This window comes from Amycolatopsis benzoatilytica AK 16/65, assembly GCF_000383915.1.
Classification (GTDB): domain Bacteria; phylum Actinomycetota; class Actinomycetes; order Mycobacteriales; family Pseudonocardiaceae; genus Amycolatopsis; species Amycolatopsis benzoatilytica.
Map to the genome: position 1 here is coordinate 8,462,286 of NZ_KB912942.1, position 57,333 is coordinate 8,519,618.

50 protein-coding genes and 1 pseudogene (2 of these 51 running past the window's edge) are annotated in these 57,333 nt (G+C 69.9%); 32 read left to right on the forward strand and 19 right to left on the reverse strand.

All coding sequences use genetic code 11. The features are described from left to right. The 3 genes in view from AMYBE_RS0139605 to AMYBE_RS43620 are tightly spaced (at most 23 nt apart) and all read left to right on the forward strand, a layout consistent with a single transcriptional unit that may run on beyond the window. A protein-coding gene (locus AMYBE_RS0139605; protein WP_020664954.1) for a sensor histidine kinase crosses the window boundary here: on the forward strand, positions 1–95 show its end. The gene continues 1,231 nt to the left of window position 1, outside the view; only the last 95 of its 1,326 coding nucleotides appear in the window; the start codon falls outside the window, past its left edge; it ends in the stop codon at positions 93–95. Between the two features lie 23 nt (positions 96–118). Continuing rightward, positions 119–517 carry a (deoxy)nucleoside triphosphate pyrophosphohydrolase gene (locus tag AMYBE_RS0139610; protein WP_020664955.1) on the forward strand — a complete coding sequence of 133 codons (399 nt, stop codon included), beginning with the start codon at positions 119–121 and terminating at the stop codon, positions 515–517. Next, entirely contained in the window at positions 517–939 is a 423-nt protein-coding gene (locus AMYBE_RS43620) for a hypothetical protein (RefSeq protein WP_020664956.1), read from the forward strand. Before AMYBE_RS0139610 ends, AMYBE_RS43620 begins: the two co-directional genes overlap by 1 nt. 50 nt (positions 940–989) lie before the next feature. On the opposite strand, the gene trpS is transcribed toward AMYBE_RS43620, so the two are convergent. After that, complete coding sequence (trpS, locus tag AMYBE_RS0139620) at positions 990–1,982, reverse strand: tryptophan--tRNA ligase (protein WP_020664957.1); 993 nt, start codon at positions 1,980–1,982, stop codon at positions 990–992. A gap of 177 nt (positions 1,983–2,159) precedes the next feature. On the opposite strand from trpS, the gene AMYBE_RS0139625 reads away from it, so the two are divergent. Beyond that, the gene (locus AMYBE_RS0139625) at positions 2,160–2,462 is read left to right on the forward strand and encodes a YciI family protein (RefSeq protein WP_020664958.1); all 303 of its coding nucleotides are present in this window, start codon (positions 2,160–2,162) and stop codon (positions 2,460–2,462) included. A 188-nt stretch (positions 2,463–2,650) separates the two neighbouring features. Here the strand turns inward: AMYBE_RS0139625 and AMYBE_RS45560 are convergent, their stop codons facing one another. Further along, on the reverse strand, positions 2,651–2,809 hold the full coding sequence (locus tag AMYBE_RS45560) for a hypothetical protein (RefSeq protein ID WP_020664959.1): 159 nt from the start codon (positions 2,807–2,809) through the stop codon (positions 2,651–2,653). Between the two features lie 224 nt (positions 2,810–3,033). On the opposite strand from AMYBE_RS45560, the gene typA reads away from it, so the two are divergent. Both typA and AMYBE_RS0139640 read left to right on the forward strand, forming a co-directional pair. After that, the gene (gene typA / locus AMYBE_RS0139635) at positions 3,034–4,962 is read left to right on the forward strand and encodes a translational GTPase TypA (RefSeq protein WP_020664960.1); all 1,929 of its coding nucleotides are present in this window, start codon (positions 3,034–3,036) and stop codon (positions 4,960–4,962) included. Positions 4,963–5,203: 241 nt separating this feature from the next. Beyond that, entirely contained in the window at positions 5,204–6,907 is a 1,704-nt protein-coding gene (locus AMYBE_RS0139640; protein ID WP_020664961.1) for an ABC transporter family substrate-binding protein, read from the forward strand. A 77-nt stretch (positions 6,908–6,984) separates the two neighbouring features. Here the strand turns inward: AMYBE_RS0139640 and AMYBE_RS0139645 are convergent, their stop codons facing one another. The 5 genes from AMYBE_RS0139645 to AMYBE_RS0139665 form a co-directional block, all read right to left on the reverse strand. Next, entirely contained in the window at positions 6,985–8,016 is a 1,032-nt protein-coding gene (locus AMYBE_RS0139645) for an ABC transporter ATP-binding protein (RefSeq protein WP_020664962.1), read from the reverse strand. After that, complete coding sequence (locus AMYBE_RS0139650) at positions 8,013–9,131, reverse strand: ABC transporter ATP-binding protein (RefSeq protein WP_020664963.1); 1,119 nt, start codon at positions 9,129–9,131, stop codon at positions 8,013–8,015. Before AMYBE_RS0139650 ends, AMYBE_RS0139645 begins: the two co-directional genes overlap by 4 nt. Next, the gene (locus AMYBE_RS0139655) at positions 9,128–10,075 is read right to left on the reverse strand and encodes an ABC transporter permease (protein ID WP_027928514.1); all 948 of its coding nucleotides are present in this window, start codon (positions 10,073–10,075) and stop codon (positions 9,128–9,130) included. The genes AMYBE_RS0139650 and AMYBE_RS0139655 overlap by 4 nt, the downstream gene beginning before the upstream one ends. Further along, positions 10,068–11,048: an ABC transporter permease gene (locus AMYBE_RS0139660; RefSeq protein ID WP_020664965.1), complete on the reverse strand. Its 981-nt coding sequence runs from the start codon at positions 11,046–11,048 to the stop codon at positions 10,068–10,070. Before AMYBE_RS0139660 ends, AMYBE_RS0139655 begins: the two co-directional genes overlap by 8 nt. A gap of 187 nt (positions 11,049–11,235) precedes the next feature. Next, positions 11,236–12,984: an ABC transporter family substrate-binding protein gene (locus AMYBE_RS0139665; protein ID WP_027928515.1), complete on the reverse strand. Its 1,749-nt coding sequence runs from the start codon at positions 12,982–12,984 to the stop codon at positions 11,236–11,238. A 638-nt stretch (positions 12,985–13,622) separates the two neighbouring features. Between AMYBE_RS0139665 and mshB the strand changes: the two genes are divergently transcribed. Genes mshB through AMYBE_RS0139680 form a run of 3 tightly spaced genes read left to right on the forward strand, consistent with a single transcriptional unit; the run spans position 13,623 to position 15,638 of the window. After that, a complete protein-coding gene (gene mshB / locus AMYBE_RS0139670; protein WP_027928516.1) occupies positions 13,623–14,459 on the forward strand; it encodes an N-acetyl-1-D-myo-inositol-2-amino-2-deoxy-alpha-D-glucopyranoside deacetylase in 837 nt (278 codons plus the stop codon). Further along, a complete protein-coding gene (locus AMYBE_RS0139675; RefSeq protein ID WP_027928517.1) occupies positions 14,456–14,857 on the forward strand; it encodes a hypothetical protein in 402 nt (133 codons plus the stop codon). Before mshB ends, AMYBE_RS0139675 begins: the two co-directional genes overlap by 4 nt. After that, entirely contained in the window at positions 14,850–15,638 is a 789-nt protein-coding gene (locus tag AMYBE_RS0139680; protein ID WP_020664969.1) for a hypothetical protein, read from the forward strand. The genes AMYBE_RS0139675 and AMYBE_RS0139680 overlap by 8 nt, the downstream gene beginning before the upstream one ends. Positions 15,639–15,642: 4 nt before the next feature. Here AMYBE_RS0139680 and AMYBE_RS0139685 read toward each other — a convergent pair whose 3' ends face one another. After that, complete coding sequence (locus AMYBE_RS0139685) at positions 15,643–16,392, reverse strand: site-2 protease family protein (RefSeq protein WP_020664970.1); 750 nt, start codon at positions 16,390–16,392, stop codon at positions 15,643–15,645. Between the two features lie 262 nt (positions 16,393–16,654). Between AMYBE_RS0139685 and AMYBE_RS0139690 the strand changes: the two genes are divergently transcribed. Beyond that, positions 16,655–16,936 (forward strand): WhiB family transcriptional regulator, encoded by a 282-nt coding sequence (locus AMYBE_RS0139690; RefSeq protein ID WP_425386975.1) that lies wholly within the window; start codon positions 16,655–16,657, stop codon positions 16,934–16,936. An 892-nt stretch (positions 16,937–17,828) separates the two neighbouring features. After that, complete coding sequence (locus AMYBE_RS0139695; protein ID WP_027928518.1) at positions 17,829–21,140, forward strand: glycosyltransferase family 2 protein; 3,312 nt, start codon at positions 17,829–17,831, stop codon at positions 21,138–21,140. Positions 21,141–21,225: 85 nt separating this feature from the next. Here AMYBE_RS0139695 and AMYBE_RS0139700 read toward each other — a convergent pair whose 3' ends face one another. Continuing rightward, positions 21,226–21,654 carry a metallopeptidase family protein gene (locus tag AMYBE_RS0139700; RefSeq protein ID WP_051125050.1) on the reverse strand — a complete coding sequence of 143 codons (429 nt, stop codon included), beginning with the start codon at positions 21,652–21,654 and terminating at the stop codon, positions 21,226–21,228. A gap of 115 nt (positions 21,655–21,769) precedes the next feature. Here AMYBE_RS0139700 and AMYBE_RS0139705 point away from each other — a divergent pair, with 115 nt between their 5' ends. The 8 genes from AMYBE_RS0139705 to AMYBE_RS0139740 all read left to right on the forward strand — a co-directional run bounded on the left by AMYBE_RS0139705 (position 21,770) and on the right by AMYBE_RS0139740 (position 29,908). Then, positions 21,770–22,123, forward strand: a complete 354-nt coding sequence (locus tag AMYBE_RS0139705; RefSeq protein ID WP_027928520.1) for a DUF3499 domain-containing protein — start codon at positions 21,770–21,772, stop codon at positions 22,121–22,123. A 75-nt stretch (positions 22,124–22,198) separates the two neighbouring features. Continuing rightward, positions 22,199–23,554 carry a phosphomannomutase/phosphoglucomutase gene (locus AMYBE_RS0139710; RefSeq protein ID WP_020664975.1) on the forward strand — a complete coding sequence of 452 codons (1,356 nt, stop codon included), beginning with the start codon at positions 22,199–22,201 and terminating at the stop codon, positions 23,552–23,554. A gap of 68 nt (positions 23,555–23,622) precedes the next feature. Further along, complete coding sequence (locus AMYBE_RS0139715; RefSeq protein ID WP_020664976.1) at positions 23,623–23,838, forward strand: Trm112 family protein; 216 nt, start codon at positions 23,623–23,625, stop codon at positions 23,836–23,838. Positions 23,839–23,840: 2 nt separating this feature from the next. Beyond that, positions 23,841–24,926 carry a hypothetical protein gene (locus tag AMYBE_RS0139720; protein ID WP_020664977.1) on the forward strand — a complete coding sequence of 362 codons (1,086 nt, stop codon included), beginning with the start codon at positions 23,841–23,843 and terminating at the stop codon, positions 24,924–24,926. 81 nt (positions 24,927–25,007) lie between these two features. Further along, positions 25,008–26,240, forward strand: coding sequence for a mannose-6-phosphate isomerase, class I (gene manA, locus AMYBE_RS0139725; RefSeq protein ID WP_027928521.1), 1,233 nt, complete (start codon positions 25,008–25,010; stop codon positions 26,238–26,240). A gap of 129 nt (positions 26,241–26,369) precedes the next feature. Continuing rightward, positions 26,370–27,284: a cation diffusion facilitator family transporter gene (locus AMYBE_RS0139730; RefSeq protein ID WP_020664979.1), complete on the forward strand. Its 915-nt coding sequence runs from the start codon at positions 26,370–26,372 to the stop codon at positions 27,282–27,284. A gap of 78 nt (positions 27,285–27,362) precedes the next feature. After that, a complete protein-coding gene (locus AMYBE_RS0139735) occupies positions 27,363–28,901 on the forward strand; it encodes an amino acid permease (protein ID WP_027928522.1) in 1,539 nt (512 codons plus the stop codon). A 278-nt stretch (positions 28,902–29,179) separates the two neighbouring features. After that, on the forward strand, positions 29,180–29,908 hold the full coding sequence (locus AMYBE_RS0139740; RefSeq protein WP_020664981.1) for a hypothetical protein: 729 nt from the start codon (positions 29,180–29,182) through the stop codon (positions 29,906–29,908). Between the two features lie 100 nt (positions 29,909–30,008). On the opposite strand, the gene AMYBE_RS0139745 is transcribed toward AMYBE_RS0139740, so the two are convergent. After that, a complete protein-coding gene (locus AMYBE_RS0139745; RefSeq protein ID WP_020664982.1) occupies positions 30,009–32,288 on the reverse strand; it encodes a hypothetical protein in 2,280 nt (759 codons plus the stop codon). A gap of 86 nt (positions 32,289–32,374) precedes the next feature. On the opposite strand from AMYBE_RS0139745, the gene ahcY reads away from it, so the two are divergent. Continuing rightward, complete coding sequence (gene ahcY / locus AMYBE_RS0139750; protein WP_020664983.1) at positions 32,375–33,847, forward strand: adenosylhomocysteinase; 1,473 nt, start codon at positions 32,375–32,377, stop codon at positions 33,845–33,847. Positions 33,848–34,009: 162 nt separating this feature from the next. Here the strand turns inward: ahcY and AMYBE_RS0139755 are convergent, their stop codons facing one another. Further along, positions 34,010–34,549: a helix-turn-helix domain-containing protein gene (locus AMYBE_RS0139755; RefSeq protein ID WP_020664984.1), complete on the reverse strand. Its 540-nt coding sequence runs from the start codon at positions 34,547–34,549 to the stop codon at positions 34,010–34,012. Between the two features lie 46 nt (positions 34,550–34,595). On the opposite strand from AMYBE_RS0139755, the gene AMYBE_RS0139760 reads away from it, so the two are divergent. Beyond that, positions 34,596–35,057, forward strand: a complete 462-nt coding sequence (locus AMYBE_RS0139760) for a YbaK/EbsC family protein (RefSeq protein ID WP_020664985.1) — start codon at positions 34,596–34,598, stop codon at positions 35,055–35,057. On the opposite strand, the gene AMYBE_RS0139765 is transcribed toward AMYBE_RS0139760, so the two are convergent. Further along, on the reverse strand, positions 35,054–36,016 hold the full coding sequence (locus tag AMYBE_RS0139765; protein ID WP_020664986.1) for a hypothetical protein: 963 nt from the start codon (positions 36,014–36,016) through the stop codon (positions 35,054–35,056). The genes AMYBE_RS0139760 and AMYBE_RS0139765 overlap by 4 nt on opposite strands. 367 nt (positions 36,017–36,383) lie before the next feature. On the opposite strand from AMYBE_RS0139765, the gene AMYBE_RS0139770 reads away from it, so the two are divergent. Both AMYBE_RS0139770 and AMYBE_RS0139775 read left to right on the forward strand, forming a co-directional pair. Then, the gene (locus AMYBE_RS0139770; protein WP_211226899.1) at positions 36,384–36,626 is read left to right on the forward strand and encodes a hypothetical protein; all 243 of its coding nucleotides are present in this window, start codon (positions 36,384–36,386) and stop codon (positions 36,624–36,626) included. A 26-nt stretch (positions 36,627–36,652) separates the two neighbouring features. Beyond that, positions 36,653–37,294 (forward strand): dTMP kinase, encoded by a 642-nt coding sequence (locus AMYBE_RS0139775; protein WP_020664988.1) that lies wholly within the window; start codon positions 36,653–36,655, stop codon positions 37,292–37,294. Positions 37,295–37,405: 111 nt separating this feature from the next. Here the strand turns inward: AMYBE_RS0139775 and solA are convergent, their stop codons facing one another. The 3 genes from solA to AMYBE_RS0139790 form a co-directional block, all read right to left on the reverse strand. Beyond that, on the reverse strand, positions 37,406–38,545 hold the full coding sequence (gene solA, locus AMYBE_RS0139780) for an N-methyl-L-tryptophan oxidase (RefSeq protein ID WP_020664989.1): 1,140 nt from the start codon (positions 38,543–38,545) through the stop codon (positions 37,406–37,408). Further along, positions 38,542–40,776, reverse strand: a complete 2,235-nt coding sequence (locus AMYBE_RS0139785) for an FAD-dependent oxidoreductase (protein WP_027928526.1) — start codon at positions 40,774–40,776, stop codon at positions 38,542–38,544. The genes solA and AMYBE_RS0139785 overlap by 4 nt, the downstream gene beginning before the upstream one ends. Before the next feature lie 126 nt (positions 40,777–40,902). Beyond that, on the reverse strand, positions 40,903–41,688 hold the full coding sequence (locus AMYBE_RS0139790; RefSeq protein ID WP_020664991.1) for an IclR family transcriptional regulator: 786 nt from the start codon (positions 41,686–41,688) through the stop codon (positions 40,903–40,905). A gap of 162 nt (positions 41,689–41,850) precedes the next feature. On the opposite strand from AMYBE_RS0139790, the gene mtrA reads away from it, so the two are divergent. The 6 genes and pseudogenes from mtrA to secA all read left to right on the forward strand — a co-directional run. Beyond that, complete coding sequence (gene mtrA, locus AMYBE_RS0139795; RefSeq protein WP_005150760.1) at positions 41,851–42,528, forward strand: MtrAB system response regulator MtrA; 678 nt, start codon at positions 41,851–41,853, stop codon at positions 42,526–42,528. Between the two features lie 7 nt (positions 42,529–42,535). After that, positions 42,536–44,269: an MtrAB system histidine kinase MtrB gene (gene mtrB, locus AMYBE_RS0139800; protein WP_020664993.1), complete on the forward strand. Its 1,734-nt coding sequence runs from the start codon at positions 42,536–42,538 to the stop codon at positions 44,267–44,269. Beyond that, positions 44,266–46,020 (forward strand): LpqB family beta-propeller domain-containing protein, encoded by a 1,755-nt coding sequence (locus tag AMYBE_RS0139805; protein ID WP_027928527.1) that lies wholly within the window; start codon positions 44,266–44,268, stop codon positions 46,018–46,020. The genes mtrB and AMYBE_RS0139805 overlap by 4 nt, the downstream gene beginning before the upstream one ends. 247 nt (positions 46,021–46,267) lie before the next feature. After that, positions 46,268–46,903, forward strand: a complete 636-nt coding sequence (locus AMYBE_RS0139810) for a ComF family protein (RefSeq protein WP_027928528.1) — start codon at positions 46,268–46,270, stop codon at positions 46,901–46,903. A 1,118-nt stretch (positions 46,904–48,021) separates the two neighbouring features. Then, positions 48,022–48,705, forward strand: a complete 684-nt coding sequence (gene hpf / locus AMYBE_RS0139815) for a ribosome hibernation-promoting factor, HPF/YfiA family (RefSeq protein WP_020664996.1) — start codon at positions 48,022–48,024, stop codon at positions 48,703–48,705. 250 nt (positions 48,706–48,955) lie between these two features. Beyond that, positions 48,956–51,512 (forward strand): annotated as a pseudogene (secA, locus tag AMYBE_RS0139820) (preprotein translocase subunit SecA); the annotation flags it as partial. Positions 51,513–52,073: 561 nt separating this feature from the next. On the opposite strand, the gene AMYBE_RS0139825 reads toward secA, so the two are convergent. Beyond that, the gene (locus tag AMYBE_RS0139825; protein ID WP_020664998.1) at positions 52,074–52,574 is read right to left on the reverse strand and encodes an Rv3235 family protein; all 501 of its coding nucleotides are present in this window, start codon (positions 52,572–52,574) and stop codon (positions 52,074–52,076) included. Between the two features lie 168 nt (positions 52,575–52,742). On the opposite strand from AMYBE_RS0139825, the gene AMYBE_RS0139830 reads away from it, so the two are divergent. Next, complete coding sequence (locus AMYBE_RS0139830; protein WP_020664999.1) at positions 52,743–53,126, forward strand: HAD-IA family hydrolase; 384 nt, start codon at positions 52,743–52,745, stop codon at positions 53,124–53,126. Here the strand turns inward: AMYBE_RS0139830 and AMYBE_RS0139835 are convergent. Next, positions 53,119–53,883 (reverse strand): TrmH family RNA methyltransferase, encoded by a 765-nt coding sequence (locus AMYBE_RS0139835; RefSeq protein ID WP_020665000.1) that lies wholly within the window; start codon positions 53,881–53,883, stop codon positions 53,119–53,121. The genes AMYBE_RS0139830 and AMYBE_RS0139835 overlap by 8 nt on opposite strands. Before the next feature lie 34 nt (positions 53,884–53,917). Here AMYBE_RS0139835 and AMYBE_RS0139840 point away from each other — a divergent pair, with 34 nt between their 5' ends. Next, a complete protein-coding gene (locus AMYBE_RS0139840) occupies positions 53,918–55,315 on the forward strand; it encodes a WS/DGAT/MGAT family O-acyltransferase (protein ID WP_020665001.1) in 1,398 nt (465 codons plus the stop codon). Further along, positions 55,312–55,803, forward strand: coding sequence for a DUF6912 family protein (locus AMYBE_RS0139845; protein WP_027928529.1), 492 nt, complete (start codon positions 55,312–55,314; stop codon positions 55,801–55,803). The genes AMYBE_RS0139840 and AMYBE_RS0139845 overlap by 4 nt, the downstream gene beginning before the upstream one ends. Before the next feature lie 11 nt (positions 55,804–55,814). On the opposite strand, the gene AMYBE_RS0139850 is transcribed toward AMYBE_RS0139845, so the two are convergent. Both AMYBE_RS0139850 and AMYBE_RS0139855 read right to left on the reverse strand, forming a co-directional pair. Next, positions 55,815–56,600 (reverse strand): SCO4651 family lipoprotein, encoded by a 786-nt coding sequence (locus AMYBE_RS0139850; protein WP_020665003.1) that lies wholly within the window; start codon positions 56,598–56,600, stop codon positions 55,815–55,817. A 152-nt stretch (positions 56,601–56,752) separates the two neighbouring features. Continuing rightward, positions 56,753–57,333, reverse strand: partial view of an SCO4651 family lipoprotein gene (locus AMYBE_RS0139855; protein ID WP_020665004.1) — the 3' portion only. The gene runs 331 nt beyond the window's last position; the window shows 581 of its 912 coding nt (coding positions 332–912); its start codon lies off the right edge, out of view — the gene reads right to left on this strand; it ends in the stop codon at positions 56,753–56,755.

Here is a 57,333-nt window from a genome sequence, read left to right on the forward strand (position 1 = left end):
CGGTGCGCCGCCGGGGAGGCCAGGTCCGGGTGGGCGAGTCCCCGGACGGCGGCGCGCGGTTCGAGGTCACCTGGCGGGCCGGAGCGGACCGGTGACCCCGGTGAGGGAGACTGGGCGCATGGAAGCGGTCATCGTCGGGGCGGCACTGGTGCGCGACGGCAAGCTGCTTGCCCAGCAGCGGGCCTGGCCGCCGCATCACGCGGGCCAGTGGGAATTGCCGGGCGGGCGCGTCGAAGCGGACGAGACTGAGGCCTTCGCCTTGGCCAGGGAATGCCAGGAAGAGCTGGACGTGGTGGTCACTGTCGGCGGCCGGGTCGGGCCGGAAGTGCCGCTGCCGGGCGGAAAAGTCCTGCGGGTGTACGCCGCGGCGCTGCTGTCCCCGGGCGACGAGCCGCGCGCGGTGGAGCACACCGCGCTGCGCTGGGTCGGCGAGGACGAACTGGACAGCCTCGACTGGCTGCCGGCGGATCGGGATCTGTTGCCCGCGCTGCATGATCTGGTGCGCGAGGCCGGCTGATGCTGACCCGAGACGCCGTGCTGGCGCTCTCCGCGGCCGGGGCTGATCGCATTCCGCTGCTGACCGTCGAGGAGTTCTTCGCCGGAAACACGGCCGAGGATTCGATCGCCCCGAACCAGGTCGGCTACGGCCGCCCGGACTTGGCCGAGATCGCCGCCCGCCTCACCGCGCTGGCGGCCGATCCGGCGGTCGCCTGGGTGCGCGTTCAGCTGCACGAGGAGATGTTCGAGGACGGTTACGACGGGCTGGCGGCCGAGTCGGTCGCGATCTGCGCGGAACTGTCCGACGCGGCTCTCGACACCTGGCTCGACGGTCTCGAAGCGGAGCCGGTGTGGGAAGGCTTTTCCTACCCGGAGAACGACTTCTGCGAGGTGCCCGCGGTCCCCGCCGGTTTCCGGGTGCGGACGCTCGGCTGGGACTGACCTCCGTGAGCGGCTGGCCCGCGCACCAGACCAGCCGCTCACGAGGCCCTTCAAGCCGCGCCGACCATCCGCAACGCCGCCGAAACCCGGTGCGCGCTGCGCTCGGTCGCCCGCTCCGCACCCGCCTTGCGGATCCGTTCCAGTTCGCCGACGTCGTCCAGCAACGCGAGCGTCCCATCCCGGACCGGACGCAGCTCCTCGATCACCGCGTCCGCGACCGCGTCCTTGAGCACCCCGTACGACGGGTACTTGTCCGCCAGCTGGGCCGGATCGCCGCCCGCGCAGGCGGCGAGGATGTCCAGCAGGTTCGAGACGCCAGGCCGGTTCTCCGGGTCGTACACCGGCGCCGAATCGCCGTCGGTGCGCGCCCGCCGGACCTTGCGCCGGATCTGGTCCGGTTCGTCGAGGACGAACACGACCCCGGCGGAGTTCTCCGCCGACTTCGACATCTTCCGCGTCGGTTCGGCAAGATCTCGCACCCGTGCTCCGGCCGGCGGCAGCGTGGCCTCGGGGACCACGAACACCTCCCCGTAGGTGGAGTTGAACCGGCGGGCGAGCGTGCGCGCCAGTTCGACGTGCTGCCGCTGGTCCTCGCCGACCGGCACCTCGTCCGCGCCCACGGCGAGGATGTCCGCCGCCATCAGCACCGGATAGGTGAGCAGGCTCAGCCGGACTCCGGCCTGGCCGCCGCCCTCGACGGAGGTGCTTCGCGCCGCGGACTTCTCCTTGAACTGGATCATCCGCGCGGCCTCGCCGTAGGCACAGGTGCATTCCAGGACCCAGGTCAACGCTCCCAGCTCGCGCACCAGATCGGACTGCACGAACAACCGTTCCGGCGCGACTCCGGCGGCGACGAGCACGGCTAGCTGCTCGGTGGCGAGCGAACGCAGTCTGGCCGGGTTGTGCGCGGTGGTCATCGCATGCAGATCGGAGACGAAGTACAGGTCGTCCGGACCGCCGTCGGCTGCCCACCGGCGCAGCGCGCCGAGGTAGTTGCCGAGCTGGGCGTGGCCGGACGGGGTGATGCCGGACAGCTGGACCATCGTGAGGTTCCTCTCCCTGGGCGGGTGGCACGCCCCGGGGAGCAGGCACAAAAAAGCCGCCCACCCGGGGCGGCCTGTGCTGGATCAGCGCAGAGCGAACGGGCCGCCGGAAGGCGGCCACCACTGGGTGCTCTGGAAACGCATGCGGCGAGTCTAGCACCGGACTACCTTCAAACCATGTTCGTCGTAGTGCTCACTTACACCGCTCCGCTGGACGAGATCGACCAAGCGATGCCAGACCACGTCGAATGGCTGTCGAAGCAGTACGACGACGGCCACTTCCTGGCCTCCGGCCGCCAGAACCCGCGCATCGGCGGGGTGATCATCACCCGCCCGATGGACCGCGCGAACCTGGACGCCATCCTCGCCGCCGACCCGTTCGCGATCAAGGGCCTGGCCAGCTACGAAATCATCGAGTTCTCGCCGACCCGGACCGCCCCGGAACTAGGCCTGGTCAACGAAATCCTGGACAACAGCTAACCCGCGCCGGCATGTCCGTGAAGGGCCCCTTCCGGGACTTGGGTTCCCTCAGGGGCCCCTTGCGGGACTTGGATTCCCGCAAGGGGCCCTTCACGGACTCGGCGGGCCTCAGAGGACCCGGTCACGGACTCAGCGGTCCTCAGAGGACCCGGTCACGGACTTGGGGTTCCACCGGCGGCGAGGACCGCTCAAGCCGCCTTGGCCACCTGAACCTTGGCCTTCTTCAATGCCAGCACCGGGCACTTCTTGCAGCGGTCCTTCGACCGGCAGCACTTCTTCTTGACCTTCCCGGCCTTCATCAGTTTGCGCACCACTGCCCGGGGGTCGTCCGGCTGCTTCTTGCCCACCTGAACTCCTCACCGACGGCCGCGAACACTCCGCTTAAGGTTAGGTGAGCCTAACCGATCATGGGGCGTGGCGCTCCTCACACCGGGCCAGCAGGTATCCTGGTTTAAGTCCGCGTGTGGCCAGAGCCGGTCAGCGAGAGCCGGTCGCAGTGTCCGGTGCCCGTCATCCCGTCCGCCGCGCGGCGCCACCCGCCTTAATTCTTTCGAAGTTCAGGAGTCCTCGCGTGCCCGCAGCCAGCGCCACCGCGGTCGAAACCGGCCGCGCGTCCGGCAAGACCCGGCCCGACCTGCGCAACGTCGCGATCGTCGCCCACGTCGACCACGGCAAGACCACGCTGGTCGACGCCATGCTCCGCCAGTCCGGCGCGTTCGCCGAGCGGGCCGAGGTCGTCGACCGGGTGATGGACTCGGGCGAGCTCGAGCGGGAAAAGGGCATCACCATTCTCGCGAAGAACACCTCGATCCGGCGGCAGACCCCCGAGGGCACGGTCACCATCAACGTGATCGACACCCCGGGGCACGCCGACTTCGGCGGCGAGGTCGAGCGCGGCCTGTCCATGGTCGACGGCGTCGTGCTGCTCGTCGACGCGAGCGAGGGCCCGCTGCCGCAGACCCGCTTCGTGCTGCGCAAGACGCTCGAGGCGAAGCTGCCGGTCATCCTGCTCGTCAACAAGGTCGACCGGCCGGACGCGCGGATCTCCGAGGTCGTCGAGGAGACCCACGACCTGCTGCTCGACCTCGCGAGCGACATCGAGGACGCCGACCACGACGCGATCCTCGACCTGCCGGTCGTCTACGCCTCGGCGCGCGCCGGCAAGGCGTCGCTGACCCAGCCGGAGGATGGCGGCCTGCCCGACAGCGAGAACCTGGACCCGCTGTTCGAGACCCTGCTCCAGCACGTCCCGGCCCCGGCCGCGGACCTGGACGCCCCGCTGCAGGCGCTGGTCACCAACCTCGACGCGTCGAACTTCCTCGGCCGCATCGCGCTGATCCGCATCCACGCCGGCAAGCTCCGCAAGGGCCAGACGGTGGCCTGGATGCGCGAAGACGGCACAGTGCAGAACGTCCGGATCTCCGAACTGCTCGTCACCGAGGCGCTCACCCGCGTCCCGGCGGCCGAGGCCAGCGCGGGCGAACTGGTCGCGATCGCGGGCATCCCGGACATCACCATCGGCGACACCCTCGCCGACGCGGAGAACCCGGTGGCGCTGCCCCGGATCACCGTCGACGAGCCGGCCATCTCGATGACCATCGGCGTCAACACCTCGCCGCTGGCCGGCCGCAACGGCGGCGACAAGGTCACCGCCCGGCTGGTGAAGGCCCGCCTGGACCAGGAGCTGATCGGCAACGTCTCGATCCGCGTCCTGCCGACCGAGCGCCCGGACACCTGGGAGGTGCAGGGCCGTGGCGAGCTGGCGCTGGCCATCCTGGTCGAGCAGATGCGCCGCGAGGGCTTCGAGCTGACCGTCGGCAAGCCGCAGGTGGTGCTGCGCACCATCGACGGCAAGCTGCACGAGCCGTTCGAGCGCCTCTACATCGACTCGCCCGAGGAGCACCTCGGCGCGATCACGCAGCTGCTCGCGTCCCGCAAGGGCCGCATGGAGGACATGAGCGGCAACGGCACCGGCCGGATCAAGCTGGTCTACGTGCTGCCCTCGCGCGGTCTCATCGGCTTCCGCACCGACTTCCTCACCGAAACCCGCGGCACCGGCATCGCGAACCACGTGTTCGAGGGCTACTTCCCGTGGGCGGGCGAGATCCGCACCCGGCACAGCGGCTCCTTGGTCGCCGACCGTTCCGGCCCGATCACCGCGTACGCGATGATCCAGCTCGCCGACCGCGGCACGTTCTTCGTGGAGCCGGGCGCCGAGGTGTACGAGGGCATGGTCGTGGGCGAGAACCCGCGGTTCGAGGACCTCGACATCAACATCACCAAGGAGAAGAAGCTGACCAACATGCGTCAGTCCTCCGCCGACGTGATGGAGACGCTGGCCCGGCCGCGCAAGCTCAGCCTGGAAGAGGCGCTGGAGTTCTGCGCCAGCGACGAGTGCGTCGAGGTCGCGCCGGAGGTCGTCCGGGTCCGCAAGGTCACGCTCGACATCAACACCCGGGCCAAGGAGCGTTCGCGGGCCAAGAGCCGCGACAACAGCTGACCAGGTCCTGGCACACGACGAAAGGGCGCCTTCCGGCAGGGAAGGCGCCCTTTCGCATGAACCCGGCCGGTGCTTCGCACGTCCCCCTGATGGCGGTATCCACTCCGGTGTCACAGAGTCGCGGCGGATATGGGAATCTCGGTGCCTGCTCCCGCCCGGCGTGGCAGCATGTCCGCTCGGACCGTGGAGCAGGCAGAACTTCAGGAGGACGAGGGTGCGATTCGGACGCCGGCTTGGGCCGGTGCTCGCGCTGGCGGGGATCCTGCTCGCCGGGTGCTCGAACACGCCGCCGCCCCCGGTGGTCTCGTCAGCGCCGCCGTCGAGCACCGCCTCCCCGGCCGCGCAGTCGCAGATCGTGGTCGGCGTGGACGACGTGGTCGGCGGCTACAACCCGCACACCATCGCCGATGCGTCCACGATCACCTCGGCGCTGTCGCAGCTGCTGCTGCCCTCGGTGTTCCGGCAGTCCGACGACGGCACCCGCACGCTGGACAAGACGCTCATGGTCTCCGCCGACGTCGTGTCGACGATGCCGTTCACCGTGAAGTACGTGATCCGGCCGGATGCCTCCTGGTCGGACGGCGCGCCGATCGCCACCGAAGACTTCATCTACCTCGCGAACGCGATGAAGACCAATCCCGGCGTGATCGAGCCGGCCGGCTACCGGCTGATCTCCGACATCGAACCGCGAGACGGCGGCAAGGGCGTCGAGGTCACTTTCAGCAAGCCGTACCCGGGATGGCAGACGCTGTTCGACAACCTGCTGCCGCAGCACCTGCTCAAGGACGCGCCGGGCGGCTGGAACGGCGCGCTGGCGAACAGTTTCCCGGCGGTGGCGGGACCGTTCGCGATCAAGACGATCGACACCGCGCGCGGCGAGGCGACCCTGCAGCGCAACGACCGGTACTGGGAGAAGCCGGCCGCGGTGGACACGTTGATCCTCCGCCGGTCGGACGCGGCGGGGATCGCGACCGCGCTGCGGAGCGGGAATGACCAGTTCTCACTGACCCGGACGGATTCGGCCGGGCTGCAGCTGCTGAACGACCTCGGGTCGGCGGTGCAGCTGCACGCATTGGCCCGGCCGATGACGGCGTCGGTGCTGTTGCGACCGGTCAGCGCGACGCTGTCGGACACCCGGGTCCGAGCCGGGATCACGGCGCTGATGGACCGGGGCAAGCTGATCGCGGCTGGGGCGAAAGGCGGGCCGGGAGCGGCGTTGAAGGCAGACGCGCAGGTGCTGCCGCCGTCCGCCAAGGGGTACGCGGCGACCATTCCGGCCGGGCCGCCTTCGGCACCGGACGCGGCCAAAGCGGACGAGTACTTCACCGCGGCCGGGTACAAGAAGGAAGCCGGGGTGTGGCGCAAGGCCGGGAAGACATTGTCGGTGGTGCTCGCTTCTCCGGGAGAGCAGGAGCCGTATGCGTCCATCGCCAAGGAATTGGCGGCGGAACTGGTCGCCGGCGGGATCGAGGTCAACCAGATCAAGCCGCAGCCGCGAGATCTGTTCTCTTCCTTGCTGGCGATGCCGGTGGTGAACGGAAAGCAGCAGCCCGGGGCGGACGCCGGCGGCGCGGTGGGCGTCGACATAGCGGTGGCGGGATTGCCCGTGGGCGGGGATGCGGCTTCAGTGCTGGCGTCGTCATTCGGATGCGCGGCTGAGGCACCCGGCGCGGACAAGACCAAGCCGGTCGTGCCGGCCAATCCGGCCGGGCTGTGCGACGAGGGGCTGCAGGCCACCATTGACTCGGCGTTGACCGGTTCGGCAGCGCTGGCGGACTCGCTGAAGACGCTGGAACCGCAGCTGTGGGCGTTGAACGCGGTGGTGCCGCTCTATCAGGAGGCGGAGACACTGGCGGTTGGGAAGGGGATCTCCGGGCTGACGCCTGGACCGCCGATGCTGGGGCCGTTCGGGGGAGCGGTGAACTGGACACGCGGGGCGGCTTGAGTCCGGCCGAAAAGCCGTGAAGGGCCCGTTGAGGGAATCAGATTCCCTCAACGGGCCCTTCACGGACTTGGCGCGGATCAGATCAGCTGCAGGCTCTCCGCGAAGTGACACGCGACCGGGTGGTGCTGTCCGCGGTCCACCAAGGCCGGCTCTTCGGTCTTGCACTTTTCGCGGCCGGCGTCGTCCAGCTGGTTCGCGAACTTCGGGCAGCGGGTCCGGAACCGGCAGCCCGACGGCGGGTTGGCCGGGCTGGGCACGTCGCCGGTGATCACGATGCGCTGGCGGGTGCGTTCCTTGTGCGGGTCCGGCACCGGGATCGCCGAGATCAGCGCCTGGGTGTAGGGGTGCGCCGGGTTCTCGAAGAGATCCTCCGAGGCCGCCGTCTCCACGATCTTGCCCAGGTACATCACCGCGATGCGGTCGGCCACGTGCCGCACCACCGAGAGGTCGTGCGAGACGAACAGGTACGACAAGCCCAGTTCCGCCTGCAGGTCCTTCAGCAGGTTCAGCACACCGGCCTGGATCGAGACGTCCAAGGCCGACACCGGCTCGTCCAGCACCAGCACCTTCGGCTTCAGCGCCAATGCGCGGGCGATGCCGATGCGCTGGCGCTGACCGCCGGAGAACTCGTGCGGGAAGCGGTTTCCGTGTTCCGGGCGCAGGCCGACGGTCTTCATCAGATCGCGGACCTGCTGCCGGCCGCCCTGGTCGTAGAGGCCGTGGATGCGCAGCGGTTCGGCGATGATCTCGTTCACCGGCAGCCGCGGGTCCACCGAGGCGTACGGGTCCTGGAACACGATCTGCATGCTGCGCCGCAGCCGCTGCAGTTCGCGCTTCGACATCTTCGCCAGATCCCGGCCCTCGTAGGTCACCGTGCCGCCGGTGAGCGGCTGCAGCGCGAGCGCGATCCGGGCGGTGGTCGACTTGCCGCAGCCGGACTCGCCGACCAGGGCCAGGGTTTCGTGCGGGTAGATGTCGAACGACACGTCCGACACCGCCTGCACCGCTCCCGCCTGGCGGCGGATCAGGCCGCCGCTGCGGATCGGGAAGTGCTTCACCAGGTTCTTCGCCGAGAGGACGGGCGCCTTCTCCGCCGTGGCCTCGCTCATTCGCTCTTCTCCGTGTTGCTCGCGAGGTCCGCGTCCTCGGCGATGAGGTCGACCTCGACCGGAACGGCCGTCGTGTCGGCCGCGGTGGCGCTGAACAGATCAGCCGGCTTCTTGCCGACCACCTGCTCGGTGAAGTGGCAGGCAGCGGCGCGGTTGCCGCCCGGGCCGGGGACCAGCGGCGGCTCTTCCTCGTCGCAGATCGGCTGCGCCAGCGGGCAGCGCGGGCTGAACGGGCAGCCCGGCGGCATGTTCGTCGTGGCAGGCGGCGAACCGGTGATCGGGGTGAGCCGTTCGGTCTTCACGTCCAGCCGCGGCAGGCTGCCGAGCAGGCCCAGCGTGTAGGGCATCCGCGGGGTGTAGAAGATGTCGTCGACGGTGCCGGATTCGACCACCCGGCCGGCGTACATCACGTGCACCCGGTCCGCCGCGCCGGCGATCACGCCGAGGTCGTGGGTGATCAGCACCATCGCCGCGCCGGTTTCCTTCTGCGCGGCGGCCAGCGCCTCCAGGATCTGCGCCTGCACCGTCACATCGAGCGCGGTGGTCGGCTCGTCCGCGATGATCACGTCCGGGTTGTTGGCCATCGCGATCGCGATCACCACGCGCTGGCGCATGCCGCCGGACAGCTGGTGCGGGTACTCGTCCGCGCGCTGCTTCGGGTTCGGGATGCGGACCAGGTCGAGCAGGTCGATCGCCTGCTTCTTCGCCACGTCCTTGCGCACGTCGTGGTGCGCGGTGATCGCCTCGGCGATCTGGTCGCCCACCGTGTACACCGGGTTCAGCGACGTCATCGGGTCCTGGAACACCATCGCGATGCCCTTGCCCCGGACGGTGTTCAGCTCCTTCTCGCTCGCCTTCAGCAGCTCCTTGCCGCCGAACCGGATCGAGCCGGACACCTTCGCGGTCTTCGGCAGCAGGCCCATCACCGCGAGCGAGGTCACCGACTTGCCGGACCCGGATTCGCCGACGATGCCCAGCACCTCGCCGCGTCGCAGCTGGTAGTTCACCCCGCGCACGGCGTTGACCAGGCCGTCGGCGGTCGGGAACTGGACGGTCAGATCCTCCACGACCAGGACGGGATCACCGCCGGGCGCCTTGGAGTCGTACTGGGTCATGCGCGCACCTTCGTCTGCTGGGGGTCGAACGCGTCCCGCAGGCCGTCCCCGATGAAGTTGATCGTCAGTGCGATCAGGATGATGAAAATGCCCGGGAAGTAGAACAGCCACGGGCGGGTGTCGATCGCCGTCTGCGCGGAGCTCACGAGCAGGCCGAGCGAGGTGTCCGGCGGCTGCACGCCGAAGCCGAGGAACGACAGCGCCGTCTCCAGCAGGATCGCGATCGACACGAGGATCGTCAGGTTGACGATGATCGCGCCCAGCGCGTTCGGCACCAGGTGCCGGAAGATGATCCGGCTGTCGCTCGCGCCGAGCGCCTTCGACGCCTCGATGAACTCCTTCTCCCGCAGCGAAAGCACGACGCCGCGGGCGACCCGGGACACGTACGCCCAGTACAGGCCGGCGATGACGACCGCGATCAGCCACCAGGTGCCGCCGGACTGGTGGCCCAGCACCGCAGCCACCGCGAGCAGCGGCAGGGTCAGCACCAGGTCGGCGATCCGCATCAGGATCGTGTCGATCCAGCCGCGGTAGTAGCCGGCGATCGAGCCCCAGATGGTGCCGACGACGGTCGCGAAGATCGCCACCATGATCGAGATCTGCAGCGAGATCTGCGTCCCGCGCATCACCTGGGCGAGCGTGTCGTGGCCGACCGCGTCGGTGCCGAACGGGTGCTCGCCGGAAGGCGGGGCCGAGTTCTGCTCGGTGATGGTGGCGGCGTCGTACTTCCAGATCGCCGCGCCCACGTAGGCGAACAGGATGATCAGGATGAACACGACGAGGCTGATCATCGCGAGCCGGTGCTGCAGGAACCGCCGGAAGACCAGCTGCGCCTGGCTGCGCTCCTTGACGGTGAACTCGCGGTCGGGGGCAGAGCCGGGAGTGGTCGCGGTCTGCAACCGGGAATCCGAGCCGGTAGGCAGGTCAGGGGTTGTCTCAGGCATAGCGGATCCTCGGGTCGAGCAGGCCGTAGAGCAGGTCGGCTACCAGGTTGAGCAGGATGATGAACGTGGCGGCGATCAGCAGCCATGCTTCGACCGCGTAGACGTCACTGCCCTTGATCGCGTCCAGCAGGAACGCGCCGGCGCCCTGCCACTGGAACACGGTTTCGGTCACCACCGCACCGCCGAGGATCGAACCGATGTCGAGCGCGGTCACCGTGGTCAGCGGGATCAGGGCGTTGCGCAGCGCGTGCTTGCGGGTCACCGTCCAGCGCGGCAGGCCCTTGGCCCGGGCGAGGCGCACGTAGTCGCTGTTGAGCACTTCGAGCATCGAGGCGCGCTGGTATCGGCTCCAGGCCGCGTAGCTGGTGAGCGCCAGCGAGATGGTCGGCAGGATGAGGTGGCCGAGCACGTCGGTGAACTGGTTCCAGAACCCGCCGGTGGTGATCACCGACGAGGAGCCGATCGTGTAGAAGACCTGATCGCCCACCGTGGTGTTGATCGAGATGCCGATCTGCTTCAGGACGAGGGCGAACCAGAACGACGGCATCGACAGGAACAGGAAGCCGAAGAACGTCGCGGTGTAGTCGAACTTGGAGTACTGCTTGGACGCGCTGACCACGCCGATGATCACGGCGAGGATCAGGGCCACGACCATGGCGAGCACGATCAGCCGCAGGGTCACCCCGAACCGGGTGATCACCTCGCTGCCGATGTTCATGGTGGACTGGACCGAGGGGCCGAAGTCACCGTGCAGCACGCCGGTGATCCAGTGCCAATAGCGTTCGAGGATCGGCTGGTCGAGGTGCAGCCGGATGCGTTCGAGCTCGATGGTGCGCGGGGGCGGCGGCGGGTTTCTCGCGATCAGCGGGGTCAACGGGTTGGCCGAAAGCGACACCATCACGAAGACGACGAACGTCGACACGATGAGGATCGGCACCGAGACGAAAAGCCGGCGCAGTGCGAAGGCAAGCATGGAGGTCTTCCTGCTCTGGACGGTGTTCTGCCAGCGCCCGCCGCTTGTGGGGGCAGGGCCTCGGCGACGAAACGGGGCAATCGTGGTGTTCGGGAATTAAACGGGCGGTTGTTCGCGGATACGGTGAAGGGCCGGCTTGTCGGCCGGCCCTTCACCGGTTGTCCAGCGGGAATCTACCGGGTGTTGATCACTTCCGGATGCCCCACTCCTGCATGTTGTAAACCGGCGCGTCGAGCGTCGAGTTGTTGCGGATGTTCGCGATCTTGTCCGACGACGCGATGATGGTCGGCTTCTGGTACAGCGGAAGCACGTACGCGTCGTCGGTCATGATCTGGTCGGACTTGTTGAGCAGGTCCGCCGCCTTGGTCTGGTCGGTCTCGGCGTTGGCCTGCGCCATCAGCTGGTCGACCTGCGGGTTGGAGTACTTGCCGTAGTTGTTGCCCTGGCCGGTGCCCCAGTTCTGGATCGCGCCGGCGAACGGGTACGGCGAGGCGACCCAGGCGAACACGATGACGTCGTAGTCGCCGCTGGTGGTGGTCTGACCGAGGTCGTCAGTGGTCTCGATCTTGATCTTGACGCCGAGCTGGGCCGCGGTCTTCGCGAACAGCTCGCACTCGTTCTGGCGGATCTGGTTGCCGACGGTGTAGCGCATGCGCAGCTCGGGGACCGGCTTGCCGCTCGGGTCGGTCAGCTGGTTGTTGGCCAGCTTGTAGCCCGCGTCGGTCAGGATCTTCTTGGCCTTGTCGAGGTCGCCGGAACCCTGGCCGGTCGAGGACACCACGTCCTTGAAGCCGGTCTGCTGCGGCACGAAGTTGTGGTTGCCCAGCGGGGTGACCTTGTTGGTGAACTGGCCGACCGTCTTGGCGATCATGTCCTTCGTGTTCACCGCGGTGAACAGCGCCTGGCGCAGCGGCTTCGAGGCCAGCGCCGGGTTCTTCAGGTTGAAGTCGAAGTGCTCCCAGGTCAGGCCCAGGCCGATGTAGGAGGAGATGTTCGGCATGTTCTTGATCTGGTTGACCATGTCCACCTGCGGCTGCGGGTAGATGACCTGCACCTCGTTGTTCTGCAGGGCGGTCGGTTCCTGGGTCGCGTCAGTGATGATCCGGAAGATGACGCTGTTCAGGTTCGGCTTCTTGCCCCACCACTTCTCGTTGGGGACCTCGGTGACCGACTGCTTCGCGACGAACTTCGTGATCTTCCACGGGCCGCCGGACCAGGTCGGGACGGTCTCGCCGAACCACTTGAACGACGAGGCGAGGCCGGCCGGGGTGTTGATGTCGCCGTGCTGGGCCGCCAGGTGCGCCGGGTACATCGCGCCGCCGGAGCTCCAGAGGACCTTCCAGTCGGTGAACGGCTTGTCGAACACCGCGGTGACGGTCTTGCCGCCGTCCGAGCCGGTGACCGACTTCAGCTGGTCGTAGCCAGCCGAGCTGGCTGCCGCGCAGTCCTTGCAGTCCTTGCCGTTCTGGACCTTCCAGTTGTAGATGAAGTCGTCCGCGGAGAACGGCGTGCCGTCCGACCAGACCGCCTTCGGGTTCAGCTTGTAGACCACCGTCTGCGGGTTGGTGCTGGTGATCTCGGCCGACTCGACGAAGTCCTTGTTCAGCGTCGGCTTGAGATCCGGGGTCGAGTAGAAGGTGTAAGGCAGGATGCCCTTCGTGACCTCGCCGGTCTCGAAGACGTTGCCCTCGGCCGAGATGACGTTCCAGTTCGGGACGTTCTTCTCCAGGACGTAGCTGACGTCGCCGCCCTGCTGCAGCTGGTCGGCCGTGGCCGAGTTGCAGGTGTTCGGGTTCTTGTCGCAGTCGGCGAAGGCCTGTCCGGTCTGCACCGCGCTGTTGCCGCCCCCGCCACCGCCGCACGCGGAGAGCAGAAGGGCCGCGCCCGCGACGAACGCGCCGAGACTCAGGGCGCGCGACCTAGTCGTCACTAACATTCAATCTCCTTGCTGAACGCCGTCGCGGGTTGCGAGGCGACCTCTACCTGACGCGCAAGCACCGATGTGTATCGCGTTGCTCACCGTAGCCGTGAAACTTAGGCATTGGACAGACGGCAAACCTATCGATACGGACACTCTCAGTGAGATCGTTGCGGAACAGAGATCTCTAGACCCCTGGTGATACCGCGGTTTCCGCACTTGATCGACTACTAGCCGTAGTTGATCACCGGAATTGCCGACCGGTTCGGGTGACTGCTCGGCATTCAGGGCAAGCCCGTTCGGCAGGCAATTACTGCGCTGTCCGATAGGACCTGCCACTGCGAATGGAGCAGTCACCCGGCCGCGCCGAACCCGAAGTGACAAGAAATTGATCCGATCTCGTGAAGCGTAAGAGAGCGCCCGCTGTGCCGCGCGGGCGCAGCGGGCCGGTCAGTGTTGGTGTTGCCGAGCATCTTGCGTCCTGATCCCGGGATTCCGAACAGCGGAACGTTCCGCTTATCGGAACGCCCACGCTGCGGGACGCCGGTCCGACGGGGTGGGATGCGGGTGCATTTTCCCGTGCACGCTGGGACTTCCCGGCCCGGAACGCCGCGCCGGGGGTCGCTGTGCTCGCCGTGGACCGGGCGGTCATTAACCTGGAGAGCGTGAAGCGGAAGCTGCTGCTGGTCCATGCGCACCCGGACGACGAGAGCATCACCACCGGCGGTGCCATCGCCCGGTACGCCGCCGAGGGCGCCGAGGTGTGCGTGGTGACCTGCACGCTCGGCGAGGAGGGCGAGATCGTCCCGCCGCGGCTGGCGCACCTGGTCGCCGCGGAGGCCGATCAGCTCGGCGGGTACCGGGCCGGCGAGATGGCGGCCGCCGCCGCGGCCCTCGGCCCGATCCGCCACGAGTACCTCGGCGGTATCGGCCGATGGCGTGATTCCGGCATGGCGGGCACGCCGGCCGCCGAGCACCCGCGTGCCTTCACCGGCGGTTCGGCAGAGGAACAGACCACTCAGCTGCGCGAGCTCATCGAGGACTTCGCCCCGCAAGTAGTCATCACCTACGACTCCTTCGGCGGCTACGGCCATCCCGACCACATCCGCGCGCACGAGATCACCATGGCGGCCGCGCCCGGCGCCCCGTCGGTGCAGCGGGTCTTCCAGGTGGTCCAGTCCGCTGCCGCGCTCGCTGCCGGGCTCGCCGAACTGCGCGCCGACGGCACCTCGCCGTTCCGAGTGGCCGACGACGGAGAGCTTCCGTCCACTCCGGACGGCAAGATCACCACCGTGCTCGACATCTCCGCGCACCGGCCGGCGAAGCTGGCCGCTCTGCGCGCGCACGAGACCCAGCTGACCGTGGTCGACGGCGCGGTGGCGCACTTCGCGCTCACCAACAACGTCGGCCAGCCGATCCCGGCCGCCGAGTACTTCGTGCTCGCGCACGGCGACGCGCACGGTGCCGAGACTGACCTCTTCGGCGGGTGGTGACGGTGTCCGCTCCGCTCACCCGCGGCCAGGTCCTGATGCTGGTGCTGCTGGCGTTCGATGCAGTACTGCTGGCTCTGCTCGAACTGTTCTTCTTGCCACTGCGCGTCGGCCCGCTCGGCGAAATCCCGCTGCCGATCACCGCGCTCGTCGGCGCGGTCACCACGCCCTGGCTGGTCTTGACCACTGGCAAGCTCGTCCGGCCCGGGCTGTCGTTCGTGCCTCTGCTGGTCTGGGTGCTCGTCGTGTTCGGCGTCGGCCTGTTCGGTCCGGGCGGCGACGTGGTGCTCGTCCAGGACTGGCGCGCGCTGGTCCTGCTCGGCGTGAGCGCGCTGCCCGCCGCGCTCGTCCTCGGCGGCGGCCTCGGCCAGTCCGCGGCGAAACGGAGTGCCCGTGGCTGACGCCATTTCGGACAGTCAGGTCGTGGCGGTGCTGCGGCCGTTCGTCCGCGCCTGCGCGCCGATGCTCGACGCGCTGCGCGAATCCGACCCGTTCGGTCTGCAAGCCCGCGCCCGGCGCGAGGACGAGGTAGCCGACGAGGGGTTCAAGAAGAAGATGCTCGACACGCTCAGCGCGGTGAAGGTGCCGGGCACCGGAGCGTGGGCGGCGATGGACATCGACCAGCGCGCCGGCTGGTGGATCAACCGGGTCGGCCGGATCACCGCGCTGCTGACCTCGATCCCCGGTCTCGGCGGAGCGCTCGCCGACCGGCTGCCGGTGCAGGACACCCTCGGCGCCGCGTCGCAGGGGCTGGTGCTGTGCGCGATCGCCGGCGAGTACGGCGTGACCGACGTCGGCAGCCGGGTCCGGTTGATCGCCTCGGTGCTCTTCGAGCGCGATATCGACCCGGATCTCGCCTCGGGCGTCGGTCGCGCGGCGGCGGAGGAATCCGCAGAGGACAGTGAGACCGCGCGACTCACCGAGGAGCTCGACGAATCGCGCGGCAAGCACGGCAAGGCCACCGCGAAAGCGGTCGCCGGGACGTTGTGGCGGCTGGGCCGCTCGCTCTGGGGCATCACCGAGGAACTGGAAAAACGCCCGCGCGGCCGATTGGTGCACCGGGCACTCGGAATGCTGCCGGTGGTCGGTGCGGCGGGCGATTATCTCGGCGAGCGCTCCGGCCTCAAGAAGGTGTGGAAACGCGCGCACGCGTGGCTCATGGCCCATCGGGAATGGGCCTGAGCCGCTACTTCCAGAAAAGGAACAGGGCTTGGCCGAGCCCGCCCGCGTAGGAGTCGCCACCCAGCCCGTTGTAGATGTACTCGGCGATCGTCCACAACAGGTTCGACACCGGCCGGAAAAGGAACAGCAGCGCGAACAGTGCCAGTGGCGCCCACGGCCGGACCCGGGCGCCGAACGCCCGCGCTTGCGGCGAGAGGTAAGGCTCCAGCGCGCCCCAGCCGTCCAGCCCGGGCACCGGCAGGATGTTGATCAGAAACGTCAGGATCTGCAGCAGGGCGAGATAGGACAGCCCGAAGTAGAGGCCGGTCGCCATCGGAACCAGCGTCACGACCAGGCACAGCGCGGCGCCCGCCGCGAGGTTGGAGAGCGGGCCGGCCAGCGACACCCACGAGGCGGTCGCGCGGTTGCGCAGCGCGCCCCGGTTGATCCACACCGCGCCGCCGGGCAGCGGGATGCCCCCGATGATCAGGAAGATCAGCGGCAGGACAAAGGACAGCACCGGGTCGGCATAGTGCCGGACGTCCAGGGTGAGGTACCCCTTGTGGGCGACGTCGTGGTCGCCGCCGCGGAAGGCGACGAACGCGTGGCCGAACTCGTGGAGCGTCAGCGACGCCATCCAGCCGGCGAGCACGAGGAGGACCACGCCGGCGACGAGCATCGGGTCGCGGCCCTTCGAGATATCACCGTACGCAGCCAGGAAACCACCGGCGACTGCGACGGCGAGGATGCCGAAGAAAATCGGGCTGGGACGCACTGCTGATCTCTGCACCCCACCAGTCTTCCGTATGCCCGGTGTGAAGTCTTCGGCGTGTCCCCTTGCGCCCTCGGGCCCAGACATCCCCCGAACTCGCTACTCCGCTTGACCTGGCCGCACTACACAGGTGTAATCACAGTGATGTCATTCGCGGCCGGAGGGGGCAGCGGATGTCGTTTCACCACCGCCAGCCTGGGGAGTGCGTAGAAGCGAGGAGGCGGACGTGCGGTTGGAAGCGGACAACAGGGAATGGGGGCACGTCGTGGGTTGGGGAGAGAACCCGGAGCAGCAGCTCGGGGATCTGACCGACCTGTTCGACGTCCCCGAGGAGCAGGACTGGCAGGAGCGCGCTCTGTGCGCGCAGACCGACCCGGAGGCGTTCTTCCCCGAGAAGGGCGGCTCGACCCGCGAGGCCAAGCGGATCTGCCTCGGTTGCGAGGTCAAGGACGACTGCCTCGAATATGCGCTGGCGCACGACGAGCGCTTCGGCATCTGGGGCGGACTGTCCGAACGGGAACGTCGCAAGCTCAAGAAACGAGCCTGAGCCGCATTCGGTTCTGGGCGAAACGTGTCCGCGGAGAGCGCGGACCGGGAATCTCCACGGCGTCGTCTGGGGTGCAATCCCCAGACCCGCCCGGGGGGAAGCCCCCGCGCTGCTCGCGCCGCGCCATCGTGCCCGACCCCGTTGGCTGGCATGAGTTTTTTCAGTGGCGCTGAGCACAATCGCCGGACTTCCGGTGCCGCGGCGCGATGCTTGCCGCGCTTCGATGAGGGCAGAATTACCGTCGCCAGCCGTCGGAAGACCGTGCTGTGCCGTGGTTCGCTTTGTGATCTTCGTCCTCCACCACGGGAATCTCTGTGTGACTGACCCCGTCGGCAGGGTGACGCCGCCGCCGGGTTTCTCGCCCGCCGGGAGCGAAAGTGCTTAGCGCGGCTACTGATTCCCGCAGGCACGGCGGGGACGATTCTTCCGCGGCCAGCGGGATTCCCGGCTGACGCTTCGGCGCGGCCGAGCGCTTTCCGTCCGCCCGGTTCGCCGTCCTCAAGCCCGAGGATCGCCCGGCTTGCCCGCAGCGGCCGCGGCGTTCCGGGCGGCTCGTTCCGGATCACCGGGCTTATCCGCCGGGAATGCCCGTTTCTCGGCGGCGAGTGCGGTATCGACGGTGCGCGAGCATCTTCCCTGCCCGTTCCGCGCTGCCGAAGTCCGTGAAGGGCCCCTTGCGGGAATCTGATTCCGGCTACGGGCCCTTCACGGACCTAGCGCGGGAGCGGAGGAGCCGCGGCCGGAGTTCCGCTTGCCCCGCTGGGATCGCCTCGATCGGTCCAGGCGGTGGGATCCGCCGGACGTGCGGCGTGGGCCGGTGCCCTCGCGGATCGCCAGGCCGTAGGGTGACCGCACCATCGCCCCGTCCGCGCCTTGTCCGAGGAGCCGTTCTTTGCCTCGCACCGTCGCTCCGCCCGCTGTGCGGACGCTGCCCGTTCTGGCCATTGTGGTCTGTCACGACGGCGAGGAATGGCTGCCACTGGCGCTTTCCGCGTTGCGGCGCAGCACAGTCCGCCCGCGGCATGTGCTCGCCGTGGACACCGGGTCCACCGACCGTACCGCGAAACTGCTCGCCGACGCAGCGCGTCCGGGCGCGGCCGCCGAGGAGCCGGTCCTCTCCGGAGTCGTCACTCTGTCGAGTGAAACTGGGTTCGCGGAGGCGGTCGCGGCGGCTGTCGCGCACGCGGTGGAACGGTGGGGCGACCCGGGCAACTGGCTCTGGATCCTGCACGACGACTGCGCCCCCGAGCCGGACTGTCTCGACCAGCTCGTCCGCGCCGCCGAGGAGAACCCGTCCGCCAAGGTGCTCGGGCCGCTCGGCACCGACTGGACCGACCCCCGGCTGATCGTCGAGGCCGGGCTGTCCACCGACGCCGCGGGCCACCGCCAGCAGATGGCCGCTCCGGACGGCGAGCCCTCCGAGGTGCTGGCTGTCCCGAGCGCCGGATCGTTGGTGCAGCGGGAACTCTGGGAGGTCCTCGGCGGCTTCGATCCGGACTTCACGTTGCTGCGCGAGGATCTCGACTTCGGGTGGCGCGCCAACGCGGCAGGCTCGCTCGTGCTCTCGGTCCCGGCCGCGCGGGTCCGGCACGCTCGTGCGCTGTCCACCGGACGGCGTGCACCGGACGCGGCCGCCCGCTCGCTCGCCGCGCTCAACCGGGCGCACGGCGTACGCGTTTTCCTGGTGAACTGTTCCACCCCGTCGTTCTGGTGGGGTCTGGTCCGGTTGCCGGTGCTGCTGGTCCTGCGTGCGATCGCCTTCTTCGTCCTGCGTCGTACTGCCGAGGCAGGCGCGGAACTGGCCGCCGTCGGATACCTGTGCGGCGGCAAGGGAAATCTCCGCGCGGCCCGGGCCTGGCGACGCGAGCAGCCGCGCCCGGGCACCGTCCGCGGACTGTTCACGAGCCGGATCACCCGGCTGCGCAACGCGATCCGGGCCGGCGTGCTCACGCTGGTCCGGCGCGGCGTGCAGAGCGACGTCGCGCTCGGGACGGTGCCGGAGAGCGTCGACCAGGACTCCGCGTGGATCCCGCCGGAGGCGCTGGCCGCGTCCGGCGCGCGGCCAGTCGGACCGGACGCGCTTCCCGCCGGGGCACTGCGCGGGCTCAGCACGCGTGGCCGCGGCCTGCGTCGCCCCGGTGCCGTCATCGCCGTCACGTTGCCCGAGGCACCGGCCGAGCCGGTGTCCGAAGAGGACACCGAACGGGTCGCGGACGTCTCCCTGTCGCCCGTGCCCCGGCCCGAACCGGCTGCCGCGGAACCGGACCTGGTGTTCGTGGCGGTCAACCGCCGTCGTGTGCTGGCCGCGACGATCTTCGCGCCGCCGGTGGTCCTGGTCGTGCTCCTCACCGCGCTGGCGCTGGTGATCAACCGCGGCCGCCTCGGCCTGGACCTGTGGGGCGGCCAGCTGCTGCCGGTCGGCGGTCTGGGCGAGATCTGGGCGACCTACCTGTCGCCGTGGCATCCGATCGCAGGCGGCACCGGCGCCCCCGCCCCCGCGACGCTCCCGGTGCTCGGCACCATCGGCGCGATCTTGGCTCCCGGCGGCGGTCCTGCGGCGCTGGTGGCGATCCTCCTCATCGGCGACCTGCCGCTAGCCGCGATCAGCGCCTACGCGGCCACCCGCAAGCTGGCCGTCCGCCGCTGGGTGCGCGCCGCGATCGCGGCGACGTACGCCTTGCTGCCCGCGGCCACCGCGTCCGTCGCGCAGGGCCGTCTCGATGTCGTCGTGGTCCACCTCGTGTTGCCGCTCGTGGTCGCCGGCATCGTCCGGCTGCTGACCCAGCCGGGCACGCGCTGGCTGCACGTTTCCGCGCTGTCCGCGTTCGGCGTGGCCCTTCTCGGCGCGTTCTCGCCGCTCGCGCACGGTCTCGCGCTCGTCGGCCTGCTGGTCGGCTTCGTAGTGCTGCCCGCCCCGTCCGGCCTGGCCAGGCGGGTCGCGTCGGTCGGCATCGTGGTCCTCCTCCCGCTGGTCCTGCTCCTGCCGTGGCCGACAGTCCTGTTGCATCACCCGGAACTGCTGCTGCAGGGCCTGGGCGGACCGGCTGCGCCCGCCTCCGCCGCGGACCTGGCCGGCCTCACCCCCGGCGGCCCCGGTGCCTGGCCGATCGGCGTCGCAGTCCTCGCCGCGACCCTGGTCGCGCTCGTGGTCCGCCCGCGGAAACAGGTCGTCGGCGGCTTGGCGCTCGCGGTGCTGGGCGTGATCGGCGTGGTGCTGGTCCGTCAAGTCCAGTTGACCCCGATGCAGGGCGGCCCGCACGCCTCGGGCTACGCCGGAGTCCCGCTGCTGATCGTCGGCGCGGGCCTGCTGTGGGCAGTCCTGGCCACCTGGCAACGCGGCGGCTCGTCCGCCCTCGCGCCGTGGCTGCCGAAGGTGCTGGCAGTCGCCGGGGTGGCGGTAGTCGCGGCCCTGGCCGCGGGCGCGGTCGGTGCTGGTTCGGAAGGCCCGCTGACCGCGGCGCCGCGTCCGCAGCTGGCCCCCGAGGCAGCCACCGACGTAGCCGCGACCGGCCGAGCGATCCTCGACGTCAGCGCCGCGCAGATCCGCCAAACCGGTGGTCGGCTGCCGCTCTTCGGAGACGACGAACTGGCCCCGGTCGCCGGAACGCCGGCTCGCCTGGCGGACTGGCGCCGCGGCCTCGGCCAAGGCGACGTGGCAGCCCTCAAACGAGTCCTGGCGGCAGCCGCCGCCTCCGGAGTCCAGTACATCGTCCTGCCCGCCGGCACCAACGCGAGCGCGTTCGCGGCCGCGGCGAACGACCTGGCCGCGGTAGCCGCCCCGACCTCCGACGGCCGCCCGACCCTCCGTCTGCTGCCGAAATCCGGCGAAGTGGCCTTGATCTCCCCGGAACTGGCCAAACAGGCAGTGACCGGCGGCGGCGCGCCCGGCACGAACCCCGGCATCTCCCCGGTAGCCGCGCGCCTGCCCGACGTGCGGGTACGCGCGTCCGAAGGCCCGACCGGACGCCTGCTGGTGCTCGCCGCGGAACAAGAAGCGGGCTGGCAGGCGACGCTCAACGGCAAAGCGGTCCCGATCGTCCCGGCCTGGGGCCACCAAGTAGCGGTCTCGGTACCGCCGCAGCCGTCCGAAATCTCCGTGACCTTCCCCGGCACGGAACGAAGCCTCTTGCTGCTGGTTCAGCTGGCAGCTGTGCTCTTCACCGCGCTGACCGCCATCCCCTCGCGGCGACGCGCGACCACGTAGGTCCGTGAAGGGAACATTGAGGAACTCAGAGTCCCTCAATGTTCCCTTCACGGCCCGCCCCGCGGCGCGGACGCGCGGGATGGCGTCAATCGCCTTCGATCACGTCCGGCTCGACCCCGAGATACCCGGCCACCTGCTCCACCAGCACGTCGTGCACCAGATCCGCCAGCTCCGCCGGATCCTTCGCCCGCGCCTCCAGCGGCCGTCGATACAGCACGATCCGCGCCCGGGTGGGCAACCCGCTCCGATCCACCCCGGCCGGGACCAGCCGCGACAACGGCACCGCCCCGTCGTGCAGCACCCCGTCGGCAGGCGCCCGCCCGTCCATCCGGACCTCGGGCACGTCGTCCACCGCGACGTCCAGCTTGGTCAGCTCGTGGCGCCAGCGGGCCTCGATCGGCTCCAGCGCGTCGAGCACGAGCGCGTCGAACTTCTCCGCGCGGCTGGCGGCAGCGGGAAGGGAAGGGGGATAGAGCATTCCGCGCAGGCCCCGGCCGTGCCGGTCCCGTCGCAGCCGCTGCCGTTGTCGGTAGTCACGAGCCGTCGCCACCGGCCAAGTCTATGCGGTCCCCGGGGATACGCGCGTGTCGCCGGTATGGGCTTGCGGCGACGCGCTATCGTTTCCGATCGTGCGGAGCGTACGGAAATGTTCGCGAACGGGTTGCCCGGAACCCGCTGTCGCCACGCTCACGTATGCCTACCGGGACTCGACCGCGGTCGTCGGGCCGCTGGCCACCGCTTCCGAACCGCATTCCTACGACTTGTGCGAGGCGCACGCGCTGCGGCTGACCGTGCCCAAAGGCTGGGAAGTCGTCCGCCACGAGGGCGCGTTCGCCGCGCCGGAGCAGTCCGCCGACGAGCTGACCGCGCTGGCCGAGGCGGTCCGCGAGGCGGGCCGTTCGGACGTGCCCGCCGCCCCGCCCGAGCCGGAAGGCCCCTCCGGCAGGCGCGGCCATCTGCGCGTCCTCCCGGGGCGCGCCTGAGCCGTCCTCCCGACCGGTAGGCTTTCGCCCGCGGCGCGACCGGCGCCGCCACGGAACTAGCGGCGGGGAGAAGGCGTGCCAGACCTTTCGGGCATCGTGAAGGCCTACGACATTCGCGGCGTGGTCGGCGAGCAGCTCGACGCCGCCCTCGTCCAGGACTTCGGGGCCGCGTTCGCGCTGCTCATCAAACCCGAGGCACCGGCCGTGGTGATCGGCCACGACATGCGCGACTCGTCGCCGGAGCTGTCCGCGGCCTTCGCCGAGGGTGTCGTCTCGCAGGGGCTCGACGTAGTGTCGATCGGCCTTTCCAGCACCGACCAGCTCTACTTCGCCTCCGGTTCGATGAACCTGCCCGGCGCGATGTTCACCGCGAGCCACAACCCGGCGAAGTACAACGGCATCAAGATGTGCCGCGCCGGCGCCGCCCCGGTCGGGCAGGACACCGGCCTGCGGGAGATCCGCGACACGGTCGAGCAGGGCGTGCCCGCGTTCGACGGGCAGCGCGGCACCGTCTCCGAGCGCGACGTGCTCCGCGACTATGCGGCGTACCTGCGCAATCTGGTCGACCTCACCGGCTCGCGGCCGCTCAAGGTGGTCGTGGACGCGGGCAACGGCATGGGCGGGCACACCGTCCCGACCGTCTTCGAAGGCTTGCCGATCGAAATCGTGCCGATGTACTTCGAGCTCGACGGCACCTTCCCGAACCACGAGGCCAACCCGCTGGACCCGGCGAACATCGTCGACCTGCAGGCCAAGGTCCGCGAGGTCGGCGCGGACGCCGGGGTCGCCTTCGACGGCGACGCGGACCGCTGCTTCGTCGTGGACGAACGGGGCGAGCCGGTGTCGCCGAGCGCGATCACCGCGCTGGTCGCGGTGCGTGAGCTGGCGAAGGACCCGGGCGGCACGGTCATCCACAATCTGATCACGTCCAAGGGCGTGCCGGAGATCGTCGCCGAGCACGGCGGCAAGCCGGTGCGCACCCGGGTCGGGCACTCGTTCATCAAGGCGGAGATGGCCCGCACCGGCGCGATCTTCGGCGGCGAGCACTCGGCGCACTACTACTTCCGCGACTTCTGGCGCGCCGACACCGGGATGCTGGCCGCGTTGCACGTGCTGGCCGCGCTCGGCGAGCAGAGCGGCCCGCTGTCCGAGCTCACCCAGGACTTCTCGCGCTACGCCGCGTCCGGCGAGATCAACTCGACGGTCAATGACCAGGCGGGCCGGATGGCCGCGGTGAAGGACGCGTACGCGGGCAAATCCGGCGTCGAGATCGACGAGCTGGACGGGCTCACTGTGCAGCTGCCCGGCGGCGCCTGGTTCAACCTGCGCCCCTCCAACACCGAACCGCTGTTGCGGCTGAACGTCGAGGCGGCCGACCGGGCCGCGGTCGAGGCACTGACCGCTGAGGTGCTGGCTCTTGTCCGAGGCTGACCCGCTGGCGCCCGATTGTGTCCGGAAAGCGCCCTCAACCCCCCAACTCCGCGTGGTATGGAGGAACCATGGCCATCACGCTTGACGCACAGCTGCTGGAGATCCTCGCCTGCCCGTCGCCGGATCACGCGCCGCTGCGCCCCGGCACGCCCGATGACGCCGAGGCGGACGCGCTGACCTGCACCGAATGCGGCCGGATCTATCCGGTCCGGGACGGCATCCCGGTGCTGCTGCTGGACGAGGCGCAGCTGCCGGGCGCTCCCGACGACGCTGACAGTGCTTGACGATGCTTGACGATTCCCTGCTCGACGACTCCGCGCGGCTGGCCGACGCCGACCGCGCGGGGCTGCTGCGTGCTGCCGCGATGGCCGGCGCGCAGGTGCGGGCGACCGCCGAAGCGGCGGCGGAGCTGGAGCTGAGCGACCGGCTGGACGTGGGCCGGCCGCGTTCGCTGGTGCTGATCGACCGGCCGGGCGTGAGCCGCACGCTCACCCGGCTGCTCGCCGCGCTGCTCACGCCGTCGTGCCCGGTGCCGGTGGTGGTCGCCGAATCGGTGCCGTCCTGGATCGGCGCGCTGGACGTGGTGTTCGCGCACACCGACGACGCGGGAGACCGGGAGCTGGCCGCTTCGCTGGAGCGTGCCGCCCGGTTCGGCGCGTCGGTGGTGCTCTCGGCCCCGGCGGACGGCCCGGTCGCGGCGTCGGTGGCGGGCAAGGGCGTGCTGCTCGCCCCGCGCGTTCCGGTGCCGCCGGAGCTGGCGTTCCCGCGCGGACTGGCGGCCGGGCTGCTCACCGCGAACGCGCTGGGCCTGCTGGTCGCGGACGTGCAGCTGCTCGCCGACCAGCTCGACCTGGAGGCGGAGAAGGACTACCTGGCACGCGAGTCGTTCGCCAACCCGGCGAAGGCACTCGCGCTGCGGGTCGCGGACCGGGTGCCGCTGCTGTGGGGCCTGGACCCGGTCGCGGTGGCGGTCGGCGAGCACGCGGCGCACGCGTTCGCCGCGCACGCCGCGGTGGTCTGCGACGTCGAGGACTACCGGCAGGCGCTGGCCCGCCCGGCGCTGCGCAGGATCGCCCAGTCCGGTGCCGCGGAGCGTGACATTTTCGCTGATCCAGACGACTCTCCAGGAGGAGTCGCGACGAGGGTGCTGCTGCTGTCGGTACGCACCGGACCGGCCGCCGAGGCGGCCCGGTATCAGGCGGAGGAGTTCCTGCCCGGCGCGGATCTGATCGCTCCGGCCGAGGAGATCGAGGCGGACGAGATCGTCCGGGCCGCGGTGCTCGCGCTGCGGTTCGAACTGGCCGCGGTCTACCTGGGGCTGGCGGCGGGCAGCATCGGCGGAGCCGGGAGATACGAACCGGCCTCCGCCTGAGGGAGCAGGGGGGAGCGCGGCAGGCGGTTCCGCCGCCGCGTGCATCGGCCGAGTGCCGATGGGAAGGATTGGGAGTTGAAAGTGGAGCTGTTGCGCAACGCCGTACGGCCCTACGCCTGGGGATCGCGCACCGCGATCCCGCGGCTGCAGGGCCGCCCGGTGCCCGCGCCGCACCCCGAAGCCGAGCTGTGGATGGGAGCGCACCCGGGGGACCCGTCGCACGTCGTCGGCCCGGACGGCGAGGAGCTGAGCCTGCTCGACCTCGTCGACGCCGACCCGGTCGGCCAGCTGGGGGAGCATTGCGCGCAGCGCTGGGGCAACCGGCTTCCGTTCCTGCTGAAGATCCTCGCCGCGGAAGAACCGCTGTCGATGCAGGCACACCCGTCGGCGGCGCAGGCCGCGGAGGGCCACGCCCGCGAGGAGAAGCTGGGCATCGCACGCGACGCGCCCAACCGCAACTACCCGGACCCGACGGCCAAACCGGAACTGGTCTGCGCGCTGACGGAGTTCCACGCGCTCGCCGGTTTCCGGGACCCGAACCGGACGGTCAAGCTGCTCAAGGCGATCGAGACGCCCGGCCTCGGCAAGTACACCGGGCTGCTGGAGGCGCAGCCGGATCCGTCCGGTCTGCGCGCGTTGTTCACGACGTGGATCACGCTGCCGCAGTCGACGCTGGACGAGCTGCTGCCGGAGGTGCTCGACGCGTGCGTGAAGCACGTCCAGGACCACGGCGAGTTCGCGACCGAGTGCCGCACGATCCTGGAGCTGGGCGAAACTCATCCGCGCGACGCGGGCGTGCTGGCGGCGCTGCTGCTCAACCGCCTGACCCTGCGCGCCGGCGAGGCGATCTACCTGCCGGCCGGCAACCTGCACCTGTACCTGCACGGCACCGCGGTCGAGATCCTCGCGAACTCGGACAACATCCTGCGCTGCGGTCTGACGCCGAAGCACGTGGACGTGCCGGAGCTGCTGCGGGTGGTCGACTTCGCCTGTGGTGAAATGCCGGTGCAGCAGGGAGAATGCGCCGGCGAGCGGATGGCGGTGTACCGCACGGACGCACCGGAGTTCGAGCTGTCGCGGATGGAATGGCCGGCAGGCGACGAGTTCGAGCTGGAAGTCGACTCGGCGGGACCGCAGATCCTGCTGTGCACCGAGGGCGACCTGGCGGTTTCGGCCGCGGACGGCTCTCAGGTGGAGCTGAAGTGCGGTCAGTCGGTGTGGCTGCCGGCCGCCGACCCGGCGGTCCGCGTGCGGCCGTTGTCGGGGCAGCGGTCGCAGCTGTTCCGGGCTACCGCTGGGGCTCGGGAGCTGTGATCAGCTGAGGCCGGTCGTCACCCGCGCGCGGGAGCGCGGCGTCCCCGAAATCCGGTCCGGGCGACCTTCGGCGGCACCCCTCCTCTAGGCTCCCACCGGGCAATTCGGGCACGAACCAGGGAGCAGGCTGTGTCAGCAGGCGGGGGAACCAAGGCGATCGTCGCGGCGCTCGCCGCCAATGCCGGGATCGCGGTGGCCAAGTTCGCCGGCTTCCTGGTCACCGGATCGTCGTCGATGCTGGCCGAGGCGGTGCACTCGCTCGCCGACACCTCGAACCAGGGGCTGTTGCTGCTCGGGCAGAAGACCTCGAAGCGCCGCGCCACCCGCGAGCACCCGTTCGGCTACGGCCGCGACCGGTACTTCTACTCGTTCATCGTCGCGCTCATGCTGTTCACCCTCGGCGCGGCGTTCGCGCTGTACGAGGGCATCCACAAGATCATCGAGCCACAGCCGCTGGATACGCCGGTGGTCGCGGTGATCATCCTGGTCGTCGCGATCTGCCTCGAGGGCTACAGCTTCCTCACCGCGATGGGCGAGTCCCGCAAGATCAAGGGCAACGCGAGCTGGTGGCGGTTCATCCGCCAAGCGAAGGAGCCGGAGCTGCCGGTGGTGCTGCTGGAGGACTCCGGCGCGCTGCTCGGCCTCGTGTTCGCGCTGCTCGGCGTCGGGCTGTCGGTGCTCACCGGCAACCCGGTGTTCGACGGCATCGGCACCGTGTTCATCGGCGTGCTGCTGGGCGTCATCGCGATCATCCTGATCATCGAGATGAAGAGCCTGCTGATCGGCGAGGGGGCCACCGACGCCGACCTCGCGACGATCGTCGACGAGCTGGCGGCGGGCAAGGTCGAGCGGGTCATCCACATCCGCACCCAGTACCTCGGCCCGGACGAGCTGCTGGTCGCGGCGAAGCTCGCGCTGGTGCCCGGCCTGGACACCGCGGCCGTCGCGACCGCGATCGACGACGCCGAGGCCCGGGTGCGGGCGAAGGTGCCGGTCGCGACGTTGATCTATCTCGAGCCGGACCTGGACCGCGAGCGGCGGTGACGCTCCCGCCAGTAGGCGCCGAACCGGCACGCTAGGGTGGCGCCCGGTCCCCACGAAGGTCATCGCAGGAGGTCAACGTTGCCCGGTACGGGTTTGTGGCGCACCAAATCGATCGAGCAGTCGATCGCCGACACCGATGAGCCGGAGACGAAACTCCGGCGGAACCTGGGTGCCTGGGACCTCACGGTCTTCGGCGTCGCGGTGGTCATCGGCGCCGGCATTTTCACGCTCACGGCGCGCACCGCCGGCGACTTCGCCGGTCCCTCGGTGTCGATCGCGTTCGTGATCGCGGCGATCGCCTGTGCGCTCGCTGCCCTCTGCTACGCCGAGTTCGCGTCCACGGTCCCGGTCGCGGGCAGTGCCTACACGTTCTCCTACGCCACCTTCGGCGAGTTCGTGGCGTGGATCATCGGCTGGGACTTGATCCTGGAGCTGGCGGTCGGCGCGGCCGCGGTGGCCAAGGGCTGGTCGGCCTACCTGCAGACGGTGCTGGAGTACATCTTCGGCAAGGGCGCCAAGACCTCCGTCGACCTCGGCGGCGGCTTGGGCATCGACTGGGGTGCGCTGATCGTGGTGGTGGGGCTGGTGACGCTGCTGGTGGTCGGCACCAAGCTGTCGTCCCGGTTCTCCATGGTGATCACCGGCATCAAGGTCGCCGTCGTGCTGTTCGTGGTGATCCTGGGCATCTTCTACGTCAAGTCCAGCAACTACCACCCGTTCGTCCCGGAGGGCAAGCCGGCCGGGGCCGGGTCCAGCGGCATCGACCAGTCGCTGTTCTCGCTCATCGCGGGCGGCGGCAGCAGCTCGTTCGGCATCTTCGGCCTGCTGGCCGGAGCGTCGATCGTGTTCTTCGCGTTCATCGGCTTCGACATCGTCGCGACCACCGCCGAGGAGACCCGCGACCCGCAGCGTGCGGTGCCGCGCGGCATCTTCGGCTCGCTGGCCATCGTGACCGTCCTGTACGTCGCGGTGTCGCTCGTAGTCGTCGGCATGGTTCCCTACACCGACCTGTCGACGTCGGCCGGCGACGGCAGCCACAAGACGCTCGCCACCGCGTTCGCCGCGAACGGCGTGGACTGGGCCGCGAACATCATTTCGGTCGGCGCGCTGGCCGGTCTGACCACCGTCGTCATGGTCCTGATGCTCGGCCAGGTCCGGATCATCTTCGCGATGTCGCGGGACGGCCTCATGCCGCGTTCGCTGGCCAAGACGAGCGAGCGCGGGACGCCCAAGCGCGCGACGCTCGTGGTCGGCGGCCTGGTCGCGGTCGGGGCCACCTTCTTCCCGGCGGACAAGCTCGAGGAAATGGTCAACGTCGGCACGCTGTTCGCGTTCATCCTGGTCTCGGCGGGCGTGCTGGTGCTGCGCCGCACCCGGCCGGACCTGACGCGGGCGTTCCGGGTGCCCGGCGTGTGGGTCATCGCGCCGCTGGCGATCCTCGCCTGCCTGTGGCTGATGCTGAACCTGACGGTGCTGACCTGGCTGCGGTTCGTCGCCTGGATGGTCATCGGCGTCGTCATCTACTTCGCCTACAGCCGGCGGCATTCACTCCTCGGGAAACGGCAAAGCGGTGTCGAACAAGGCGGCGCGGTGCGGCAATCACCGGCCGTCGACTGATCCGCTGACCGGCGCACGAACGGCCCGTCGTCCACTCGGACGGCGGGCCGTTTCGCGTGTTCGGCGGCTGCCGCATCACGGATGCGCAACTCGCGCATCTCGGTTCGGGCCTGCGGAGAAACGACCGTTTTGGGTGCGATACTCTCCGCGTCGTCTTCCCTCTCACGGGTTAATCACTCTCGGGTAATTCGCACGAACAGTGGTCGGGGTTCCTACGGAGGGTCGCATTTCGCCGTGTGTGTTATCCCCCGTTCGGATTTTTCCTGAGGAGTAACTCCATGCCCATCAGCACCAGACTGCGCGCCGGTTTCACCGTCGCCGCGGTGGCCGGACTCGCCCTGCTCGGCACCGCGACCTCGGCGCTCGCCTGCACCACCGACGACGGCCGGGCGAAGCCGATCGAAGGCAACGCGACCACCTGCGCGCAGGCGAAGGTGCCCGGTGACCTGCTCGGCGCCGGCGACCTCACCGTCACCGGCGGCACTCAGCAGGACAAGTACCTCAACGTCACCGCGGTGAAGGACGGCGTCACGGTCAACGCGATCGTGGTCAAGGGCGGTCCGGGCTTCAACGTCTACGTGCCGGGTCAGCGCGGCCTGTCGGCCACGCCGCCGTGGGAGAAGCTGCGCTCGCCGCTCAACGGCGGCGGGCAGGTGCCGACGATCAGCCACTGGTTCGCGTGCGGCACCAAGACCACGCCGACCTCGTCGAGCAAGCCGCCGGTTTCGGAGACCCCGACCACGACTCCGAGCCAGCCCGCTTCGTCGGCTCCGGCCACCAAGCCGGGCACTCCGGCGACCTCCTCGGCCGCGGGCAGCTCGACCTCCGCGCCCGCCACGACCAGCGCTCCGGCCGCGGTCGGCGCGGGCAACCAGAACGGCACCGGCGGCGGCCTGGCCAGCACCGGCTTCGACAACGCCTGGCTGTTCTGGGTCGCGGGCGGTCTGCTCGTCGTCGGCGGCGCGCTGCTCGCGCTGCTGAAGCTGCGTCGTCGCGGCACCAACTGAGCTAGCCGATGAGTCCGTGAAGGGCCCCTTCCGGGAATCTAAGTCCCGGAAGGGGCCCTTCACGGCTCGGTGCAGCTGATGTCCCGGTTTCTCGACCGGGTCAGCGGGGACGCGGCAGGTCGCCGAAGAGCGAGCCCTGCTCGCCGAGCGAGCGGGCTCGGCCGCTGGGACGGCCGAGTCCGGCGGCCATCGCGACCGCGTTGTCCCATTCCGGGTCGGCGAGGTATTCGGTGTGCTTCAAAACTCCGGGCGCCCAGCGCCGACGACCGTCGGGCGCGCGCAGCGGATCTGGCAGCCAGTGGTCGCCGCCGAGGACCAGGACCCCGGCGTCGTCCGGCTTGGCTTCCAGCGGGCCCCAATGGCCTTCGGCCAGGTAGCCGTCGCCGAGCAGGTGTTTTCCGCTGGTCTGATGCCGCCAGGTGGTGACGCCGCCGCCGAAGATGTCGGTGCCGCGGCACAACGCCCGCCATCGGCCGTCGAGCGTCGAGAACAGGTCGGCCAGCGAGTCCTGCGGCAGCACCGCCGGGAACGCCCGCTGGTAGCCCCACTGCAGCGGAGATCCCGCGGTGAGCAGTCCGACGCGGTCGCGTTCGTCCGGCGGAAGCTCGGCGCACAGCCGGGCCGCGGTGAGCACGGTGAGGATGCTGCCGAGGTTCAGACCGGAAAGCACGACGCGAGTGCCCGGTTCGGCTAGGTGCTCCTTGACCCGCGCGGTCAGTTCGGGCACTACCTTGAGCGCGTAACACGGCGGCACGCCCGGATGTGCCGCGCGCGGCCAGAACGACACGAGGTCCGCGAGCGCGCCGAGGTGCCGGCTGCGCTGCGGCGACCGGGCGGCGGAGTAGACCACCCGCAGCAGCCCGGCGGCGAGACCGCCGAGCGCGAAGACGCCGAGTGCGGACACCGGCGTGAACCAGCCCGGATGCAGTCCGAACCCGAACCGGACCACGAGCAGCGCGGCCGCACCGACGCACAGGCCCAGCGTCACGATCATCGCCAGGTGGTGCAGGTGCCGGCGTTCCCAGGCTGAGCGGGCCCACGCCCGGGCGGCGTCTTGTTCCTGCTGCCGGTCGTGCTCCATCAGTTCGACGATCGGCGGGATCCCGCGCCGGCGGCGGCGCAGCGGGACGGCGATCGCGTAGCCAGCCACCGAAAGCAGCCCGATCAGACCGAGCCCGCCGCCCCACAGCACGGTGATCAGGTCGTAGGTGGTGGGCAGCGCGAGCCCGTCGGTGCGCAGCAGTTTCCGGACCACGATCGCCAGCCCGGCGCCGAATCCGCCGCCGAGCAACCCGGCCAGCGCCAGCACCGGAGCCGCGGCCCAGCCCCCGAGCCACGGTCGCAGCCGGCGTGGCCGGTCCTTCCAGCTCGACCGGGCCAGCAGCGCCGACGGGATCAGCGCGAGCGCGAACAACGCGGTGACCACCAGCAACGCGCCGCCGAGCCCCTCGACAGTGTTGTCGACGCCCGGCAACCGGTCGCCTACCGGCGCGGCCAGGAAAGCGGCCACGACGACCAGCGCTGTCGCGAAGGTCATCAGGGTGCGCCGCGCGACGCGTCCGGTGTCGCTGCCGACCGCGGCCCCGACTAGCACCGCGAACACCAGCGCGAGCGCGCAGCTCCACGCGATCAGCTGCGGTAGCCGGGTCGGCACGCGGAATGGTCCGCCCAGCAAGGGCAAGGCAATACAGGCGAGTGCCGCGACCGCGTGCAGTGCGGACATTCCGGGCGCTTCCGGATCGGCGCGCACATGCAGCGGCGCGCCTTTCCGGCTGGGATGTTCGGGCGATCGCACCCGCCAATTCGTGGCGGACATCCGGTGCAGCACCGCGACCAGCGCCAGCAGGACGGCCACCCCGGCGCCGAGCCTCCACGGCCCGGTACGCACTTCCCGCGGCACCCAGCCGAGGCAGGCCCGGCCGGGCGCGAGGCATTGGGTGGCGACGAGGTCCAGCACCGCCGCCGTGACCTGGCTGACCAGCAGCATCGTCAGCAGCACCGCGGCGATCCGCAGCAGCCCGCGGCACAGCCCGCCGAGCCAGCGGCCGCGGTGCACCGGCGGCAGCATCCAGAACGCGACGTTCGCCAGCGAAAACGGGAAGAGCAGCGCCCAGGTGGCCTTCGCCGCGCCGCCGGACGTCATGCCGCTCCACAGGTAGCCTTCGACTGTGCGCGGGATCGACCGGCCGAGCGCGGGAACCACCGGGCCAGGCGCGGGGCGGCGGAGCCGGTCGGCCGGGCGCATCACGCGGCCGAGCCCGTCGCCGGCGACGTCGACGGCCTGGACCGTGTCGAGGAGCGTTTCGCCGCTCGTGCCCACGAGCCCGGACACCCTGATTTCGACGATGCGGGTGTCAGGTCCGGGGAGCGGGGCGGGCACGGTAAGGGTCTCCTCATCCGTTCGATTCAGGGTCGAGCCGACAACGGTACTGTTCAGGTGCCATCAAACCTTGGAGGAACCGCACTATGACCCCCGAAAGCGTTGTCAAGCGGCACGACACCCGGGGCGGCATCGAATTCGCCGTCGCCGATCTCGACGCCGCTGAGTTCGGCCGGAAGGAGATCCGGCTGGCGGAGCACGAGATGCCCGGCCTGATGGCGCTGCGCCGCGAATACTCGGAGGTCTACCCGCTGCGCGGCGCGCGGATCGCCGGTTCGCTGCACATGACGGTGCAGACCGCGGTGCTGATCGAGACGCTGGTGGCGCTGGGCGCGGAGGTCCGCTGGGCCTCGTGCAACATCTTCTCGACCCAGGACCACGCGGCCGCCGCGGTCGTGGTCGGCCCGCACGGCACGCCGGAGGAGCCCAAGGGCGTACCGGTGTTCGCGTGGAAGGGCGAGACGCTCGAGGAGTACTGGTGGTGCACCGAGCGGATGCTCACCTGGGAGGGCGAAGGCCCGAACATGATCCTCGACGACGGCGGCGACGCCACCATGCTGGTGCACAAGGGCACCGAGTACGAGAAGGCGGGCGTGGTTCCGCCCGCCGACGACGAGGACCCCGAAGAGTGGAAGGTCTTCTTGGAGCTGCTGCGTGCTTCGGTCGCGGCGGACTCGGGCAAGTGGACCGCCATCGGCCAGGGCGTCAAGGGCGTCACCGAGGAGACGACGACCGGGGTGCTCCGGCTGTACCAGCTGGCCGCGGCGGGTGAGCTGCTGTTCCCCGCGATCAACGTCAACGACTCGGTGACGAAGTCGAAGTTCGACAACCGCTACGGCATCCGCCACTCGCTGATCGACGGCATCAACCGCGGCACGGACGTGCTGATCGGCGGCAAGGTCGCGGTGGTCTGCGGTTACGGCGACGTCGGCAAGGGCGCGGCGGAATCGCTGCGCGGCCAGGGCGCACGGGTGATCATCACCGAGATCGACCCGATCTGCGCGCTGCAGGCGATGATGGACGGCTACCAGGTCAAGCGCCTGGAGACGGTGCTCGACGAGGGCGACATCTACGTGACCACCACCGGCAACAAGAACGTGGTGATGGTCGAGCACATGGCGCGGATGAAGCACCAGGCGATCGTCGGCAACATCGGCCACTTCGACAACGAACTCGACATGGCCGGCCTCGCGCGGTACCCGGGTGTGCGCCGGGTGAACATCAAGCCGCAGGTCGACGAGTGGGTGTTCCCGGACGGCAAGAGCATCCTGGTGCTGTCCGAGGGGCGCTTGCTGAACTTGGGCAATGCGACCGGGCACCCGAGCTTCGTGATGTCGAACAGTTTCGCGAACCAGGTCATCGCGCAGGTCGAGCTCTTCACGAAGACTGAGGAGTACGACAAGGAGGTGTACCGCCTCCCGAAGAAGCTGGACGAGAAGGTGGCGCGGATTCACCTGGAAGCGCTCGGCGGGGAGCTGACGAAGCTGACGAAGGAGCAGGCGGAGTACATCGACGTGGACGTGGAAGGGCCGTTCAAGTCGGAGCACTATCGGTACTGATCGCCGTTTCGGCAGACACTGAAGCCGCCCCGGGGCCTCGTCCTGGGGCGGCTTTTGTCTGCCGATTTCTCAATTTCTGTTCGGCCCTCCCGGGCATTCCTGGCTGTGCAGCGACTGGCACGCCTGGGCTGACGCCGCCGAAGCCAACGGTCTTCTCGTCTGCTAGCCCCGCGGGTACCGCATGGTCAGCAATGCGGTTGCCGCCCCGCCGATCCCGCGGTAAACGTGCGCTACGTCGGCGGCAAAGGCATGCGTCTCGTTCGGCGAAACAATCACCGGCGCGTTCGCTGCCCCCGTTTCCACCGCGCCGCTCAGCACCGTCACAATCTCCCGCACCCCCGGACTGTGCGGGGCCGAAACCTGGCGCGTCTCGCGAATCGTCAGCCGATAAACCTCGGTAACCTCCGACGACTCCTCCCACCGTCCCAGCAGTACTGCCGAAACGCTGTCTCCCTGCGCCTCCGCCGGGCCGTCGAAAAGCAGATCGCTCAGCGGAATCGACAGCGCGGTCGCGATGGCGAACAACGTGTCGAGGGTCGGATTCCGCCGCCCGTTCTCCAATTCCGACAGCGTTCCCTTGCCCAGTCCGCTGTCCGCGGCGAGTGCGGTCAGCCCCAGGCCGGCTCGGGTGCGCAGGGTTCGGATCCGGTTGCCGACCGCGGCGGCGAGCGCGCGACCGGGCAGGTCAGGGGAGGCAGGCACCCGGCCTAGTCTAGTGTTCTGTTTACAGAACGGCAGGAGGCAGACGATGTCGGCAACCCAGAACGTGCAGAACGCGCTCGAAACGGCCGGAGCCGCCGGGCAGGCTCGGACGCTTCCGCAGTCCACGCGGACCGCGGCCGAGGCTGCCGACGCGCTCGGCTGCGAGGTCGGCGCGATCGCCAACAGCCTGGTCTTCATGGCCGACGGCCAGCCGCTGCTGGTCTTGACCAGCGGCGCGCACCGGGTGGACGTCGAGGCGCTGGCCGCGCGGCTCGGGCGCGAGCGGATCCGGCGGGCGAAGCCGGACGAGGTGCGGGCGGCGACCGGGCAGGTGATCGGCGGGGTGTCGCCGGTCGGGCATCCGGCTCCGGTGGAGACCGTGGTGGACGAGGCGTTGCGGCGGTATCCCCAGCTGTGGGCGGCGGCGGGCACGCCGAACTCGGTGTTCCCGACCAGCTTCGACGAGCTGGTGCGGATCACCGAGGGCGCGGTCGTGCGGGTGAACTAGTTCCACTCCACCGCGATGCCGGCCAGCCCGGGGCCGGTGTCGCGGAAGTACCCGCTGGTCACCCCGCCGGTGTCGCACGGCAGTTCCTCGGCCTCGACGGGCAGTGCGTCGTCGCGGGCGCGGACTTCGCGGGTGACCCGGGCCGGCATCGCGGCCGGCGCGAACTGCAGCTGCAGCAGGTAGCTCGCGCACTGATCGCGCAGCATCCGGTAGTACCCGGGGAACGTGACGGCCGAGTTGTCGTGGATCTCGAAGCAGAAGACGTGGATCTCGCCCTCGGCGAGCTTCCGGTCGAACAGCAGCTCGGTCGCCATCGTCTCGCGGGCCGGGTGCCGGCGGATCCGGCCGACCCGGCAGCCTTCGGCGGTGATCAGCTCGACGTCGTCGATCCGGCAGCCGGGGTCGCCGTTGTACACCGCGACGTACCGGTCCGGGCCGTGCCGGCGGGCCCGCGTGACCAGCCGGGTGCGGAACTTCACCTGGTGCTGCTTCTCGTCGATGGTGATCTGGTCGTGCACCGACAGCATCTCGAGGTCGGCGTTGGCCTGCCGGGAGGCAGGCGGCGAACCGAGATCGGTCATCAGCTGTTCGACGATCGCGCCCATCTCGCCCGAGCGCAGGTCGTGGAACGACGCCGCGGCCTGGTGCCCGCGCGGTCGCGAGGTGCGCGGGCCGATCAGCACCACCAGCGAGTCCGAGGGCAGCTGCAGCACCGACTCCAGCGCTCGGACGGCGGGCAGCGCCTTGGGCACCTCCGGCTGGCGGAGCCCGCGCTGCCAGTAGCTCAGCGTCGACTGTCCGATGTGGACCCCGCGGAGCGCGAGGTGCGCGCGCAGCCGCGCCAGCGAGAGTCCGCGATGTGCGATCGCGAGCCGCAACGCCTGGTGGAACTCCCCGGTGCGAAGCGCCTCGGCGAGTTCGGGCGGCAGGTCGCTCGAGCTGCGCCGGCCTGGTTCCATGATCAGTGGGCCATCCCCGTCTCGTGCCACCGCTTTCCCTTCGCTTCCCGCCCGTGCGCTGGGCGTGAATGCCGCGGAACGTTCACGTTAGCAGCGCGCGGTCACGGGTCTGGCCCCCGTTTGGTGTGCTTGGCCACGGAAGGGTAACCGTTCCGTGTTCCAGTACGGACCCGGAACACCCCCGTCGCCGGACCAGCACCTTGCTCCGCGTGATCAACCGGTTCACCGTTGTGATCACCCACTGGCACGTCGAGGCGGGAGGTGCGCCGTGGTCCTGGGAAAACACACTCACGCGGGAAGCACCGCCGGGCGTGTCCGGCGGCGCTCGATCACTCGCCGAAGGCATGGTGGACGCCTGCTGCTGGTGGTGGCGTTCACGGGCCTGGCGTTGCCGGTGTCGGCTCCGGGCGCGGGCGCGGCGCAGCCCGCCGACACCGGCAACGCCCACCTGGCCGCCGCGCCGCACAGCGCGGTCGTGCCGCGCGATGGTGCGGGCCAAGTGCAGCAAGCGCCGTCGGACGACGACTGGATCCCGCTGCTCTGCCTGGCCGGGCTGCTGGTCGCGGTGCCGGTCGGCTACTACGCCTACGCGCGCCGCCAGGCTGCCTGAACGAGCCACCCAGTATCTTCGACGGTGTGGGGCGACTGGTCGTAATCGAAGGTCTGGACGGCGCGGGCAAGCGCACGCTGTCCGAGGGGCTGACTGCTGCGCTGACCGACGCGGGAGCGAGCGTCGGCAGTCTCGCCTTCCCACGCTACGGCCGCAGCGTGCACGCCGATCTGGTGCGGGAAGCGCTGCACCGCGGACACGGTGACCTCGCCGATTCGGTGTACGGCATGGCGCTGCTCTACGCGCTCGACCGCAGCGGCGCGGCTGATGAGATCCGCGAGCTGCTCGACGCGAACGACGTCGTCCTGCTGGACCGATACGTCGCCTCGAACGCCGCGTACGCCGCCGCGCGCCTGCACGAGCATGCCGACGGTGCCGTCGTGCAGTGGGTTTGGAACCTCGAAGTGGAGCGATTCGGTCTGCCTCGGCCAGACGCGCACCTGCTGCTTCGGGTGAGCCCAGAGGTCGCCGCCGAGCGTGCCGTACGCCGCGCGGCGGCCGACGCGGCGCGCACCCGCGACGCGTTCGAGTCGGACGATTCGCTGCAGCAGCGTTGTGCCGCGGTGTACGACGAGCTGGCGGCGGCTTCGTGGCTGGCGCCGTGGCATGTGCTGGACGGCGTCGCGGGGGTTGACCTGCCGACGCTGGCGAAGTCCTTGCTCGCTTAGCCAAGGGGCCGCGGTGGCGGTGCGCCCGTCCCGTCCGTGAAGGGCCCCTTGAGGGACTTGGCTTCCGGCAAGGGGCCCTTCACGGACCGCGGGTGCGGCGGGAGGCGTCCGCTACTTCGCCGGGCGAGCCGCGTCGAACCTCGCCGGGTCGAACAATGCGATCGGATGACGGGTCGTGCCGTCGATCACCAGGTCCGCGAGGATTTCCCCGACCACCGGGACGAACTTGAAGCCATGTCCGGAGAACCCGCACGCGACGACCGCGCGCGGATGCTTCGGGTGCGGGGCGATCACGAAATGCTCGTCCGGGGTGTTGGTGTAGAGACAGGTCGCCGCGCGGCGGAAGGTCGCCGGTAGCGTCGGCAGCCGGGAACCGACGACGTCCGCGACCGCGCGCACCTCGGCGTCGTGGATCCGCCGGTCGATCGTGTCGGCGGTGCACGGCTCGCCGCCAAGGTGCACGGCGACTTTCACGCCTTGCGCGGTGTGCGCGGGAAATCCGTAGAACTGGCCGCCTTCCGCGGTTTCCCAGAGGTACACGGGATGATCGGCGAACGGGCGCACGTCCGCTGGTTCGAACCAGTACTGGACCTGCCGCTGCACCTCGAATTCCACGCCGAGATCCCCGAGCAGCTCCGGCGCCCACGCGCCGGGGCACAGCACGAGCCGTTCGGCGGTGTAGTAGTTCGAAGCGGTGCCGACGCGCACTCCGGCGTCAGTGCCGGTCCAGGTGAACACCTGCTCTTCGTGGTGCAGCTCGGCCCCGTGGCGCGCGGCGAGTCGCAGGTGCTCGGCGACGCTGCCTTCCGGCGACACGAAACCGGCGCCCGGCTCCCACAGCGCCACCTCGTCGTCGGCGGGAGCGATGGTGGGGAAGCGGCGGCGGATCTCACCCGCGGACAGGATTTCGTGCGGGATGTCGAACTTCTCCGCGGAAAGCGTGCTGCCGGTGATGGTGCGCGACTCCGGCGGTCCGCCCATCACCGCGCCGCAGCGGGTGAACAGCGCGCGTCCGGAGTCGCGTTCCAGCTCGTCCCACAGCTCGTGCGCGCGCAGCAGCAGCGGTACGTAATCCGGGCCTTCGAGGTACGCCTGCCGCGTGATCCGCGATCCGCCGTGGCTCGAACCGAGGTTGTGCACCGGCGCGTACTGGTCGATCCCGAGCACCTTCTGGCCCCGTTTCGCCAGCCGGTACGCCGCCGCGCTGCCCATTCCGCCGAGTCCGACCACGATCACGTCGTAATGCGTCATTCCGTGCTCCTCAACGGTTCCGCCGTCACTTTCGCCGGGAGCCGTTTCCCGAAGCACTCGATTTCGACCGGCGTGCGCGGCCGGGCGTACTCGACCGGGAGCCAGGCGTAGGCCAAGTTCTTGCCGACGGTCCAGCCGTATGTGCCGCTCGTGACGTACCCGGCTGGCCGGCCTTCGGCGTACACCGGTTCTCGGCCGTGCAAAACGGAATGCGCGTCGTCGACGGTCAGGCACACCAGTTTCCGGCGCACAGTCGCGGGCGAACGACCGCGAAGCGTGTCCCGGCCGAGGAAGTACCCCTTGTCCATCCGGACCGCGAACCCGAGGCCGGCCTCGTACGGGTCGTGCTCGGTGGTCACGTCGACGCCGCAGCGGCGATGCCCCTCTTCCATCCGCAGGCTGCGCAACGCGTCCTGCCCGGCGGCGAGGATTCCGTGCGGCTGCCCGGCCGTCCACACCGTGTCCCACAGCAACCGGCCGAGGTCCGCGTCGGTATGCAGCTCCCAGCCGGGTTCGCCCACCTCCGATACGCGCAGCACGGTCACCGGCACGTCGCCGACGTAGCCTTCCCAAGCTCGCGAGTCCGATGTGGACAGTTCGGGCAGCACGGCCGGAGCCGCCGGTCCCCACAAGCCGAGGCAGCAGGTGCCGGAGGTGGTTTCGCGCAGCTGAACGGTCCCGTCGCCGGGGAGGTGGCGGCGCAGCCAGGCGACGTCGCGGTGATGCCGCACCGCGACGTGGAAGCGTTCGGGCTGCAGCCGGGCCACCGTGAGATCGCTGCGGACCCCGCCGTCTTCGCCCAGCAGCAATGTCTCGGTGACGGACCCGGGCGGCCGGTCGAGCTGGTTCGTGGTCATCGTCTGCAGGAAGGGCAGCGCGCCGCGGCCGGTGATTTCCAGCCGTCGCCGCGGTGTGAGGTCGAACAGCGCCGCCCGGGTTCGCGTGGCGATCGCTTCCGCCTCGCCGGTGGAGTACCGCTGTGGCCGCGTCCAGCCGTCCTCTTCGCGAAACGCCGCGCCCAACGCGACTTCGCGTTCGTAGCAGGGCGTGGTCCGCGCCAGCGCGCTCGCCGGCCGCGGATGCCCGGCCGAAGCGAAGCTGCGCTCCCGCACGCGGTTGGGTGCGAGCTGCATCCGGTCGAACCGTGCGAGGTCGACCGAATGGAGGTCGAGATGCGCTTGGCCCTCGACCAGCCATCGCGCCAGTTCTCGCGCCACGCCGGCGGACCACGCGCCACCCAGCGCTTCGGCGACCCAGAACCCGTCGAGATCCGGATGCTCGCCCAGCAGCGGCGACCCGTCCGGGGTGCCGGGGACCAGCGTCCGAGCCCCTTCCTCGATCTTCGCATCGGCCAGCGCGGGCACCAAGCCGAGCGCCGCCGTCCAGGACGCTTCGAAGCCGTCCGAAGTGAACGGCCCGGTCGGGTCCATCGGGCCGAGCGCGCTGACGCCCAGCCGGTCGACGTGTTCGCGCACAGCCAGCCCGGCGCCGCGCAGCAGGGGTTTGCCCGCTTCGGTGAAGTCGTCGTTATGCCCGGTCAGGCCCGCCAGCGGGGTGCTGCGAGCGTGGTGCTGGACGATCGGCACCACGGGGATGGCGAGATCGACCAGCCGGCCGAGCTCAGGACTGCGCACCCCGGCACAGGAGATGACGATGTCGGCGCGGAACCGGTCGGTCGCGGTCGCCGCCGCGGTCACCCGCCCGCCCGCGGCCACGATCTCGACCACGTGTTGCCCGGTCCGGAACTTCGCGCCCCGAGCTTCGGCGCGACGGGCTTGCGCGAGTGCCGCGCGGACCGGCTTGATCAGCCCGTCTCCCGGGAAGTGCAGCCCGCCGAGCACCTTCGAAGCGTCGAGCAGCGGGTGCAGCTGCGCGCATTCGCCCGGACTGCGGAGATAGCCGCGGATGCCGGAGGACGTCGCCCAGCCCAGCCGTTGCCGCAGCTCGGCAAGCTGCTCCGCGCTCGTCGCGAGCTCCAGGCTGCCGACCGGCTGAAAGCACCAGCCGCCGTCGACGGTCAGCCCGCTGTACTTCTCCGCGGTGTACTTGGCGAATTCGGTTGCGGTACGGCCGGCGTGAGTGCGAAACAGCAGTCCCGGCCCGGCCGGGGCGATCGCCGGCTCTCGTTCGAGCACCGTGACGTCCGTCCAGCCGCGTTCGGTCAGCTCGTCGGCGACCGCGCAGCCGAGGAGCCCGGCTCCGATCACGACCACGCGCGGTCGAGCTGCCATCGCGAAGTACCTCCGGGACAGGCGCGTTGCGGATGGAGATCGGTGTTCCGTCTACTGCAACTCACAAGCTGCGGGATCGCGGACGCGCTGTCAAGAGAGCCCGCGCGGCGCCGGTTCCGGGCCGGGTCAGGAGGAGAAATAGCCGAGCTGCGCGGACAGCTCCCGGGCGGCGTCCGCCATCGGCTCGACGATCTGCCGGATCCGCTGCTTGGACAGCCGGTAGGAGGGGCCGGACGCGCTCATCGCCGCGACCACTTCTCCGCCTGGACCGCGCACCGGCACCGCGACCGCGTGCATGCCCAGCTCCAGTTCCTCGAAACAGACCGCGTAGCCGTCCTCGGCGACCCGTTCCAGCTCGGATTGCAGCTCGTCCGGGTCCACCGTCGTGCGGGGCGTGTACTGCTCCAGCTCGTGCCCGAGCATCCGCTTGCGGTCGGCCTCGTCCATCGCCGCCAGCAGCACTTTGCCGCTGGACGTGGCGTGCAGCGGGGTGCGCTGCCCGGTCCAGTTCTGCGTGGTGATCGCCGCCGAGCCGCGGGCCTGGCTGATGTTGATCGCGACCCCGTCGTCGGCGATCGCGATGTTCACCGTCTCGCCCAGTTCCTCGGCCAGCGCCTGGCAGGTCTGCCTGCCCAGCTTCGCCAGGTCCATCCGCCCGGTGGCGGCCCCGGCCAGCCGGACCACGCCGAACCCGATCGCGTACTTGCCGCGCTCGCCCAGCTGCTCGACCAGCCCGTGCGCCTCCAGCACGCTCAGCAGCCGGGACGCGGTGGACTTGTGCACGCCCAGCTCGCCGGCGATTTCGGTGATCCCGGTTTCCCCGTTGCGCGCCAGCAGCTCCAGGACGGTGATCGCCCGGTCGACGGACTGCACCGCGCTTCCGGTTGCGTTTCCCGAGTCCTGGTTCCGCATAGCGCAACAGTAACCGCTTGGCGACGATCTGTTCGGCTGAGCGGGCGAATCCGGTCCGGACACCTCCGGATGGCCCAGTGCTGGCCGGTGATCTTGATCTTTCCGGTGGTCAAACGCGCGGGTCGTGCGCATCGGTGCGGGAGGTAGTGCGAACATGTGGTCATGAAGGCACGTGTCTTGGTGGTCGACGACGACCCGGCGCTGGCGGAGATGCTCACCATCGTGCTCCGCGGCGAAGGGTTCGACACCGCGGTGGTCGCGGACGGCTCGCGGGCGCTGCCCGCGCTGCGGGAGCTGAAACCGGACCTCGTCCTGCTCGATCTCATGCTGCCCGGAATGAACGGCATCGACGTGTGCAAGGCGATCCGCGCCGAGTCCGGCGTGCCGATCGTCATGCTCACCGCCAAGAGCGACACCGTGGACATCGTGCTGGGCCTCGAGTCCGGCGCCGATGACTACGTGGTCAAACCGTTCAAGCCGAAGGAGCTGGTCGCCCGCGTCCGCGCGCGGATGCGCCGCACCGAGGCCGAGCCCGCCGAATCGCTCACCATCGGCGACCTGGCGATCGACGTGCCGGGGCACGAGGTGACCCGGGAGGGCAAGGCGATCCCGCTGACCCCGCTCGAGTTCGACCTGCTGGTGGCGCTGGCCCGCAAGCCGCGCCAGGTGTTCACCCGCGAGGTCCTGCTGGAGCAGGTGTGGGGCTACCGGCACGCGGCCGACACCCGGCTGGTCAACGTGCACGTCCAGCGGCTTCGCTCCAAGGTGGAGAAAGACCCGGAGCACCCCGAGGTGGTGCTGACCGTGCGCGGCGTGGGCTACAAGGCCGGCCCGCCGTGATCAGCCGATGACCGGTTTCGCGGGGCGGCTTCGCGCCGCCTTCCGCGCCGCGGTCCGGCTGGCGCGCCGGGTCGTGGTTTTCGCTCGCCGCCGCGCGGTGGCGTTCAACGAATTGTGGAAGCACTCGCTGCAGTTCCGCGTCACGATCTCGACGCTGGCGCTGTCCTCGGCCGTGGTGTTCGTGCTGGGCATGGTCCTGCAGAACCAGATCACCGAACGGCTGCTGGACACCAAGCGCAACGCCGCGGTCGAGCAGACCCAGGCGGTCGCCGACACCGCGGCACGCGAGCTGGTGGGCGTCGGCGGCGAGTCCCCGGACGCGCTGCACACGCGGCTGGAGAACGCGGTCAAGAAGATCTCCACCTCGTCCGCGTCCGGCGCGGGCACCACCGCGGGCGCGTTCGAGCCGGTGCTGGCCAGCGTCGGCCGGGGCCAGTCGGACACCGACCCGGTGTACGTCGGGCCGTTCGCCTCGGTGCCCGAGCGGATGCGCCAGTTCGTCGAAGCGGATCACCTCGCCCGGGTCGAGCACACCGTCCAGGACGCGAACGGCGTCCGCACGACGTACCTGATCGTCGGCACCCCGCTGACGTCGGTGGCGAGCCCGGTGCAGCTGTACTTGCTGTTCCCGCTCACCACTGAGCAGACCACCGTCTCGACGGTGCAGAACACGCTGTTCGTCGCCGGCCTGGTGCTGCTGCTGTTGCTGGCCGGCATCACGAACCTGGTGGTCCGCCAGGTCGTGCGGCCGGTCCGGCAGGCGGTCGCGGCGGCCGAACAGTTCGCCGGCGGCGACCTCGACCAGCGGCTGGCCGTGGTCGGCGAGGACGACCTGGCGAAGCTGGCGGTGTCCTACAACGGCATGGCCGCGAGCATCCAGAACCAGATCCGTCAGCTCGAGGAGTTCGGCGGCCTGCAACGCCGGTTCACCTCCGACGTGTCGCACGAGCTGCGCACCCCGCTGACCACCGTCCGGATGGCCGCGGACGTGCTGCACGCGTCCCGCGAGCAGTTCCCGCCCGGCCTGGCCCGCTCCACCGAGCTGCTGGTCGACGAGCTCGACCGGTTCGAGGCGCTGCTCGGCGACCTGCTGGAGATCAGCAGGCTCGACGCGGGCGTGGAGGAGCTGTCCGCGGACTACATCGACGTGCGCCCGATCGCTACCCGCGCGGTCGAACAGGTCCGGGTGCTGGCCGGGACCGCGGGCAGCGCGGTCGAGCTGGTGCTGTCCGACGAGGACGCCTCGGCCGAGGTGGACGCCCGCCGGATCGAGCGCATCCTGCGCAACTTGCTGGCCAACGCGGTCGACCACAGCGATGGCAAACCGGTGGTGCTGACCGTCGCGGTGAACGAGTCCGCGGTCGCGGTGACCGTGCGGGACTACGGCATCGGCCTGCGGGCGGGGGAGGCCGAGCTGGTGTTCAACCGGTTCTGGCGCGCCGACCCGTCGCGCAACCGGCGCACCGGCGGCACCGGGCTGGGCCTCGCGATCAGCCAGGAGGACGCGCGGCTGCACGGTGGCATCCTGGACGCGTGGGGCGAGCCGGGGCACGGCGCGTGCTTCCGGCTCGTCGTGCCGCGCCACCAGGGCGTGCCGATCGGGGACAGCCCGCTGGTGCTGCCGCCGCCGGACGCCGTTTCGGAAATCACGCTGTCGCCGTCGTCGGTCGCCGAGCTGCAGCCCGCGCCGGAGGCGATCCTCGCCGATCCGGCCCCGGACCGGGAGGAGGTCGGCCAGTGAGGCGAGTGCTTCTTCTGCTCGCCTGCATGCTGCTGCTGGCGAGCTGCGCGAACGTCCCGCAGGAATCGCAGCCGGTAGTGGTGCCGGTCGAGAAGGCACCGCAGCAGGTGAACGATGCCGCGGAACCGCCGCCCAACGCCGACCCGCTCGACATCGTGCGGCTGTTCATCAAGGCCAACGCGGACCCGTGGTCCGGCAACGCCGCGTCGCGCGCGTTCTTCGACGACAAGCAGCGCGGCGCGTGGAAGGCGAACCGGTCGATCACGATCATCGACAAGACGTTCAGCACGGTCTACGACACCACCCCGACCCCGCCGACGTCGACCTCCACCGCGCCGCCGGACCCGAACGAGCGCACCGTGTCGATGCGCGGCTCGATGCTCGGCAAGATCAGTTCGGACTCCACGTTCATCCCCGGCAGCGGTTCGGTCGAGCAGACCTTCCAGGTGCGCAAGCAGGCGGACGGGGCCTGGCGGATCTCCAGCCCGCCGCCGCCGGTGCTGTACGTGACCGACGACGAGTTCGACGGGAACTACAACCGCGTCGCGGTGAGCTTCTACTCGCCGGATTCCGGCACCTTCGTGCCCGACCTGCGCTACGTCCCGGCCAAGCCGCAGTCCGGCCTGCCCGGCCGGGTGATGGACATGATCCTGCAGGGCCCGTCCGCCGGGCTGGCGGGCGCGGTGAAGAACCTGTTCGGCGACGGCGTCTCGCTGGAATCGAACGTGACGAACAACGACGACGGCTCGCTGACCGTGCAGCTGAGCGGTCTCACCGGGGCGAGTCCGGAAACCAGAACGCTGATCGCCGCCCAGATCGTGCTGTCGATGACGGCGGTCACGTCCACCCGGATCCGCTTGCTCGCCGACGGAGCGCCGCTCGTGCGCGACCACGAGTACTGGCGCAGCAGCGACCTGCCGAGCTACAGCACGGCTTCGTCGCCCAGCCTGGACCTGCTGGGCATGATGACCAAGGGCGGACGGGTGCTGTCGCTCGGCGACGGAAACGGCATCCCCGGCCCGGCCGGCAACGGCGGGCTCCCCGTGGTCAGCGCCGCCCAGTCGATCGACGGAAAGCGGCTGGCGGTGGTCGCCCAGGACGGCGACCGGGTCAGCCTGCACATCGGAGACCTGGGCAGAGACCTGCCGGCCGTCGACCTGAGCGGCGGCACACTGAGCCGCCCGACCTGGCGTCCGTCGGCCGTCGGAAGCACGTCGAACGAGGTGTGGACGGTCGTCGACCACTCGATCATCGCGCGGATGGCGCTGGACCAGAAGGGCAACTGGCAACGCCAGAGCGTCAACGCGAACGACCTGCTCGCCCTGGGGCCGATCGGCGTGCTGAGGCTGTCCCGAGACGGTGCCAGAGTGGCGGCGACGGTGAACGGTCAGCTGGTGGTGGCGTCGGTGGTGCGCAGCGGGGGAACGGTGACGCTGCGCGAGCCGCGAGTGCTGCAGCCGGGAGTGCTGGCGGACGTGTCGGACGTCGACTGGGGTGCGACGGCGGAGACGCTGGTCGTGGTGACCTCGTCCCCGTCGCAGCCGGTGGAACGGCTGACGGTGGACGGACGGCAGATGAACGCCTACAACAGCTCGAACCTGACGGCCCCGGTCCGGGCGGTCGCGGCGGCCCCGAACCGGCCGATCGTGGTGGCGGACGCCGGGGGCCTGTGGAACGCCACGGAACTGGGAGAGGTGTGGCGGCCGCAGCCGCACACGCAGGCGGACGCGGATCCGTTCTACCCGGGCTGAGGCAGTTTCGCTCCCAGCGCCCCAGCCAGCTCGGCTCGTTCCGGTCGGCTTGGCTCGGCTCGCGCCAGTCGGTTCGGCCCGTTCCGGTCGGCTCGGCTAGCCAAGTTTCCGCCGCCCGCCTGCCGAGATCAATCGTGCTCTGACCTGCCCGTTTGCCTCCCGTAGCCGGACCGTCCGCACGATCGCCCGCTCGTGCCGCATCCAACGCCGTCGGAAACTGTCGGTGGCGTGATGCACACTCTGCGTCATGTTGAGCCTTCTGCTGAACCTGCTCCTCCCGGCCTGCTGTGCCGGCTGTGAAACCCGCGGTGCGCCCGTGTGCCCCGCCTGCTGCCGAACCTGGGCATCCCCTGCCGAGGTCAGCCGAGCACCGCTGGCTGCGCTCGCCCCGGCGTATGCGTTGGCGCGCTACGAGGGCGTCCCGAAACAGATCTTGATCGCCTACAAGGAACGTGGCCGCCGCGACACCGCCCCGTTCCTCGGCCGAGCGCTCGCCGCCGGCCTGGCGGCGCTCCCCGGCTCGAGAGCCAGTCCGTGGTGTCTCGTCCCCGCCCCGAGCCGACGAGTCGCGTCCCGGGGCAGGGGAGGTCCGCACGTGCAGCGCATGGCCGAAGAGGCCGCCCGGTTGATCGGCGGCTGCGTCGCACCCGCGCTGGTCCTGAGAGGCGGCCGCGACGCGGTCGGCCTGAACCGGTCCGAGCGAGCGGCCAACCTGGAGGGCCGGCTCCGCTTCGTGGCCGCCGGCCGCCCGCCGCCGGGAACGAGCGTGGTGGTGGTGGACGACGTGATCACCACAGGAGCAACGTCCGCCGCGTGTGTCACGGCGTTGAAAAACGCGGGCGTCCCGGTGGTGGCGGTACTGGCCTTGCTGGCGACAGTCTGAGCGGGCCGAACGAGCCGCTCGGACGGCGATAGACGATTTCGGCGAAAGGAGTTCAGCCTGAGAATGGTCGGTTCAGGTTGCGGCACAGTCGGATTCTTCGCTCCACATCGGACAGTGCCCCGTCGCGTCGGCCGCGCGAGGGCGCGGATCGGCTGGTCCCGTCAACCGGAACCCTCGTCGCCTCCCGAAGTCCGGTGCCGCGTGCTTCGCGGCAGCTGAGACCCCGAATCCTGAACCGCGCCGCTCCGTCTGTCCAGGCTGGCGCCCGAATCCGGTGACGGTCGGCTCGGCCGGTCCGGTCGCAGGAACCCTCGGTCCGTCTCGCCGGAAACCCCGCCTCGTCCATCCCTGGCCCCGGTCAGCGCGCACATGACCACCCGTCCAAATCCCGTCCGCCCCGAATCCTGTCCGCCCCCAAACCCCTGTCTGTTCCCCCAGGCCCCTCCGTCCCAAGTCCCCGGTTCGCCCCAAAGCCCCGCCCGCCCAAGCAAAAACCTGAGCCCTTCGATAATCGCCCGTCCCGCCATTCCTTCGCGGGAAACTCACGCCTGCTCGTTTCAGGAGGTATCTCGTTCCCATACCGACCGCCCCGGGGCGTCACCTACACGAGTGATGTCAAGAGGGAACCCCGCGCCCTCGTCGCCCGTTGTCCGGGCATGAGGGTCAGTGCCGGAATCACTCCCGCAGCCGAACACTCCACCAGGGTGGCGGCTGTGGCGGGCCGGCCGGTCACCCTCGGCTTCCGACGGGTCGCAGGGTTGCGCCGTCCGCGTGAAACATGGGCTCGCGCGTTCGGCCTTCCGTGCGGCGTTTCGGAGCTGCGCACGAGCGCTTCGCTGCGCGCCGTAGCGGGTTTCCGGATCGTGATATCCCCCGGCTCGGGGGCTGTTGCGGACGGCGTGATGAAGCTAACGTGCTCCGCTATCAGCAAAACCCGCAGGCAGGGAGGTGTGCAGCCCATGTCCCTGGCACCGGAGGCCCGCTGAAGTCCGCGTTCGAACATCCGCCACGAGACGTCGTGACCGGCTGCCGAATTCTTCTCAGCCCGCCGAACCCGCGCAGTACCGGTGCCGTGTGAACACAACAGCTCGCCGTTTCTTCAGCGAGGGAGGTCGTGTATGGACATCGTCGTTAAGGGCCGCAACGTGGAGGTGCCCGAGCATTACCGGGCGCTTGTCAGCGAAAAGCTGGCCCGCCTTGAGCGCTACGACAAGAAGGTCATCCGCTACGACGTGGAGCTCTTCCACGAGCCCAACCGCAGGCAGGCCAAGAGCTGCCAGCGCGTTGAGATCACCGGGAAGGGCCGTGGTCCGGCTGTTCGCGCGGAAGCGAGCGCAGCCGACTTCTACGCAGCGCTCGATTCCGCCGTCACCAAGCTGGAGAACCGGCTTAGGCGGACACACGACCGCAGGCGCGTGCATTACGGACGCAGCCGCCCGGAGTCGGTCGCCGAGGCGACCTCCGCGGTCGGCGGATCCGATGCCGTCGCTGGGCCCGTCATGGGCACGGCCGTCCTGGACGCACCGGACGCGACCGAACCGATGGTCAACGGTTTCGCGGCCACGAGTGCGGGCGACATCCCCCGGCAGGGGCGCTGGGAAGACGAGGACCTGGGCCATCAGCCCGGCCGCGTCGTCCGCGAAAAGCAACACGACGCGGACCCCATGACGGTGGACCAGGCTCTCTACGAGATGGAGCTGGTCGGCCACGACTTCTACCTGTTCAACGACTCCGAGGCCGGCCGGCCGAGCGTCGTCTACCGGCGAAAGGGCTTCGACTACGGAGTGATCCGGCTGGGCTGACCGGGCCTGGCACACCATCCGCAATCCACCTGCCGGACGGCCCGCACGCACACGCGTGCGGGCCGTCCGCGCGCCCGGAGCCGGGTTCGGCCCGGCCTCTCGTGACCTTCTGCGACGACGTGCGTGCGCGGACCTGCGCGCATTCCCTACGATGGGGGGAGACGGCGGCGGCGCACACGGGCGCCAGCCGTGGCGATACTGCCCGGGACCGGCCTGGGCGCGTTCATGATCAGCTAGTGAGGTCGACCGGATGGTGCTGAACCGCCTGCTCCGCGCGGGCGAGGGCAAGATGGTGAAGCGGCTGCGCAACATCGCCGATCACATCAACACCCTCGAAGACGACGTGAAGGACCTGTCGGACGCCGACCTACGGGCCAAGACCGACGAGTTCCGCGAACGCCACGGCAAGGGCGAGTCCCTGGACGAGCTGCTCCCGGAGGCATTCGCCGTCGCGCGCGAGGCTTCGAAGCGGGTGCTCGGTCAGCGGCACTACGACGTGCAGCTGATGGGCGGCGCCGCGTTGCACCTCGGCCAGGTCGCCGAGATGAAGACCGGTGAGGGCAAGACGCTCACCTGCGTCCTCGCGGCGTACCTGAACGCGATCCCCGGCGACGGCGTGCACGTCGTCACCACCAACGACTACCTCGCCAAGCGCGACGCCGAGTGGATGGGCCGAGTCCACCGCTTCCTCGGGCTCGAGGTCGGCGTCATCATCGCCGAGCAGGACCCGCAGGAGCGCCGCAAGCACTACAACGCGGACGTCACCTACGGCACGAACAACGAGTTCGGCTTCGATTACCTGCGCGACAACATGACTTGGTCGCTCGACGAGTGCGTGCAGCGCGGCCACAACTTCGCGATCGTCGACGAGGTCGACTCGATCCTCATCGACGAGGCGCGGACCCCGCTGATCATCTCCGGCCCGGCGGACCAGTCGTCCCGCTGGTACCTCGAGTTCGCCCGGCTCGCACCGCTGATGCAGGGCATCGACACCACCACGATGGGCACCCGCGAGCGGGTCGAGAAGGCCAACCTGATCAACTCGAAGTACCACTACGAGGTGGACGTCCGGAAGCGCACCGTCGCGGTCACCGAGAAGGGCGTGCGGTACGTCGAGGACCAGCTCGGCATCGAGAACCTGTACGAGGCGGCGAACACCCCGCTGGTCGGCTACTTGAACAACGCCTTGAAGGTCAAGGAGCTGTACCACAAGGACAAGGACTACATCGTCCGCGACGGCGAGGTCATGATCGTCGACGAGTTCACCGGGCGCATCCTGGTGGGCCGCCGCTACAACGAGGGCATGCACCAGGCGATCGAGGCCAAGGAAGGCGTCGAGATCAAGGCGGAGAACCAGACTCTGGCCACGATCACGCTGCAGAACTACTTCCGGCTCTACTCGAAGCTGTCCGGCATGACCGGTACCGCCGAGACCGAGGCCGCCGAGTTCCACCAGACCTACAAGCTGGGCGTGGTGCCGATCCCGACGAACCGGCCGATGGTCCGGGCCGACCGCGCCGACCTCATCTACAAGAGCGAGCAGACGAAGTTCGAGGCGGTCGCCGAGGACATCGCCGAGCGGCACGAAAAGGGCCAGCCGGTGCTGGTCGGCACCACGAGCGTGGAGAAGTCCGAGCATCTGTCGAAGCTGCTGCTCAAGCTGGGCGTGCCGCACGAGGTGCTGAACGCGAAGCACCACAACAAGGAAGCGCTGATCGTCGCGCGCGCCGGCCGGAAGGGCCAGGTCACGGTCGCCACGAACATGGCAGGCCGCGGTACCGACATCGTGCTGGGCGGCAACCCGGACATCATCGCCGACCAGGTGCTGCGCGAGCAGGGCCTGGACCCGGTCGAGCATGCCGAGGAGTACGAGGCCGCCTGGCCGAAGGTGCTCGAGGAAGTCAAGGCCGAGACGAAGGCCGAGGCGGAGGAGGTCCGCGAGGCGGGCGGCCTGTACGTGCTGGGCACCGAGCGGCACGAATCGCGGCGCATCGACAACCAGCTGCGCGGCCGGTCCGGACGACAGGGCGACCCGGGCGAATCCCGGTTCTACCTGTCGCTGGGCGACGACCTGATGCGCCGGTTCAACGCCGCGCTGGTGGAACGCATCATGACCACCTTCCGGCTGCCGGACGACCAGCCGATCGAGCACAAGATGGTCTCCAAGGCGATCAAGAGCGCGCAGACCCAGGTCGAGCAGCTCAACATGGAGACCCGCAAGAACGTCCTCAAGTACGACGAGGTCATGAACGAGCAGCGCAAGGTGATCTACGCCGAGCGCCACCGCGTGCTCGAGGGCGAAGACCTGCGCGACCAGATCGAGCACATGATCGTCGACGTGGTGAAGGCGTACGTCGCGGGCGCGACGTCCGAGGGCTACGCCGAGGACTGGGACCACGAGCAGCTCTGGACCGCGCTGAAGACCCTGTATCCGGTCAGCTTGAACTGGGAAGACCTGATCGAGGACGGCGATCTCGACGGGGAAGGGTTGAGCCAGGCTCTGGTCGACGACGCTCTTGACTGCTACCGCAAGCGCGAGGTCGAGATCGACGAACTGGTCGGCGAGGAAGGCTCGATGCGCCGCCTGGAACGGCAGGTCATGCTGACCGTGCTGGACCGCAAGTGGCGCGAGCACCTCTACGAGATGGATTATCTCAAGGAGGGCATCGGGATGCGGGCGCTCGCGCAGCGGGACCCGCTGATCGAGTACCAGCGCGAAGGCTTCGACATGTTCCGCGCGATGCTCGACTCGCTGAAGGAGGAGGCGGTCGGCTTCCTGTTCAACCTCCAGGTCGAACGCGCCGAGCCGGAACCCGCGCAGCCGGAACCGTCGGCCCTGCCCGGCGGGCTGACCTCCGCGACCAGCGCGGCCGCCGCGGCGTTCGCCAACGACGCCGAGGGAGACGGCGGCAAGCACGCCCGCCCGACCCCGCCGCAGCCCCCGGCGACGGACTCGGAGTCCGTCCCGTCGGCCCTGCGGGGCAAGGGCCTGGGCGGCGGTGTCCAATCCGGACTGACCATGTCCGGCCCTGGCGAAGACGGCGGTGTCGAGTCCCATTCGGACACTGCCGGCGACGCGGACTCCGGCGGTTCGGGCACCCGGCGGGAGCGCCGGGCCGCGGAGCGCGCGCAGGCCAAGAAGGGCAAGAAGGGGCCGCGTCGCTGACGCAGTCCCGGTTGGCTGTCTGATGTAGACGGTTGAGAGCGGCGGTACGGGCAGTGGCTCGTACCGCCGCTCTTTTCGTGCGGCGAGTACACAGTGGACTCGATGAGTCCTCGGCACTGGCGAAGCCGGTAGCGCCGCGGAGACCCGCGCCGATTACATCCAGGACATCTGTCCTGAACTCCCGGACAGCTGTACTGGTTGATCAAGCGGCGGGTGGGCGGCCGGGTCCCCGTCGAAGCGCCTTGCCTTGCTGCTCGAATCCGTTCCTGGGCGCGAGCACGTGAAACCGGGTGCAGACCCATCCCGCCCGGCCTCGCTCGAACCGCGCTGCCAGTGCCAGCACGCGCGGCCCAGCGGCTACCACCGCACTCACTTCCAGAGCGGTCTGCGTGGGCTGGCACATGTGCAGGTCTCGTGCGACGCGGTGGTGGATCCCCCGCGTCAGCTGCTGGCTGGCCAGCCGGGCGAACAGTGCCTCATCCACCAATGGCCGGATCTGTCCGGCGGCTCGCCATCCCGCCAGCACTTCGAGGATCGCATTGATCCGCTGAATCAGGTGCTTTTCCTCTGGCGGAGCGGTGAGCCGAAGGAGCCGATGGCCCGCGCGCGGCAGCTCGTCCGGCGACGGCCGGGCAGTGCGTTTGTGCTTTCGGCGCACCGTGCCCGGCGCGGCGGCCAGTGCATGAAGGTCGTGGTTCGTCATGGGTTCCCTCCCCGAAACGTGGACGTGCCACTCGGGAGGATGGTGCTGGCCGGCTGCGAGGATTTGGACAAGAGCGGCACGATCCGGCGAAAACCCCAGAACGGTGCAGACAGGATCTGCAGGATGCGCTATGCGTATTGCCCAACGGAAACCAGCTAGCCTGGCCGAGTGCTGAAGGGCTTGCTAGTCGACTACGCCGGAGTGCTCACCGACCCGGACGCCGGTCGCCTGTACGAGTACCTGCACGACCTCCGCACCGCCGGTACTCGCACCGCGTTGGTCTCGAACGCTCCGGGTGCGCCCGCCGGGGTGAAAACCGAGCTGTCGCACTATTTCGACGCGCTCGTCTTCTCCGGCGAAGTGGGCATGGCCAAGCCGAATCGCGGGATTTACCTCGTCGCGGCAGAGCGGCTCGGCGTCGCGGCGCCCAGCTGCGCCTTCGTGGACGACGCCGAACGAAACGTCCGCGGTGCGGTCGCCGCGGGGATGGTCGGCGTGCACCATCGCAGCGTCGCGGACACCCTGGACGAACTGGCCGTCCTGTTCAGCTGATTCCGCGCCGTACCAGTTCGAACGACAGCACGGCGGCGGCGGCGGAGACGTTCAGCGATTCGACGTCCCCAGGCATCGGGATCGAAAGCCACTCGGTGACCAGTTCCGCGACCGCCGAGCCGACGCCCTCGGTTTCGCCGCCCAGGACGAACGCGGAGCGCTGCGGCAGGTCGACCTCGAACACCGACGTCGTCGCCGAGGCGCCCAGCGCGTACAGGCTGTACCCAGCCTCCACCAGCATCTCCGCCGCTTCCCGGGCCGAGCCGCAGCGCAGCACCGGCGCGCGGAACGCGACTCCGGCGGACGCCTTCACCACCATCGGATCCAGCGCAGCGACCCCTCGGCGCGGCACGATCACGCCGGACAGCCCGGCCGCGGTCGCGGTGCGCAGGATCATGCCGACGTTGGCCGGCGTCGTGATGCCGTCGAGCAGCAGCACCCGGGCCGGCGGGCGACGATCGTCCAGTGCCGCGGCGAGAGTGCGCATCCGGGGCGCGACGACGTCGGCGAGGACGCCTTGGTCCTGTTTTCCGTTGCCCGCCAACACCTTTACCCGGTGCTCGCTGGCTCGCTGCACCGGCACGCCAGCCGCCTTCGCGGCGCGCTGGATCTCCGCGGCGGCGGGGCCGCGCGCGGTGTCGGCGAGGATCACCTTGTCCACGCGCAAGGCCGAATCGCCCAGCGCCTCCAGCACCGGCTTGCGCCCGTAGACTGTCAGGAAGCGGTCCTTCGGCGAATCCGCCAGCTCATCACCCACACCGGTCAGTCTCGCATTGTGTAAGGATCGGCCCATGCCCGACCGCCTGTCCGCGCTGGACGCCTCGTTCCTGTACGTCGAGGAGCAGACGACGCCGATGCACGTCGGGGGAGTGGCGATCTTCGAACGGCCGTCGTCCGGCTTCACCTACGAGCAGGTGCTCGACCTCGTCGGCACGCGGCTGGCGTTCCTGCCCCGCTACCGTCAGCGCGTCCTGCCCGTCCCCGGGCACCTCGCCCGGCCGGTGTGGGTGGACGACGTCGACTTCGACCTCAACTACCACGTCCGCCGCTCCGCGCTGCCGCAGCCGGGCAGCGACGAGCAGCTGTTCGACCTGGTCGCGCGGCTGATGTCGCGACGGCTCGCGCCGGAACGGCCGCTCTGGGAGGCTTACTTCGTCGAGGGTCTGGCCGGTGACCGGGTCGCGATGGTGACGAAGACCCACCAGTCCGTCGTGGACGGCGTCGGCACGATCGACCTCGGCCAGCTCATCCTCGACGAGGCGCCGGAGCCGCCGGAGCCGTTCGAGGACGCCTGGAACGCGCGGCGCGAACCCAGCCGGACGCAGCTGGTGCTCGACGCGATGAGCGAGACCGTGCAACGGCCCAGCGAGCTGGTGGAGAACGTGCGCTCGATCGCCGGCGACGCGTTCGCCACGGTGAGCAAGGCAGTCGAAACACTCGGTGGCGTCGCAGCCGCGATGGCCCGCCCGGCACCGGCCGGACCGTTGAACGTCCGGGTGTCCGGCGGCCGGGTGTTCTCGGTGGTGCGGACCCGGCTGGAGGACTTCCGCAAGATCCGCGCGGACCACGGCGGCACTGTCAACGACGTGATCGTCGCCGCGATCGCCGGTGCGCTACGGGAATGGCTGCTTTCGCGCGGGGAGAACCTCGCGCCGACGGCGACCGTCCGCGCGCTGGTGCCGCTGGCGGTGCACGACGTCGAAACCGCGGAGTTCGCGACGCCGACGCTGGTCGGCAACCAGGTCGACGCGTACCTGGTGGACCTGCCGGTCGGCGAGCCGAGCGCGGTGCTGCGGCTGCAGCACATCAGCCATGCGATGACCGAGCACCTGAACTCGGGAAGATCGGTGGCCGCCCGCGGGTTGCTGAAGGTGAGCGGCTTCGCGCCGGCGACGCTGCATTCACTGGGCGCGCGGGCGGGCGGGTCGCTGTCCGGCCGGATTTTCAACGTGATGATCACGAATTCGCCGGGGCCGCAGGTGCCGATGTATGCGGGGGAGGCAAGACTGGTGGAGATGTTCCCGGTGATGCCGCTGATGCGCACGCAAGCGCTGGCGATCGGGGTCACCTCCTACCACGGCGGCGTCTACTTCGGACTCAACGGCGACCGCAAGGCCGCGTTCGACGTCGGGCTGCTGGGCGGGATGATCGAAGAAGCGTTGGAAGAGCTGAAGGGTGCGCACTGGTGAGGGTCTATCTGCCTGCGACGATAGCGATGCTGCGGGACCTGGAGCGCAACGGCGAGTTCCGCGCCCGCAGCGGAACGGCTTTCGCGCTGACGCCCGCACTGCGCGAGGCGTACGCGAGCGGTTCGGACGAAGAGCTGGAGTACGCGGCGCTGCTGGACGCGGCGCGCGCCTCGCTGCGGCTGATCGCGGCTGAGGAAAAGGGCGAATGGCGGCGGGCGGTCGTCTCGGCCGACGTCGAGGACGCGACTCTCCGTCCCGACCTGGACGCGGCGGTCGTGCGGCTGGCCGGTCCGGTCCCGGCGGCGCTGATCGCGGCGATCCACGTGGACGCGGCGGAGGCGGAGGACGCGGTCGCCGCGGCGGCCGCGGTGATCGACGCGGCGGACCTCGGCGACGAGGACGCCGAGTTCGCGCTGGGCGACGCGGAAGACCACGAACTGGCTTGGTACGGCCTGCAGGAACTGCCGTTCCTGCTGGAACTGCTCTGACCGGCGGGGCCTCACCCGGCCCCGAAAGTCCCGATCTCGTCCGAGTTCGGCGCGCCGACGGAGACCGGGGCTCCCCAGTCGGTGTACCGGGCTTTGACCACCGAAACCCCGCCGCCGACGGCCTTCGCCACCGGCGACAGGTCCAGCACCAGTTGCATCGGCCGGTGCCGCGCGTCCAGCCACAGGTCGAGCGGCACGGTCACGCCCTGCTTGCCCAGCCGGGTCAGCGCCTCGCCCGGCACTCCGGCGGACAGTTCCGCTCCGAGCTTCGTCAAATCGACCGTCAGCCGGTAGTGCTCCGCGGCCGCGCCGTCCAGCTGTGTTTCGTCGCTGGAGGAAACCACTCCGGCGGTCCGGGCCTGCGCCACGGTGTAGGCCGGGTCGTTCTGTTCGGCCAGCTGCAGCAAGCTGCCGCCCATTACCTGGGAGAACGAATCCTGGCCGTCGGCCGAGATCCGCACCCAGGCCCGATGCCCGCTGACCTGGTCTCGGGCCGCTTCCGGGACCTTCGCGTACAGCGTCCGGTCGGCCAGCCGGAGTTCCAGCGGCTCGCCGACGTAGTCCGTCGTCATGGACAACGACGTCCCGCCCTGACCGAACTGGGCCTGGCCCTGGCCGCGCGACACGGTCGTGCCGGTGGTGACTTCGGTGCTGAACTTCGCGGTGTGCCCGGCCAGGGTGGCCGCGGTGACCGCGTCGGCCAGCGCCCGCGCGTCGGTGAACCGGTCCGGTGCGCTAGAGCAGCCACCTGCCGCGACTGCCAGCAAAGCGACTCCCGCCAAGACCGTCCCGCGCATCCCGAAACCCTCTCCGACCGGCTGAAAACCAGCCAAAGCCAAGCACAACGAACGGGTCCGCCTCGTTCGGGGGAACGCGGGCTACCGGCAGTAGCGCGAAAAAAACGGGCCCCGAGCCGAAGCGGCCCGGGGCCCGGAAGGACCGGCGAGGATCAGTGCCCGCCCATCTTCTTCTTCATGATCTCGCTGAAGTCGGCGACCTGGTCGGCCGGCGGAGCCGCGACGTCGACCGGCTTGCCCCAGTCGGTGTACTTGATGGTGATGTTGCCCGCGGCGGCCTGCTGCGCGGCCGCGCCGCCCATGCTCTTCAGGAACTCGGATTCGTCCATGGTGACCTGCAGCGGCAGCTGGTCCAGGTCCGTCCAGATCTCGGCCGGGATCTTGATGTCCTTGCCCTGCATGGTCTTCTTCATCTCGGCCTGCACTTCGGCCGGCATGTCCTTGACGAACTCTTCGATGGACTTGCTGACGTCCAGCTCGACCTTGTAGTGGAAGGTCGGCTGGCCGTTGAGGTCGGCCTTGTCGGCGCTGATGATCCGGCCGGTCTTCGCGACCCGGTCGAGCAGCTGCGTCGGGTCGCTCTGCGACGCCGACTGGGTCATCATCTTGCCGAGCATCTGCGACATCGGGTCGGTGCCGTCCGCCGAGATCTTCAGCCACTGCTTGTCGGTGCCGTACTGCTGGGCCATCCCGGCCGGGACCTTCATGTACATCGTCTTGTCGACGAAGCGCA

Bases quoted from the DNA above. Each gene is read 5' to 3' on its own strand.
- AMYBE_RS0139645 (WP_020664962.1), bottom strand. From the start codon at position 8,016: ATGAGCGAGGCCACGGCGGAGAAGGCGCCCGTCCTCTCGGCGAAGAAC.
- AMYBE_RS0139720 (WP_020664977.1), top strand. From the start codon at position 23,841: ATGCTTGACGATTCCCTGCTCGACGACTCCGCGCGGCTGGCCGACGCC.
- AMYBE_RS0139850 (WP_020665003.1), bottom strand. From the start codon at position 56,600: ATGCGCGGGACGGTCTTGGCGGGAGTCGCTTTGCTGGCAGTCGCGGCA.
- ahcY (WP_020664983.1), top strand. From the start codon at position 32,375: ATGACCCCCGAAAGCGTTGTCAAGCGGCACGACACCCGGGGCGGCATC.
- AMYBE_RS0139655 (WP_027928514.1), bottom strand. From the start codon at position 10,075: ATGCCTGAGACAACCCCTGACCTGCCTACCGGCTCGGATTCCCGGTTG.
- AMYBE_RS0139740 (WP_020664981.1), top strand. From the start codon at position 29,180: ATGCCCATCAGCACCAGACTGCGCGCCGGTTTCACCGTCGCCGCGGTG.
- solA (WP_020664989.1), bottom strand. From the start codon at position 38,545: ATGACGCATTACGACGTGATCGTGGTCGGACTCGGCGGAATGGGCAGC.
- AMYBE_RS0139760 (WP_020664985.1), top strand. From the start codon at position 34,596: ATGTCGGCAACCCAGAACGTGCAGAACGCGCTCGAAACGGCCGGAGCC.
- AMYBE_RS0139765 (WP_020664986.1), bottom strand. From the start codon at position 36,016: ATGGAACCAGGCCGGCGCAGCTCGAGCGACCTGCCGCCCGAACTCGCC.
- AMYBE_RS0139785 (WP_027928526.1), bottom strand. From the start codon at position 40,776: ATGGCAGCTCGACCGCGCGTGGTCGTGATCGGAGCCGGGCTCCTCGGC.
- AMYBE_RS0139650 (WP_020664963.1), bottom strand. From the start codon at position 9,131: ATGACCCAGTACGACTCCAAGGCGCCCGGCGGTGATCCCGTCCTGGTC.
- AMYBE_RS0139715 (WP_020664976.1), top strand. From the start codon at position 23,623: ATGGCCATCACGCTTGACGCACAGCTGCTGGAGATCCTCGCCTGCCCG.
- AMYBE_RS0139660 (WP_020664965.1), bottom strand. From the start codon at position 11,048: ATGCTTGCCTTCGCACTGCGCCGGCTTTTCGTCTCGGTGCCGATCCTC.
- AMYBE_RS0139810 (WP_027928528.1), top strand. From the start codon at position 46,268: ATGTTGAGCCTTCTGCTGAACCTGCTCCTCCCGGCCTGCTGTGCCGGC.
- mtrB (WP_020664993.1), top strand. From the start codon at position 42,536: ATGACCGGTTTCGCGGGGCGGCTTCGCGCCGCCTTCCGCGCCGCGGTC.
- AMYBE_RS0139840 (WP_020665001.1), top strand. From the start codon at position 53,918: ATGCCCGACCGCCTGTCCGCGCTGGACGCCTCGTTCCTGTACGTCGAG.
- AMYBE_RS0139610 (WP_020664955.1), top strand. From the start codon at position 119: ATGGAAGCGGTCATCGTCGGGGCGGCACTGGTGCGCGACGGCAAGCTG.
- hpf (WP_020664996.1), top strand. From the start codon at position 48,022: ATGGACATCGTCGTTAAGGGCCGCAACGTGGAGGTGCCCGAGCATTAC.
- trpS (WP_020664957.1), bottom strand. From the start codon at position 1,982: ATGGTCCAGCTGTCCGGCATCACCCCGTCCGGCCACGCCCAGCTCGGC.
- mtrA (WP_005150760.1), top strand. From the start codon at position 41,851: ATGAAGGCACGTGTCTTGGTGGTCGACGACGACCCGGCGCTGGCGGAG.
- AMYBE_RS0139825 (WP_020664998.1), bottom strand. From the start codon at position 52,574: ATGACGAACCACGACCTTCATGCACTGGCCGCCGCGCCGGGCACGGTG.
- AMYBE_RS43620 (WP_020664956.1), top strand. From the start codon at position 517: ATGCTGACCCGAGACGCCGTGCTGGCGCTCTCCGCGGCCGGGGCTGAT.
- AMYBE_RS0139790 (WP_020664991.1), bottom strand. From the start codon at position 41,688: ATGCGGAACCAGGACTCGGGAAACGCAACCGGAAGCGCGGTGCAGTCC.
- AMYBE_RS0139665 (WP_027928515.1), bottom strand. From the start codon at position 12,984: ATGTTAGTGACGACTAGGTCGCGCGCCCTGAGTCTCGGCGCGTTCGTC.
- AMYBE_RS0139625 (WP_020664958.1), top strand. From the start codon at position 2,160: ATGTTCGTCGTAGTGCTCACTTACACCGCTCCGCTGGACGAGATCGAC.